This window comes from Macrococcus sp. CoH-51_TC_04 (assembly GCF_058188655.1).
This window is the reverse complement of record NZ_JBVGOY010000008.1, coordinates 1-57,671: the sequence shown is the minus strand read 5'-3', so window position 1 is coordinate 57,671 and position 57,671 is coordinate 1. Positions and strand designations below refer to the sequence as shown.

The 57,671-nt window shown below is 37.0% G+C and carries 54 protein-coding genes (1 of these 54 running past the window's edge); 12 read left to right on the top strand and 42 right to left on the bottom strand.

Annotated elements, in window-relative coordinates; translation table 11 throughout:
• The 5 genes in view from mgtE to ACZ2V4_RS08475 are tightly spaced (at most 14 nt apart) and all read right to left on the bottom strand, a layout consistent with a single transcriptional unit that may run on beyond the window.
• On the bottom strand, positions 1 to 579 hold the 5' end (the start) of the coding sequence (mgtE, locus tag ACZ2V4_RS08495; RefSeq protein ID WP_419895447.1) for a magnesium transporter. It extends 798 nt beyond the left edge of the window; the window shows 579 of its 1,377 coding nt (coding positions 1-579); the start codon lies at positions 577 to 579; its stop codon lies off the left edge, out of view.
• Positions 554 to 1,447, bottom strand: a complete 894-nt coding sequence (locus ACZ2V4_RS08490) for an RluA family pseudouridine synthase (RefSeq protein WP_490514736.1) — start codon at positions 1,445 to 1,447, stop codon at positions 554 to 556. Before ACZ2V4_RS08490 ends, mgtE begins: the two co-directional genes overlap by 26 nt.
• Positions 1,444 to 2,241, bottom strand: coding sequence for an NAD kinase (locus ACZ2V4_RS08485; RefSeq protein WP_219494290.1), 798 nt, complete (start codon positions 2,239 to 2,241; stop codon positions 1,444 to 1,446). Before ACZ2V4_RS08485 ends, ACZ2V4_RS08490 begins: the two co-directional genes overlap by 4 nt.
• An 11-nt stretch (positions 2,242 to 2,252) precedes the next feature.
• The gene (yjbM, locus tag ACZ2V4_RS08480) at positions 2,253 to 2,879 is read right to left on the bottom strand and encodes a GTP diphosphokinase (protein WP_219494288.1); all 627 of its coding nucleotides are present in this window, start codon (positions 2,877 to 2,879) and stop codon (positions 2,253 to 2,255) included.
• A gap of 14 nt (positions 2,880 to 2,893) precedes the next feature.
• Positions 2,894 to 3,235 (bottom strand): UPF0738 family protein, encoded by a 342-nt coding sequence (locus ACZ2V4_RS08475; protein ID WP_219494286.1) that lies wholly within the window; start codon positions 3,233 to 3,235, stop codon positions 2,894 to 2,896.
• 148 nt (positions 3,236 to 3,383) lie between these two features.
• On the opposite strand from ACZ2V4_RS08475, the gene ACZ2V4_RS08470 reads away from it, so the two are divergent.
• The 3 genes from ACZ2V4_RS08470 to ACZ2V4_RS08460 are packed head-to-tail and all read left to right on the top strand — an operon-like array spanning position 3,384 to position 5,179.
• Positions 3,384 to 3,968, top strand: a complete 585-nt coding sequence (locus ACZ2V4_RS08470; RefSeq protein WP_283721740.1) for a CYTH domain-containing protein — start codon at positions 3,384 to 3,386, stop codon at positions 3,966 to 3,968.
• Positions 3,969 to 4,009: 41 nt separating this feature from the next.
• Positions 4,010 to 4,381, top strand: coding sequence for a globin domain-containing protein (locus tag ACZ2V4_RS08465; protein ID WP_086038402.1), 372 nt, complete (start codon positions 4,010 to 4,012; stop codon positions 4,379 to 4,381).
• A 15-nt stretch (positions 4,382 to 4,396) separates the two neighbouring features.
• Complete coding sequence (locus tag ACZ2V4_RS08460; protein ID WP_219494283.1) at positions 4,397 to 5,179, top strand: ClpXP adapter SpxH family protein; 783 nt, start codon at positions 4,397 to 4,399, stop codon at positions 5,177 to 5,179.
• Positions 5,180 to 5,505: 326 nt separating this feature from the next.
• Here the strand turns inward: ACZ2V4_RS08460 and pepF are convergent, their stop codons facing one another.
• From pepF to spxA, 4 genes are all read right to left on the bottom strand, one after another.
• Positions 5,506 to 7,314: an oligoendopeptidase F gene (gene pepF, locus ACZ2V4_RS08455; protein ID WP_219494281.1), complete on the bottom strand. Its 1,809-nt coding sequence runs from the start codon at positions 7,312 to 7,314 to the stop codon at positions 5,506 to 5,508.
• 35 nt (positions 7,315 to 7,349) lie between these two features.
• The gene (locus ACZ2V4_RS08450; RefSeq protein WP_490514735.1) at positions 7,350 to 8,345 is read right to left on the bottom strand and encodes a competence protein CoiA; all 996 of its coding nucleotides are present in this window, start codon (positions 8,343 to 8,345) and stop codon (positions 7,350 to 7,352) included.
• Between the two features lie 66 nt (positions 8,346 to 8,411).
• On the bottom strand, positions 8,412 to 9,074 hold the full coding sequence (gene mecA, locus ACZ2V4_RS08445) for an adaptor protein MecA (RefSeq protein WP_419895443.1): 663 nt from the start codon (positions 9,072 to 9,074) through the stop codon (positions 8,412 to 8,414).
• Between the two features lie 126 nt (positions 9,075 to 9,200).
• A complete protein-coding gene (spxA, locus tag ACZ2V4_RS08440) occupies positions 9,201 to 9,596 on the bottom strand; it encodes a transcriptional regulator SpxA (protein ID WP_219494276.1) in 396 nt (131 codons plus the stop codon).
• Between the two features lie 420 nt (positions 9,597 to 10,016).
• On the opposite strand from spxA, the gene trpS reads away from it, so the two are divergent.
• Complete coding sequence (gene trpS, locus ACZ2V4_RS08435; RefSeq protein ID WP_420494293.1) at positions 10,017 to 11,009, top strand: tryptophan--tRNA ligase; 993 nt, start codon at positions 10,017 to 10,019, stop codon at positions 11,007 to 11,009.
• 198 nt (positions 11,010 to 11,207) lie between these two features.
• Here the strand turns inward: trpS and ACZ2V4_RS08430 are convergent, their stop codons facing one another.
• From ACZ2V4_RS08430 to opp3b, 16 genes are all read right to left on the bottom strand, one after another.
• A complete protein-coding gene (locus ACZ2V4_RS08430) occupies positions 11,208 to 12,008 on the bottom strand; it encodes an ABC transporter permease (RefSeq protein ID WP_219494816.1) in 801 nt (266 codons plus the stop codon).
• Positions 12,001 to 12,879 (bottom strand): ABC transporter ATP-binding protein, encoded by an 879-nt coding sequence (locus ACZ2V4_RS08425; RefSeq protein ID WP_490514734.1) that lies wholly within the window; start codon positions 12,877 to 12,879, stop codon positions 12,001 to 12,003. The genes ACZ2V4_RS08430 and ACZ2V4_RS08425 overlap by 8 nt, the downstream gene beginning before the upstream one ends.
• Positions 12,880 to 12,883: 4 nt before the next feature.
• On the bottom strand, positions 12,884 to 14,449 hold the full coding sequence (locus ACZ2V4_RS08420; protein WP_219494272.1) for an ATP-binding cassette domain-containing protein: 1,566 nt from the start codon (positions 14,447 to 14,449) through the stop codon (positions 12,884 to 12,886).
• Between the two features lies 1 nt (position 14,450).
• On the bottom strand, positions 14,451 to 14,702 hold the full coding sequence (locus ACZ2V4_RS08415) for a DUF2087 domain-containing protein (protein WP_219494270.1): 252 nt from the start codon (positions 14,700 to 14,702) through the stop codon (positions 14,451 to 14,453).
• A gap of 52 nt (positions 14,703 to 14,754) precedes the next feature.
• On the bottom strand, positions 14,755 to 15,027 hold the full coding sequence (locus tag ACZ2V4_RS08410) for a hypothetical protein (protein ID WP_219494268.1): 273 nt from the start codon (positions 15,025 to 15,027) through the stop codon (positions 14,755 to 14,757).
• 10 nt (positions 15,028 to 15,037) lie between these two features.
• On the bottom strand, positions 15,038 to 15,181 hold the full coding sequence (locus ACZ2V4_RS08405) for a hypothetical protein (RefSeq protein WP_157891043.1): 144 nt from the start codon (positions 15,179 to 15,181) through the stop codon (positions 15,038 to 15,040).
• A 10-nt stretch (positions 15,182 to 15,191) separates the two neighbouring features.
• On the bottom strand, positions 15,192 to 16,109 hold the full coding sequence (gene opp4C, locus ACZ2V4_RS08400; protein ID WP_413474309.1) for an oligopeptide ABC transporter permease: 918 nt from the start codon (positions 16,107 to 16,109) through the stop codon (positions 15,192 to 15,194).
• 10 nt (positions 16,110 to 16,119) lie between these two features.
• A complete protein-coding gene (gene opp4B, locus ACZ2V4_RS08395) occupies positions 16,120 to 17,085 on the bottom strand; it encodes an oligopeptide ABC transporter permease (protein WP_219494265.1) in 966 nt (321 codons plus the stop codon).
• Positions 17,066 to 18,070, bottom strand: a complete 1,005-nt coding sequence (locus ACZ2V4_RS08390) for an ABC transporter ATP-binding protein (RefSeq protein WP_219494263.1) — start codon at positions 18,068 to 18,070, stop codon at positions 17,066 to 17,068. The genes opp4B and ACZ2V4_RS08390 overlap by 20 nt, the downstream gene beginning before the upstream one ends.
• On the bottom strand, positions 18,070 to 19,065 hold the full coding sequence (locus ACZ2V4_RS08385; RefSeq protein ID WP_219494261.1) for an ABC transporter ATP-binding protein: 996 nt from the start codon (positions 19,063 to 19,065) through the stop codon (positions 18,070 to 18,072). Before ACZ2V4_RS08385 ends, ACZ2V4_RS08390 begins: the two co-directional genes overlap by 1 nt.
• Positions 19,066 to 19,128: 63 nt before the next feature.
• The gene (gene opp4A / locus ACZ2V4_RS08380; RefSeq protein WP_490514733.1) at positions 19,129 to 20,862 is read right to left on the bottom strand and encodes an oligopeptide ABC transporter substrate-binding protein; all 1,734 of its coding nucleotides are present in this window, start codon (positions 20,860 to 20,862) and stop codon (positions 19,129 to 19,131) included.
• A gap of 266 nt (positions 20,863 to 21,128) precedes the next feature.
• Positions 21,129 to 22,754 carry a peptide ABC transporter substrate-binding protein gene (locus tag ACZ2V4_RS08375; protein ID WP_219494258.1) on the bottom strand — a complete coding sequence of 542 codons (1,626 nt, stop codon included), beginning with the start codon at positions 22,752 to 22,754 and terminating at the stop codon, positions 21,129 to 21,131.
• A 184-nt stretch (positions 22,755 to 22,938) separates the two neighbouring features.
• Entirely contained in the window at positions 22,939 to 23,994 is a 1,056-nt protein-coding gene (locus ACZ2V4_RS08370) for an ABC transporter ATP-binding protein (protein WP_283721751.1), read from the bottom strand.
• The gene (locus ACZ2V4_RS08365) at positions 23,994 to 25,067 is read right to left on the bottom strand and encodes an ABC transporter ATP-binding protein (protein WP_283721752.1); all 1,074 of its coding nucleotides are present in this window, start codon (positions 25,065 to 25,067) and stop codon (positions 23,994 to 23,996) included. The genes ACZ2V4_RS08370 and ACZ2V4_RS08365 overlap by 1 nt, the downstream gene beginning before the upstream one ends.
• Before the next feature lie 14 nt (positions 25,068 to 25,081).
• Positions 25,082 to 26,137, bottom strand: a complete 1,056-nt coding sequence (opp3C, locus tag ACZ2V4_RS08360; protein WP_219494254.1) for an oligopeptide ABC transporter permease — start codon at positions 26,135 to 26,137, stop codon at positions 25,082 to 25,084.
• Entirely contained in the window at positions 26,137 to 27,063 is a 927-nt protein-coding gene (gene opp3b / locus ACZ2V4_RS08355; protein WP_219494252.1) for an oligopeptide ABC transporter permease, read from the bottom strand. The genes opp3C and opp3b overlap by 1 nt, the downstream gene beginning before the upstream one ends.
• A 344-nt stretch (positions 27,064 to 27,407) precedes the next feature.
• Here opp3b and ACZ2V4_RS08350 point away from each other — a divergent pair, with 344 nt between their 5' ends.
• Positions 27,408 to 27,755, top strand: a complete 348-nt coding sequence (locus tag ACZ2V4_RS08350) for a DUF3899 domain-containing protein (protein WP_219494250.1) — start codon at positions 27,408 to 27,410, stop codon at positions 27,753 to 27,755.
• 33 nt (positions 27,756 to 27,788) lie between these two features.
• On the opposite strand, the gene fabF is transcribed toward ACZ2V4_RS08350, so the two are convergent.
• The 3 genes from fabF to ACZ2V4_RS08335 all read right to left on the bottom strand — a co-directional run bounded on the left by fabF (position 27,789) and on the right by ACZ2V4_RS08335 (position 31,054).
• The gene (fabF, locus tag ACZ2V4_RS08345) at positions 27,789 to 29,039 is read right to left on the bottom strand and encodes a beta-ketoacyl-ACP synthase II (RefSeq protein WP_423245802.1); all 1,251 of its coding nucleotides are present in this window, start codon (positions 29,037 to 29,039) and stop codon (positions 27,789 to 27,791) included.
• Positions 29,015 to 29,968, bottom strand: a complete 954-nt coding sequence (locus ACZ2V4_RS08340; RefSeq protein ID WP_420494290.1) for a beta-ketoacyl-ACP synthase III — start codon at positions 29,966 to 29,968, stop codon at positions 29,015 to 29,017. Before ACZ2V4_RS08340 ends, fabF begins: the two co-directional genes overlap by 25 nt.
• Positions 29,969 to 30,052: 84 nt before the next feature.
• Positions 30,053 to 31,054: a BMP family ABC transporter substrate-binding protein gene (locus ACZ2V4_RS08335; RefSeq protein ID WP_420494289.1), complete on the bottom strand. Its 1,002-nt coding sequence runs from the start codon at positions 31,052 to 31,054 to the stop codon at positions 30,053 to 30,055.
• Positions 31,055 to 31,140: 86 nt separating this feature from the next.
• On the opposite strand from ACZ2V4_RS08335, the gene ACZ2V4_RS08330 reads away from it, so the two are divergent.
• Positions 31,141 to 31,335, top strand: coding sequence for a DUF2929 family protein (locus ACZ2V4_RS08330; protein WP_120786550.1), 195 nt, complete (start codon positions 31,141 to 31,143; stop codon positions 31,333 to 31,335).
• Positions 31,336 to 31,391: 56 nt separating this feature from the next.
• Here the strand turns inward: ACZ2V4_RS08330 and clpB are convergent, their stop codons facing one another.
• Positions 31,392 to 33,971, bottom strand: coding sequence for an ATP-dependent chaperone ClpB (gene clpB, locus ACZ2V4_RS08325; RefSeq protein ID WP_490514732.1), 2,580 nt, complete (start codon positions 33,969 to 33,971; stop codon positions 31,392 to 31,394).
• A 153-nt stretch (positions 33,972 to 34,124) separates the two neighbouring features.
• Here clpB and ACZ2V4_RS08320 point away from each other — a divergent pair, with 153 nt between their 5' ends.
• Positions 34,125 to 34,820 carry a Crp/Fnr family transcriptional regulator gene (locus tag ACZ2V4_RS08320; RefSeq protein ID WP_413474303.1) on the top strand — a complete coding sequence of 232 codons (696 nt, stop codon included), beginning with the start codon at positions 34,125 to 34,127 and terminating at the stop codon, positions 34,818 to 34,820.
• A gap of 56 nt (positions 34,821 to 34,876) precedes the next feature.
• Here the strand turns inward: ACZ2V4_RS08320 and ACZ2V4_RS08315 are convergent, their stop codons facing one another.
• A complete protein-coding gene (locus ACZ2V4_RS08315; RefSeq protein WP_219494239.1) occupies positions 34,877 to 35,185 on the bottom strand; it encodes a metal-sulfur cluster assembly factor in 309 nt (102 codons plus the stop codon).
• 85 nt (positions 35,186 to 35,270) lie between these two features.
• On the opposite strand from ACZ2V4_RS08315, the gene ACZ2V4_RS08310 reads away from it, so the two are divergent.
• Positions 35,271 to 36,083 carry a Cof-type HAD-IIB family hydrolase gene (locus ACZ2V4_RS08310; RefSeq protein WP_419895436.1) on the top strand — a complete coding sequence of 271 codons (813 nt, stop codon included), beginning with the start codon at positions 35,271 to 35,273 and terminating at the stop codon, positions 36,081 to 36,083.
• Entirely contained in the window at positions 36,083 to 37,402 is a 1,320-nt protein-coding gene (locus tag ACZ2V4_RS08305; protein ID WP_420494442.1) for a CoA-disulfide reductase, read from the top strand. Before ACZ2V4_RS08310 ends, ACZ2V4_RS08305 begins: the two co-directional genes overlap by 1 nt.
• Positions 37,403 to 37,534: 132 nt before the next feature.
• On the opposite strand, the gene ACZ2V4_RS08300 is transcribed toward ACZ2V4_RS08305, so the two are convergent.
• The 9 genes from ACZ2V4_RS08300 to ACZ2V4_RS08260 form a co-directional block, all read right to left on the bottom strand.
• Positions 37,535 to 38,935 (bottom strand): alpha-amylase family glycosyl hydrolase, encoded by a 1,401-nt coding sequence (locus ACZ2V4_RS08300; protein ID WP_490514731.1) that lies wholly within the window; start codon positions 38,933 to 38,935, stop codon positions 37,535 to 37,537.
• 130 nt (positions 38,936 to 39,065) lie between these two features.
• Complete coding sequence (locus ACZ2V4_RS08295; RefSeq protein ID WP_241427487.1) at positions 39,066 to 39,452, bottom strand: YisL family protein; 387 nt, start codon at positions 39,450 to 39,452, stop codon at positions 39,066 to 39,068.
• Positions 39,453 to 39,539: 87 nt separating this feature from the next.
• Positions 39,540 to 40,439, bottom strand: a complete 900-nt coding sequence (locus ACZ2V4_RS08290; RefSeq protein ID WP_413474300.1) for a fumarylacetoacetate hydrolase family protein — start codon at positions 40,437 to 40,439, stop codon at positions 39,540 to 39,542.
• A 75-nt stretch (positions 40,440 to 40,514) separates the two neighbouring features.
• Positions 40,515 to 41,507, bottom strand: a complete 993-nt coding sequence (locus ACZ2V4_RS08285; protein ID WP_490514730.1) for a hypothetical protein — start codon at positions 41,505 to 41,507, stop codon at positions 40,515 to 40,517.
• The gene (gene addA / locus ACZ2V4_RS08280) at positions 41,507 to 44,953 is read right to left on the bottom strand and encodes a helicase-exonuclease AddAB subunit AddA (protein ID WP_490514729.1); all 3,447 of its coding nucleotides are present in this window, start codon (positions 44,951 to 44,953) and stop codon (positions 41,507 to 41,509) included. The genes ACZ2V4_RS08285 and addA overlap by 1 nt, the downstream gene beginning before the upstream one ends.
• Entirely contained in the window at positions 44,937 to 48,293 is a 3,357-nt protein-coding gene (addB, locus tag ACZ2V4_RS08275; RefSeq protein WP_490514728.1) for a helicase-exonuclease AddAB subunit AddB, read from the bottom strand. Before addB ends, addA begins: the two co-directional genes overlap by 17 nt.
• Positions 48,294 to 48,354: 61 nt before the next feature.
• Positions 48,355 to 48,903, bottom strand: coding sequence for a signal peptidase I (gene lepB, locus ACZ2V4_RS08270; RefSeq protein ID WP_283721763.1), 549 nt, complete (start codon positions 48,901 to 48,903; stop codon positions 48,355 to 48,357).
• A gap of 33 nt (positions 48,904 to 48,936) precedes the next feature.
• Positions 48,937 to 49,503, bottom strand: coding sequence for a TVP38/TMEM64 family protein (locus tag ACZ2V4_RS08265; RefSeq protein WP_420494283.1), 567 nt, complete (start codon positions 49,501 to 49,503; stop codon positions 48,937 to 48,939).
• Between the two features lie 95 nt (positions 49,504 to 49,598).
• Entirely contained in the window at positions 49,599 to 50,936 is a 1,338-nt protein-coding gene (locus tag ACZ2V4_RS08260) for a glucose-6-phosphate isomerase (RefSeq protein WP_490514727.1), read from the bottom strand.
• Between the two features lie 220 nt (positions 50,937 to 51,156).
• Here ACZ2V4_RS08260 and ACZ2V4_RS08255 point away from each other — a divergent pair, with 220 nt between their 5' ends.
• Positions 51,157 to 52,365, top strand: coding sequence for an argininosuccinate synthase (locus tag ACZ2V4_RS08255; RefSeq protein ID WP_490514726.1), 1,209 nt, complete (start codon positions 51,157 to 51,159; stop codon positions 52,363 to 52,365).
• Positions 52,358 to 53,731 (top strand): argininosuccinate lyase, encoded by a 1,374-nt coding sequence (gene argH, locus ACZ2V4_RS08250; protein WP_420494280.1) that lies wholly within the window; start codon positions 52,358 to 52,360, stop codon positions 53,729 to 53,731. Before ACZ2V4_RS08255 ends, argH begins: the two co-directional genes overlap by 8 nt.
• Before the next feature lie 40 nt (positions 53,732 to 53,771).
• On the opposite strand, the gene ACZ2V4_RS08245 is transcribed toward argH, so the two are convergent.
• From ACZ2V4_RS08245 to ACZ2V4_RS08235, 3 genes are all read right to left on the bottom strand, one after another.
• Positions 53,772 to 54,932 carry an iron-containing alcohol dehydrogenase gene (locus tag ACZ2V4_RS08245; RefSeq protein WP_420494279.1) on the bottom strand — a complete coding sequence of 387 codons (1,161 nt, stop codon included), beginning with the start codon at positions 54,930 to 54,932 and terminating at the stop codon, positions 53,772 to 53,774.
• Between the two features lie 84 nt (positions 54,933 to 55,016).
• Positions 55,017 to 55,835, bottom strand: a complete 819-nt coding sequence (locus tag ACZ2V4_RS08240) for an ABC transporter permease (protein ID WP_419895428.1) — start codon at positions 55,833 to 55,835, stop codon at positions 55,017 to 55,019.
• Positions 55,836 to 55,848: 13 nt separating this feature from the next.
• Positions 55,849 to 56,649, bottom strand: coding sequence for a WecB/TagA/CpsF family glycosyltransferase (locus tag ACZ2V4_RS08235; protein WP_490514725.1), 801 nt, complete (start codon positions 56,647 to 56,649; stop codon positions 55,849 to 55,851).
• 129 nt (positions 56,650 to 56,778) lie between these two features.
• On the opposite strand from ACZ2V4_RS08235, the gene tagH reads away from it, so the two are divergent.
• Positions 56,779 to 57,570 (top strand): teichoic acids export ABC transporter ATP-binding subunit TagH, encoded by a 792-nt coding sequence (gene tagH / locus ACZ2V4_RS08230; protein ID WP_419895426.1) that lies wholly within the window; start codon positions 56,779 to 56,781, stop codon positions 57,568 to 57,570.
• Positions 57,571 to 57,671 lie beyond the last annotated feature (101 nt).

The following is a 57,671-nucleotide window of genomic DNA, read 5'->3' as shown; positions in this document are numbered from 1 at the left end:
TGAAATAACACCGACGAGCTTCTTTTTGTCGTTCTGCACAAAGATGACATAGATTGTCTCAGCTTTTGGTGCTTGCTCCTTTACATGAATCATTGCTTCACGCACGGACATCATCTCTGAAATTGAAATATATTCAGTTGTCATCAAACTTCCAGCTGTATCTTCTTCGTAATGCAATAACGCTTTAATTTCTTCTGAAGCGTCTTTATCCATCAACAGCAGTAAGCTTGCAACTTTTGTTTTCGGTAAGATCTTCAGTAGATCGACCGCATTATCAAATGACATTTCAGACAGCATATCACTGGCATAACGCGCATCCATCGTATCGAAGATATGATCGTAATCTTCATCTTCCATTTCTGTCGTCTCAAGCAACTCTGCGACTTCTTTCGGAGATAATAAATGATACATCTGATTTCTCAGTTCATCATCTGCTTGAGTAAAGTATGCTCCTTGGTCGTATGTATGAAGTTCCAGGAATTCATCGCGAAATGCATCTATTTCATTATTCAATAAGAGTGAATCGAGCAATGCTTTATCATACATTGCTTCGTCAGTCATAAAATCTTGTTCTGCCATGATGTACCTCCATATTTACTAATAATGTTTCAAGATCCTCCGGTAGGGCATCAAGAATATGCAGCTTTTCCCCTGTAACCGGATGGGTCAGGCGTACTTCAGCTGCGTGTAACGCCTGTCTATTCATCAATGAATTGCCCCCATAGAGGCTATCTCCAGCAAGCGGATGTAAAGCTGCACTGAAATGCACTCTAATCTGGTGCGTTCTTCCTGTATGTAACTTTGCGTGTACAAGACTTATATCTAACGCTGCATCATAATCTATTAAATGATATTCTGTACGTGCATGCTGTCCGTTAATAGCAACAGTACGTGTAATGATAGAATCAGATGCTCTGTCAATCGGATAGACATAGTTACCATGGTCTTTCACATGACCTGCAACAATGAGAAGATAGAATTTCTCTATCTTCCCTGTTAACAGATGATGGGTCAGCTGATGTTTGCTGAATACAACAAGTCCACTCGTATCACGATCTAACCTGCTGACTGGATGGAGCACGCTCTTATCACCGTGCGTTTCCAGATAACCATATACTGCTTCTATCAAACTGTCATGCGGATGCTGCTTTGAAGGTATCGTATTCATAGAAGGGGGTTTAGACACAACGATCAGATACTCATCGTTATAGTGTATTCGTATTGGAATATGACTTGCTATAAGTGCTTTACTTCTTGATTCATCCGGGAGCCGGACAGTTAAAGTATCATCCTTATGCATCTCATATCGCACCGTCACCTGACGCCCATTAACAAGTAAAGCACCATTTTGTTTAATGGCGCTTATACTCTTTCTGCTATATTGATGGTTCTGAAGAAATTTCTTAACTGTTATCTGTTCTGTCACTGCATAAGTAAGCTGTTTCATTCGCTTGCGATAAATGAATCGTGCACACGTTTCCAGAAAGGAAAGGGTCTAAATCGTGCAAATCTCACTTTCTCATCCGCAACACGGTACTGTATCGACGAAACACCTTTATGATCCGCAGTGATATGATCAAATGTAAGCTGTAACGTGATTGGATTTGCAGGTTCCACCTGACAATTATGATGTTTAGGGAGTACGAGCGGTGAACCGACTGTACGGAACACACGATTGTTAATCGAAGCAATTTCGGTCACTTGAATTGCATCCAATGAAGGATGTATCAGTGCACCGCCAAGCGCTTTATTATATGCCGTAGAGCCGCTCGGTGTTGAAATACACAATCCATCGCCTCTAAAACGTTCAAATAGCTCACCTCTTAAACTTATATCTGCGACCAGCGTTGCACCATTATGTGTCTTTACAGTAGCTTCGTTCAGTGCGAGATATCGACTCGCCTTACCTTCATCGTATCTGACAACAACTTCAACAAGCGGGTATTCGATGACCTGGAATGAATCATTATTGATTGCAATGATCAGTTTTTCCACTTCATGCGGGAGCCAGTCTGCATAGAAGCCAAGATGTCCCGTATGTATACCAACAAAACTCGTTTCTTCCAGTTGATGACTATATGTATGAAACGCCTGAAGTAAGGTCCCGTCTCCCCCAACAGAGATGACAATTTCAGGAGTCGCTGTATCTTCTGTCATATTGAAGTCATTCATATAACTGACCATCTTCTGCTTTAAAGCATTACTCTTAGAGTCACCTTTAGTCAATATTGCATATCTCATCGCTTCACCTCTTAGCGTTTTTCGCTGCGTTGTTCGGTATAATATTTTTGTGCTTCCTGTATTTCTTCACGAATTTCAGACATCTCTTCATCCAGCAGAAATGCAGCTTCAGCCGCACGTTCCAGTCTCGTTCTGATTTCCGGCGGATAGTCCCCACTATACTTATAGCGCAGCGTATGTTCAATCGTTGCCCAGAAATTCATGGCAAGTGTACGAATCTGAATTTCTGCAAGAATAAACTTCTGGCCCGATAACGTTTCTATCGGATACTTGATGATGACATGATACGAGCGATATCCGCTTTCCTTCGTATCTTTGATATAATCACGCTCTTCAACGACTTCAAAGTCACTTCTTGCTTTAAGCATATTAACGACAACATCGATATCATCTACGAACTGACACATCAACCTTAAACCCGCAATATCATACATCTCTTCACTGAGCTTATCAAATGCGATTCCTCTCGTATTCGCTTTCTCGATAATGCTTGGTACCGGCTTTACGCGTCCGGTCACAAATTCAATTGGTGATGATTTACCTTCATTAATAAACTGTTTTCTTATGCCTTTAAGCTTCACTTTAAGTTCATCAACCGCCTGATAATACGGCGACAAGAATAAATCCCATTGATTCATACGCTCACTCCGTCCTACAATTCAAATGCATGCTCAACACTCTCTGTAAATTCTTTCCCATAGTTATAGTTACCTTCTATGTTCTCAAGCAGAAACTGCAGTTCTTCCTTAAAGTTATCTAACTGTAGCGTTCCGTATAGATACCAGTCTTTATCCTGATACTGCTTTAACATCGGCCATGTTTCCTGGACAAATCGTAAGTGATGGAATTCCCCATCATCCAGCAGATAGACAAACTGCATATGATCACTATCTACGACCATTGTTCCTGTTGCTGTAACGTCCAGTTGTGATTCCTCTGTATATATCTTAACTTTGTTATCTTCCAGTTTGATTTCGTTGACATGTAAATTCATAATATCCACTCCTTAACAACAATATTTTAACATAAAACGGCACATAACTTTAACGGATTGATAATTTCTATATAAAATATGTTAATTTCTTTACTTAAAAGTACAGTTTTCGCATAATAAAGTTAACATTTATTATTGGAGGCTCACGATGAATCACCTGGAAATCGAATTCAAGAACATGCTTAACTATGAAAGCTATACCTTACTTAAATCACTTTACTTTAAAGACGTATCGCCTTTTACGCAGACCAACTTCTATATGGATACGAAAGACTTCAAGCTTAGAGATAAGCACATCGCACTGCGCATAAGAGACGCCGGAAGGCTTAAAGAGATGACATTGAAGATCCCTCAGCAGATTGGCGTCATGGAATATAATATTCCACTTAATGATAGCGATCTAACACAAGATTTCTATGAAGTAGATACGCTACCGGAACCCATTCGCAGTGAACTGATCAGACGGGATATCCACGCACCGCTGAAAGTATTCGGCGCATTATCAACTGAACGCATGGAGACGGAATACGAATCCGGCCTTCTTGTACTTGATGCCAGTGCCTATCTGGATACAGAAGACTTCGAACTTGAATATGAAGTCTCAGATTACGATAGCGGCAAACAAATATTCGATAACTTACTGAAACAGCACAGTATCCCTGTTTCTGTAAGTAAAAATAAAGTACAGCGTTTCTATGATCATTTCGTGCAGTTACAAGCAAAAAACTTTTAAAAAGGAATATACATGATATATTTAGTTAAAAAGGAGCTGGCATATTGAACACGCCATTTGAACAAATCGGTCAGGAAACGTTGTATGAGATGATTGATATCTTCTATCGATATGTCGCACATGATACACGTATCAACCATCTGTTTCCTGGCGACTTCGAAGAAACGAGCCGTAAACAGAAACAATTCTTAACACAGTTTCTTGGTGGACCTACACTATACTCAGATGAGCATGGTCATCCAATGCTACGTGGCAGACATATGCCGTTTACTATCGGTTCACAAGAAAAGGACGCATGGCTTGAGAACATGTACAGGGCAGCACATGAAGTGGATATGGATAAGGATGTCAGAACGTATCTATTACAAAGGCTGACATTAACAGCAGAACATATGGTAAATGCTGAATATTAATTGCAGGTGAATACAATGAATCATTTACAGCTTGTACGCGAAAAACAATATGAACCATTGATGCCTAAGAAGAAAATCGAAATCTATTCTTTCTTCGATCCCTTCTGTAAGGACTCATGGCAGATGAAATCGTTACTTCGTAAGCTACAAATAGAATATAATCAGTTTGTCGACATTAAGCAGATTCTTCTGCCGAGCTTGAAAGTCCTGACTAAATGTCAGGCGCAAAGTACGACAATCGATGATAATATCGCACTTGCATTTAAAGCCGCTGAACTGCAAGGTCGCAAAAAGGCTGCACACTTTTTGAACTACATCCAGAATGCTATTATGCCTAAACAGGATATCATCACCAAAGAACTGATACTCCATTCAGCGGACAAAGCAGGGATTGATGTTGAAGTATTCTTAGAGGATATTAAAAGCAGTCATGTGACTACATCACTAAAATGCGATCAGCATATTTCGAACGAAATGGATGTCAACTATACACCGACACTCGTGTTCTTCAATGAAAACTTCGAAGATGAGGGGTTGAAGGTTGAAGGCATTCAGAACTATTCAATCTATACGTATATTATCAGTGAATTGATGGATGTTCCTATAGAAAAAGAACTACCACCAAAACTCATGGACTATATCAACGAACAGGAGCTCGTCAGTGAATCAGAGCTCGAAGTCATCTATGAATGGCCGAAACCTCTGCTCATCAATGAACTACGTAAATTGAAGATGCAGCGATTAATAGAAGATGTCCACTATGACCATGATCTTTTCTGGAGAAAGGTCAGTATATAGAATTTATATTCAAAAATAAATCACCCGAACAATACGTATCCTCAGTATTGTCCGGGTGATTTTATCTACTATATGTTAACTTTAAAAGAAGGCATAAAAAAAATACCGTGTCTGTATACACGGTATTAAACAAAGGGGATGGGAGAAATCTTTCACTCAAACAAAGGGGTATGTTTGGTATGTGATCAATTTCATGTATAAAATATAACATGTGTGATTGTTCATTTCAACGTTTTTATCTATCGTTCACAAAATAGACATATTGTAAACGATTTCACAAAGTCTTTGTATCTTTTCGTGATTTTGCGTGTGTCTGTTCGCGAGTGTTACGACCTTGATTTAATTAATGCTTCGAATGCATCCAGACGTTCTTCAAATACTTTACATGCATTTTCAATTGGTGTTTTTTCGTTCATATCGACACCTGCTTTCTTCAGCACTTCGATCGGATAATCAGAACTTCCGGCTTTCAGGAATTCATTGATATACTTTTCAACTGCTGGTTGCCCCTCTTCTAAAATCTTCTTACTTAATGCGTATGCTGCACTATATCCAGTTGCATATTGATACACATAGTAATTGTAATAGAAGTGTGGAATTCTGCTCCATTCATATTGAATATAGTCATCTGTAATTACAGCGTCCCCGTAATACTTCTCGTTTAACTTGCGATACTCTGCGTTTAGTCGCTCTGCTGTCAACGGCTCATTCTGTTCAGCAAGTGTATGAATTAAATATTCAAACTCTGCAAACATCGTCTGTCTGAACACTGTACCGCGGAATCCGTCTAACTGATAGTTCAGTAAATAGAGCTTCTTCTTATCATCATCTAGATGTTTATACATATAATCAGCAAGTAATGCTTCATTACAAGTTGAGGCAACTTCTGCTACGAAGATAGAATAGCCTGACATATTTGACGGCTGATTATTTCTTGAGAAATAACTATGTGCACTATGTCCGAATTCATGCGTCAAGGTGAATGTGTTGTTCACACTATCTGTCCAGTTCATTAAGATGAATGGATTAGTACCGAACGTACCTGAAGAGTATGCTCCGCTTCTCTTGCCCTTATTCTCATAAACATCCACCCAGCGATTCGTTAAACCTTCTTTGATGACATCTGTATACTCTGATCCCATCGGTTCTAAACTTTTCAGCATCCACGCTTTCGCTTCTTCATATGTCACTTCGAATTTCTCATCCTGAATTACTGGCGTGTACATATCATACATATGCATTTCATCTAATCCAAGTAATTCCTTACGCAGCTTCGTATAGCGATGTAATAAGTGCAAGTTATCATTCACTGTCTGCACTAAATTATCATAAACCGATTCTGGAATATCATTGTTAGACAGGGCCTGTGCACGTGCACTTTCGTAGTTTCGAACTTTGCTTGAAAATACACTCGCCTTCACTTTACCTGCTAATGTCTGTGCTAACGTATTGTTGAACTGTCCATACTTTGAATACACTTCTTTATATGCATTCTCTCTTAACACACGGTCATCTGATTCTAGATAGGTAATATAGTTGCCGTGAGATAATGGTAAGCTGTTCCCCTCTTTATCTTTGACGTTATCAAACTTCAAGTCAGCATTGTTAAACATACCGAATGTGTTTGTCGACGCAGATAATGCCTCAGACGCTTCTGCAAGAATCTTCTCTTCACTTTCACTTAACACGTGTGGACGCTTCTTATTGATGCGCTCTAAATCAAACTTAAAGCGCTGTAAGCCATCCAGCTCAGCGACATAAGATTTTAAAGTCGCTTCGTCAATCGACATCAATTCAGGCAGCATAAAGCTCCAGCGTGCACTGAACTGGCTCGCTAAATTTGCAGCACGCTGTTCAAATGCTGTATACTTCGCATTTGAAGTATCCTGATCATGCTTTAAGTGTGCATATACATAAACTTTTCCGAGCTGTTCATCGATTTCAGCATCTAATAGCAATGCTTCTAATAAGTTTTCTGCACTATCACCGATTTTCCCTTTTATTTCTTCTTCTCGGCCGAGATATCCTTCAAGCTTCTTGAATGCACTTTCCCATGCGTCATCACTTTCAAAGATTGTAGTTAAGTCCCATGTATTCTCTAGTTTCTGTTCATCTCTAGTAATCAGTTCTGACATAAATAGCCTCCTAAAATAAATTTATCTTAATTTTCTCATTTTTTCGCGGAAATTGCACGTATTTGCTTCGATATCCGATAATATTCTTGTAAAATGTGTGTGCATAAAGAAAGTTCATGACCATAACACTGTGCAGCAGGATGAATATTCAATACCGTACTGAATGCCTCTAATGTAAACGCATCATGATGAACCATGCGTTCCAGTTCCAGCTGCCAATAGATTGGATGCGCATTCAAAAGTATCTGCTCAGGCAGAATGATACGATAGTGTAAAGGTATACTGTCCTTGTGAATATTCAGCTGATAGAGTGCACTTAATGTCGGTTCTAATACAGAGCGTCTCGCAACGCAGTTTCTAATATACTGCTGCACGTCTCTATCGTTCATCACCTTATGTGCCGATTTCAGTAGTGAGTGTATCATATGATGGAAGAGCTCTTCCTTTGATTGTACTGTAAACCGCTGCACCTTATATTTAAAACGTCCCACTACTTGCTGAATCTTCAGTGCATAAAGTGTCTCATCTGCAATGTCCAGTACAAACAAAGTATGTGACGGATAATAGATCAATGACTGCTGAAAATAATTCAATATGAGTATATCTTCCTCTATCTTAAGCGAACGATAATCGGTAATCCAGCACACTTTCATGCCGAGCGATTGATAGCCTGCTGTCCTGCTTGCAACTATTCGTGCAGGAATTACTGATAGCTGAAGTTCTAATGCAACCCCTTCGTTCAGCAGAATATCAGGAATCTGCTCAATCTCACTGATAAAGTATTCAAGAGATGCTTGATGTGCCCCGAACATGCGATAAAGCATATACTTCCCTTGCAGATGACTGAGCGACTCTTTACGGTAGACGTTACTGAAACAATCATGTGTTGAAATATGCGAGAAATGAGAAATCTTCATCTCTCCTCTTCTCAGCACAACCTTCTGGTGGCATACCGGGCAATAATAATGTTGATTACGCGCTGCAAACTGTGCTTGTACTAATTCTCCATTGCTATTCATCGCCTGAATCAAAAAACAGCACCTCCTGATGATATATATCAGAAAGTGCTGTTTTGATTCTATAAGATTTTGTAAAGATTACTGTTTAAAATACTGCTTTACTTGACGCTTTACATTGTGACTCATCACAATCTTACCGTATTCATCCAGCTGTTCGTGAGAGATTTGTGTCTCATCCGCATATTCCAGTATATGTGCAATATAACTATGAATCGCATCTTCTGACATATGGTCATCGAACTCTACATAGTAATAATACTTACCTTCATACATATACAATAAGTCTTCAATGTCTACATCTTCATAATTATGATAACTAAATTGAATCAAATCTTCCAGATCATCAAAGTGTACAATAAAGAACTGTTCTGTCGATTCTTCTGACGCACGCATGAGTAAATCACGTAGTTCAGAATCGCTGTGCATTGAGTTATTAATAAAATCATTCACTTTCTCATCTATATTTAAGTCACTGTCATCTTCTGGTAACTGCAGATCATCATTCTTAGATTTTGTTACAACAACCTCAATTCCTTTATCAAAGGCATGGACTTGTATCCATAACGGACCATCGAAAAAGAAATCCTCTTCCTCATTAACCTCTTCCATCACAGACCAGAAGAATTCCTCACCTTTCTTGCGGCTCGTCCACAGATCATCACGCTTGAAACCACGCGCTTCAATATCAGTATATGTCAAATAAAATTTTAAAGTTGATTCATTCACTCGCTCTATTCTCATGAGTCATTCCTCCAATCCTATGTATGAATGGTAATATCATTGTACACGAAGAAAAGATTTCCTACAATAAAACTGTTTATAAAAAGAGGTACCTGCAAAATGCAGGCACCTCTTTTTATATCAATATTATTCTACCATACGTTGCGCTTCTAATAATTGGAATGTACGAACCTTACGTGGCAAGAATCTTCTGATTTCATCTTCGTTGTATCCAACTTGAAGACGTTTCTCATCTAAAATAATCGGACGACGAAGTAATCCAGGATTCTTCTGAATAATATCGTATAAATCTTGTAATGGTAATGAATCGATATCTACATTTAATTTCTGGAATGTCTTAGAACGTGTAGAGATAATTTCATCTGTACCATCTTCTGTCATTCTTAAAATCGCTTTAATCTCATCAATTGATAAGTTTTCTGAAAAAATATTACGCTCCGTATACGGAATGTCATGTTCTTGTAACCATGCTTTCGCTTTACGGCAAGATGTGCAACTTGGTGAAGTAAATAATGTTACCATACATCTCACTCTCCTAATTGTTTAGATTTATCGGTTAGTTCTTTCATACGAGGTGTGTACTCTACCTATATACCCGAATACCGGGACGTTAAACATATGATTTGACAAATCTTTAAACTATTTGTCTTTCCTAACCTGATAATGTCATTATAATACGTAAACATTAAAATTAAATGAGAATTCTCTAATATTTTAAAAAGATTTTATATTACTTTCAGATAATTCACATTTTTGCCTTATTTATATCTTAAGCAAGAATCTAAATAAAACTTTTAATATTTACTCTTACACTATACACCCATCAAACAATAATAACAATACGTTTTCATAAAGTTTCACAATCGTCATATTTCGATAATGTATATTTTATAGTACAATGAATAATAATATAGAAGAAACTTAATCAAAGGAGTTAATCAAATGGAAACATTATTCTCAGGTATACAGCCGAGCGGGGTTCCGACAATTGGTAACTATATCGGCGCATTGAAGCAATTTACAGAGATACAGGATGAGTACGACTGCTATTTCTGCATCGTTGATCAGCATGCTATCACAGTACCACAGGACAAAGCGGCACTACGCAAGAACATCCGCTCACTCGCAGCTCTTTACCTAGCAAGTGGACTTGACCCAGAAAAAGTGACACTCTTCATTCAGTCAGAAGTCCCGGCACATGCTCAGGCTGGATGGATGCTGACTACTATCTCATCAATCGGCGAATTAGAACGTATGACACAATACAAAGATAAAGCGAAAGACCGTAAAGAAGGCATACCTGCAGGATTACTCACATATCCACCACTAATGGCGGCAGACATTCTTTTATATGGAACGAACATCGTACCCGTTGGTGAAGATCAGAAGCAACATCTGGAATTAACACGCGACTTAGCAGAACGCTTCAACGCACGTTACAACAACATCTTCACAATCCCTGAGATACGCATGCCTAAAGTCGGTGGCAGAATTATGAGCTTACAGGAACCGACGAAGAAAATGAGTAAATCTGACAGCAACACGAAAGGATTCATCTCATTACTAGACCCGCCAAACACTGTCGCTAAGAAAATTAAATCAGCAGTAACAGACTCTGACGGAATTGTGAAATATGATAAGGAAAATAAGCCAGGTATCTCGAATCTACTCAGCATCTATTCAATATTTACCGGTAAGACAATCGCCGAACTTGAAGCAATGTATGAAGGCAAAGGATATGGCGACTTTAAATCCGATCTTGCTGACGTCATGGTTGAATTTATTACGCCATTCCAGGAGAAATATGAGTATTATATGAACTCTGAGGAATTAGACAGAATATTAGACGAAGGTGCTGAGAAAGCACGTAAGAAATCATTCAAGATGTTAAAGAAAATGGAAAACGCAATGGGACTCGGAAGAAAGAGAAGGTAAGTTAAAGTTCAATTAAGAACGCCTGAACCAGTGATGGTTCAGGCGTTTTCATAGTGTTGTGCCCATATAGGTTAGTGTTTGGGCATTTTGTGCACAAACAGATGAGTATTTGGGCGTTTCCGAGTAGTTGTGATCAAACATACTCTAGTAAATGCAGAATCTTACCATTAAGCACCATCCATCATGCATACGTGCATCTCAATATTGATTGAGTGATCCTTTCTTTCTTGCATAATATGACAAACGATTAAACACTATCACACCAATTACAAAATATACAAACGAATTAATAATGAGCATTATTATCTCACCTATTGAAACAGTTCCATCAAATATAGCATTGATATTAATAATACCCCATGTTATCGGTAAACATTTTGAAAAAATATCTAATACGAACGGTAAATTATTGCCACTAACTAATACACCCGTAAAAAATAAAAATATATAATTCAAAATAACAGTAATCGCAGATATTCTTTTAAAAATAATGGATAGACCAGCTAACAAAAATGAAAACCCATATATTCCTAACATCGTCAATATTAATATAAGTATCATTAATGGATTGAGTAACGGTATAAGATTAAAGTGTCCTTTAACTAAATCAGGTGAGAAGATAAAGATAAACAATAATGTTCCCGATGACAGTATTATGCCTCCAATTGCATCAAAAATAAACGTTGCAATTGCTCGACCAAGCAGCATTAAATTTAAATTTGTCTTGGTCAGAAAAATTTGTTCAAGAGTTCCCAGCTGCATCTCCTCTTGTAATATAAAAGTAAATATTGCGATTGCATTGATACCGATATACCATACAAATATTCCTATCAATAACTGTGCAACAATATTGCTATTCCCACTATCCCTTGTCACTACTGCATAAGTAAGACCAGAAAATAATATCAAATATGAAATAATTTCAGCAATAGAATCCACATAATATCGCTTGAACATTCCTTTAAACTTGATAAATTCTGCATATAGTATATCAATCATCATACTCACCTATCACTTGTACAAATATCGATTTCAAATCTTGTCTCTCGGTCGTGATTTCTTTGATTTGAATATTTTGTTCATTTGCTTTCTGTATAAATTTCGATAATATATTCATATCTATTCGATAGATCATATCTTCGCTTATATATCCTGTTACTTTCTTATCAGTAACGATATTTACATAAGATTCATTTTGAAATGAAGCAAATAATTCCTGTTTAGATATGTCTTTTATAATACGACCATCCTTATATAAGATGATTTGATCAGCGAGCTGTTCGGCAACGTCCATTTGATGTGTCGTTAAGATGATGGTCTTTCCTGCATTCGTTAACTTCAATAAGTATTCCATCAAACTATTTGTAGATTGCACATCTAAGCCAAGTGTAGGTTCATCAAGTATAAGGAGCTCAGGATCGCGAATCATAACTATTGCTAACGCAACTTTTTGTTGCATCCCTCTCGATAATTCTGCTACATAAGTAAATTTCTTATGCGATAAATCTAATACCTCAAGCACTTCATCAATTCGATGATTCAATTGATTACGTCTTAATTTATTTAACTTGCCAAAATAGAACAAATTATCGTACACCGTTAAATAATAATAAACGTTTCGTTCTCCTTCTAGAATACATCCTATCTGAGATAATGGATTATTACCAATATGGTAATGAATCGTTCCCCTATCCGGAATAATCAAATCTACAAGGCATTTAATTAATGTAGACTTCCCAGCACCATTTTCACCGAGCAGACAAGTTATCTTTCCTTTTTGAATACTAAAAGACACATTATCTACCGCATTTACAACATTATTCTTATTTTTAAATACTTTACTTAAATTTTGAACTTCCAGTGCAAGCACTTCGTCACCCCACCTTTAACGTTCTATTTGTAAATCGTTCGACCTCCGGATCATGAGAGATTATAAATACAATTTTGTCATTACAATACTTTAACACTGATTCCAGAATCATCTGCTGTGAGGCTTTATCAATGTTACTTGTCACCTCATCTAAAATGACACAGTCTACCTGTTCATGGAATAGTCGTGAAATCATAATACGCTGCTTTTCTCCACCTGAGAAGTTCGTACCTTTTTCATAGATAACTTCATCTAAATTATGATGTGTTAATACTGACTGTAATACATCCAGACCGCTCATCATATCCCAGTCAATCGCACTTTCATCTTTCCCGAATGCGATATTATGCTTGATTGATATCGGTAATATGGAACTATCCTGAGAAAGATAATAAATATGTTCACGTAAATTTTGATTATTAAGTTCATTGACACTTTGTTCATTAATCATTACGCCTGAACTTGTTCTATACTTTAATAAGCTCTTCATCAATGTACTCTTCCCACTTCCTGACGTGCCTGTAACAAAGACGATATCACCTTTGTTAAATGTCTCGTCCACATGGTATTGAAAGATACGATCGCCAATTTTAACAGTTGCATCTTTAATTGTTATTTTATCAATTCCATCAATGCTTTTATGTCCTTCTTTTTCAACTACAGGCAAAATTTCATCTGTAATAAATTCATTGGACACCTGCATATCACGATATTCTAAGTTGATACTTGTAAATGCTTGTAATGATACAAAGTATATCGGTAATACGATACTCACAATAACAAGCGCACTTACTTCAGTCTGTCCTGTATAGATAAAATAAGCGAGTACAAAATACATCATATTCTGAATAAAGCTGTTTAATAACTTAATCATTAAACTCGTGCTTTGCGCGAATTTATTTACTTCTTTCATCGAATGAAATATACGATGAACAGAAGGTCTGATTAAATTTTCTATACGTTCATATGTCGCTTGTTTAATCATATCAACATTATTAAATACACCAATGATTTCTTTATACCCTGTAGATGTCTGCTGCTGCATAACCTTACTTTTTTCCATCAATTTTTTATTGATCAGTTTATATCCAAAGTAGTTGATAGGAATCAGTATAAACAATATGACTGCAAGCCATAAATTAATTTTCAGTACAATCGCAAGGCATACAAGCAAAATAATAATATTGCTCATTAAACTGGTAATGCTATTTGCGATAAACATATAGAAACTGTTTACAATCATAGCAAATCGGTCAATAAGATATGTCGGTTCTTTTTGAAGTAGATCATCATAGTTCATTTTATGCATCAGTCGATACAATTTATGCGTATGGCTTACATTAAACGAATAGGCAAAATGCTCTCTAATATACACCATGACAATTTGAATGACGTATGTTATGAACATGAAAATGATGACTAACCAAAGCGTGCTTTTATTGATATTATAATTCTCACCAAATACAGTTGTAAGCAGTAATGGTACAGATACTGTCAGCAGTGCAGTTATTAAAGTAAAAATAAAAGTAATGATTAAAAGCTTCTTATTTTCTTTAAAAAGACCGTCCACCTCACTTCACCCTTTCATAGCACTTCCCATCATCTGTTCGTTTCAAATATCCGTAATCTACCATGTACCTTCTGATTATTGCATAATCATCGTAGTATGCTTTGATTATTTCATTGATTTCTTTTTCTGAATACGTTTTAGTATGATTAAACAGAGTGACAAACCAATCGAACAATAATATTTTATCTTTTTCTTTCTTTGGAATTTGTACCAGTTTATTATTTTTGAAAAATCTTAACCTTAAATCTTCCATATAAATCTCCTTATAAAAATAAGCGACTGATTATGTTATCAGTCGCTTATTTTCAAAGTACTTCAACTATTACTTCAAATTTTGCAAACTTGAAATAACTTATGAGCATCTGCTCAAGTTGAGTTTTAAATTCCAATAGAGTGGTCTCTTCAACTTCTCCATCATGATGTAAATCTATTGAAATTCTATCATCTTGTTTTTCATGATTTTGTAATAGTCCTATACCTGTAACTAATGCATTTTTAAGTGCAATTATCTGAATAACAGACGGCACAAGTAATGGATTTGAAATAATGTCATGATTTCCAGTAATATCTACTTTCATATCCTCACTCCTAAATCAACTTACGATCATGTTCAATGATTTCTTCTTCAATTTCGATCTTTCGTTCTGTGATTTCTTCTTCAGACACTTCCTGCTCTGTAATCAGTTCGTCTTCATCATAACGAATTTCTCTGTCATCGTGATGTTCTGTCATATTATCACCTCTATCGATTTGATTTAGGGTTCATTGCATCTTTAATACCTTCACCGATGAAGTTAATACAAAGGATTGTTACTGTAATCGCAATCGCTGGTGGCATCCAGATCCATGGTTTCCCGCGCAGGATATCCCCTTCTTGCGCGTCAGATAACATATTCCCCCATGTCGGTGTAGCTTTATCGATACCGAATCCTAAGAAACTCAATCCTGCTTCTGCTACAATCTGTACTGCGAATAATAATGTTGCCTGTACGATAATAACGCTTAAGATGTTCGGGAATAGGTGTTTGAATAAAATCTTATATGTTGGTGTTCCGATTGATTTTGCGGCTAAAAAATATTCATTTTCTTTCTCCTGCATCACTTTACCACGTACGAGCCTTGCAATTCCGACCCACGACAGCGCGATTAATACTGCTGCTAAGATCATTGCTGAACCGTATGGGTTTTTAATCTTATCGCTGAATGTTGCGTTTAATACGATAGCGAATGGTAGGAACGGGAATAACATTACGAACTCAGTGAAACGCATGAGTATCGTATCTACCCATCCACCGTAGTATCCCGAGATCATTCCAATCAATATACCAATAAGGAGTAACCCTACTGTTGTTACAAGTCCAAAGATTAATGACACGCGTCCTGAGTATAATAATCGGCTTAATATATCACGTCCACCGGCATCTGTTCCTAACCAGTGCTCCGGACTCATATCACCTTTAATAAGTACTAAGTTCTGAAGATTCGGATCATATGGGGCGATAAGGGGCGATAACAATGAAATAATAAAGATTGTCAATAAAGTTATCAATGCGCCCATCGCAAGTTTATTTTTCATAAATTTTGCACGTGCAATTTGCAGAGGTGACTTGGCTACTTTTTTAGGTTTTACGTTTACTGTTTCAGTTTTTACTGTATTCATAGTCATCCTCCTAGTTACTCTTAATCCTTGGGTCAACAATGCTGTATGCGATATCTGAGATTAAGTTCGCAAGTAACCCTAAGAAAGAGAAGAATAGTAATAACGCCATCATCAGAGGATAATCTTTACCACTGATTGAATCTACGAGTAATTTTCCGATACCCGGATAAGAGAAGATTGTTTCAGTGATAACTGCCCCACCAAAGATTGACAATACATCCGCTCCAAAGAAAGTAACGATTGGAATTATCGAGTTTCTTAAGATATGTTTATTATAAATCTTTGACTTAGATAATCCTTTTGCACGTGCTGTTCTTGTATAATCCTTACGTGAATTTTCAATGATATCATTACGTAGAAACTGAACATAGCTTGCTGTAGACAGAATCCCCAATATTGTTCCTGGTAGTATTGCATGGTATAGCTTACTTAAATAATATTGTAATGAACCATCTTCAAGCCCGATTGCTACCGATCCTGAAAATGGGAACCACCCTAATTTGAATGCAAAGATATAAATTGCAAACACACCAGCTACAAATGATGGTACAGCAAGCATGAGATAATTAAAGAATTGAACCGCATAATCTATAAACGTATAAGGCTTACGTCCAGAAATGATACCTAATGGAAATGCTGCAAGATATGTAATAATTAAAGTAACCACACCTAACAGTATTGTATTCGGCATTCTTTCTTTTATTAAATCAATAACTGGTCGCTTATAACGAATAGAATCACCTAAGTCTCCCTTAATTACGTTCTTACCCCATTTCATGTATTGTACATGAATCGGATCATTTAGCCCAAGCTTTTCACGCTGTGCTTCGATGTATTCAGATTTAGCATTTTTAGGATCACCCATCCCAGTAAATGCATCTCCTGGTTGAAGCTTTGAAATTCCAAATATAACAATTGATGTTAAAAATAATAACGGAATCATTAATAGTAGACGCTTAATGATTAACTGAACCATCTATAGCACTCCCTTCCTCTAGTAAGATGCAAGAAGCATAATGTCTTTCACTTAATTGAACACTTCTCGGCTTAATCGTCTTACACTCTGCTTTTGCTACAGGACATCTTGTGTGGAACGGACATCCCGATGGTGGATCAGCAGGTGAAGGGAGATCACCTTTTAATATAATACGCTCTTTACGCTTTTCAGGATCGATCTCCGGTATTGCTGAAATGAGTGCTTTCGTATACGGATGCTGTGGATTATTGTATACTTCATCTGCTGGCCCTTGTTCTACAAGGTGCCCAAGATACATAACACCAATATAATCACTAACGTGTTTCACTACACTTAAGTCATGAGCAATAAATAAATAGCTTAGATTAAACTCTTTCTGTAAATCATCCATAATATTTAATACTTGTGATTGTACGGATACGTCCAAGGCACTAACAGGTTCATCTGCTATGATGAGTTTAGGTTTTAATGCAAGTGCACGTGCAATTCCTATCCTTTGACGCTGTCCACCAGAAAATTCATGAGCATAGCGGTAATAAGCATCTTCATTTAAACCTACACGATTGAGCAGATCCTTAACCTCATCCTCAATTTCATCCATCTTTTTTCCGTAATAATTTCTAATAGGTTCACCAACAATATCTCCAACCATCTGCATAGGATTTAGTGATGCATAGGGATCCTGAAAGACCATCTGAAATCCTTTTCGCGCTTCTCTTAATTCTTTACCTTTGAGCTGTGTAATATCTTGTCCGAGAAAGTCGATTGTCCCATCTGTTGCATCTTGCAACCTTAATATTGTACGACCTGCTGTTGACTTACCACAACCTGACTCACCGACAAGACCCATTGTCTCTCCTTCAAATATCTTGAAAGATATACCATCAACAGCTTTTACGTGACCTACTGTGCGTTTAAAGAAACCGCCTTTGATTGGATAATACTGTTTCAAATTTTTAACTTCTAATATCGTTTTTTTCTCCATTACTTCACAACCTCCTTAGCGTCAGTATATAGATGACAATATGCTACATGTCCTGTTTCAAACTCCGACGCCCTTGGTGTAGTTGTATAACAATGATCCATTGCAAATGGACATCTCTCTGCAAAACGACATCCTTCAGATCTTAATTCCGTGATGGAAGGTACGATGCCCTTAATCGTTTCAAGACGCTCTACTTCTTCATCTAATTTCGGAATCGATTTAAGTAGAAGTTGAGTATATGGATGCTTTGGGTTCTTAAATACTTCAGCAACCGTTGCCTTTTCAATTATACGTCCGGCATACATCACCGCAACAGTATCACATACTTCTGAAATTACGCCTAAATCATGAGAAATAAAGATAATTGACATATCCGTCTTTGTCTGAACATCTTTCAGTAATTCTAGAATTTGAGCTTGAACAGTTACGTCTAAAGCTGTGGTTGGTTCATCAGCAATGAGTAAGCTTGGCATACATGATATAGCAAGCGCAATCATAACACGCTGACGCATGCCACCTGATAGCTGATGGGGGTATTCATCAACAATCTTGTCGGCACGAGGGATTCCAACTTGTCTTAATAATTCTATTGCACGTTCTCGTGCTTGCTGTTTATTTAACTTTAAATGTAATTGAATCATTTCAATCAGCTGATTTCCAATTGTGAAAACTGGATTTAAGGAAGTCATCGGCTCCTGGAAGATCATCGAAATTTCTTTACCACGAAATTTGTTGATTTCTTCTTCGGTTTTCTTTTCAATATGCTCACCCTTATATATAACTTCTCCTCCAGATATTCTAGAAATTTTCTCAGGGAGTAGTTTCATAAGTGACATACTAAGCACAGATTTCCCACATCCTGATTCACCAACGATGCCCATCACTTCGCCACGATCTATACTAAATGATACGCCATCGACCGCATTGTAGAACTTACCTTTGATATCGAATCCAACCTCTAGATCATTAACCTCTATAATTCTTCTATCACTCATATTCTCCCACCTTCATTCTTTCTTTCTTAAAAAAAACCTCGATAAGGATCGAGGTTTTTTTTATTATTTCTTGTCTTCTACAGCCCATTCATAAGATGGATTTGTACCTTTAAGTGATACTTCAAAGTTTTTAACTCGATCATTAACTACCGTAGTATCTACTAATTCCGCCATAGGAATAACTGGTAATTCTTTGTTCATTAATTGTTGCCATTTCACGTATAAGTCTTTACGTTTTTCTTTATCTGTTCCAACTTTGTCAAAGTCTAATGCATCATCTAATAACTTATCAGCTTCTGGATTATTATAACGAGACTCATTCCAAAGTGCATCTGAACGATATAGTCCTGATGGGTCTGGATCAGCGCCTTGAGACCAACTTCTGAAATACACTTCCATGTCTTTATCAGCATTCTCTAAATCTGTACCAAACTTACCAAATTCAACCATTTGAACTTTTGTTTTTAAACCAACTTTTTCCCAGTAACCTTTTAAAGCTGCAGTTCGTGGTTCGAATGTCGGATTAGAACCTGCATAATGTTTCAAGTTAACTTCGAATGGTTTACCTTGAGGATCCTCACGGAAGCCATCTCCATCTTTATCTTTATATCCTGCTTCATCCAGTAATTTTTCTGCTTCTTTTGTATCATATTTATAATCTTCTAACTTATCTTTATCCGCTGCTACCCAGTGATTAGATGGAATTAAACTATTCGTTTTTTCTCCATAACCATATAAGAATGCTTTAATCCATTCATCACGATTAATTGCATGCGCCATCGCTTTACGTAATCTTACATCTTGGTACTTCGGACGTTCTTTTCCGATTTTCATCGTCTTTTTATCATAATCATTTAATACAAATCCAAGAATCATGTAGCTTGTTGAAGGTGATTCTAAAACTTTAAGTTTTTCATCTCCAGATTCTTTAACCTCTTTAGCAATTGGTGCAGTAACAGAAGCCATATCTACTTCTCCACTTTCTAATGCTTGGGTTAATGAAGTCTGTTCAATTACACGTAGGTTAACCTTATCGATTTTTGGTTCACCTTGCCAGTAGTCTTTGAACTTTTCAAATTCAACAGACTCACCGTCAACAATCTTTTTAACTTTGAAAGGTCCAATACCGATTGGATTTTTACGAACTTCTGGTGATTTCCCCATATCCTTTACTGGAATATCTTTAAAGACTTTCTCACTGATTGGAGCGCCTGTCCATAAATTTAATAAATTATTTACTTTCTTCTTATCAAAAGTGACTTCTGCTGTATAGTCATCAATTTTCTTGATACCTGATACAGTATCGGCTTTGCCATCGTGCTTTTCTTTAGCACCTTTAATATCTTCCACACCAGTATAACGAGGACCATCGTAATCTTTATCCGCTAAAGTTTCTAAAGTGAAGATCCAGTCATTGATTGTAAATTCATTACCATCTTGCCATTTAATCCCTTTTTTAACTTTGAATTCATAAGTTTTACCGTCACCTTTATCTTTCCACGAAAGAATTTTAGGCTTCATTTCTAGTTCATCGTTATAATCTACTAATCCATCATTGAAATAACTAATAACTTCTGAATCTCCCGTACTTTTTGCAAAGATAGACTGGAAGTTACCTTCTGGTGGTGCACTCAGCCCTACATTTAAAGTCCCGCCTTTAGCGTCACTTTTTTCTGTTTTACCACTTTTTGCACCTGTCTTACCTGTGTCTTCATTCTTCTTACCGCCACCACATGCAGCAAGTACTAAAACTAATGCAAGCATTAAAATACTGAAAAACTTAAACTTTCTCTTCATGTTATACCCCCCATATTTGAATTAAAGTTGGAATCTATACTTATCGTGTTAGATTTTCCATTATATGAATAAATATTATATTCATATAATGGAAAACCCAATGAATAATGTACGAATTCCGATATAAATTATTAGCTTAAATAAATTATATTGATTTCAGACAATTCTGTCAACGTTATTTTCAGAATTTTTGTTTTTTTATATTATATTGATATTTATGTTTTTATAAAAAATAGCAGCGGAATTTTCCACTGCTAAATCGTCAATTATTTTTTCTTTTCGATATAAACTTCTTTTAATGAAGTGTCAGCTCCAAATTTGTGAATTATAAAGTTTTTAACGTGAGGTTGTACTAATCGAGCAGCTCCACGTTGATAAATAGGGGCAATTACAGCTTCTTCTAATACAATATCTTCTGCTTCAACCATCGTTGTCCATCGTTTATCAATATCATCTAATAATGGACCTTTTGCATCTTGAACCTTTTGATCAAATTCTTTATTTGACCAACCTGTTTGGTTATGGCCTCCATCTGTAACATATAAGTCAACAAACGTCATTGGGTCTGGATAGTCAGGACCCCAACCAGCAAATGATAAATCATATTTCATTTTCGATTCTAATTGAAGTTTCTGTTTAAATGGTTGCTGCTTAATATTTATTTTTAATCCAGGTAAGTTGTTCTCTAATTGTTCTTTGATATACTCACCAGCAGTTTTCGACTCTTCTTGATCATAAGTTAAATATTCAAATGTAAACGAATCTTTACCTAAAGCTTTTTTAGCTTTTTCGAAATGTGCTTTAGCTTCTTCTTTATTATAAGATAATTTATTCTTTAATGAATCAGTAAAATCTTTGCCGTCTTTTTCAACAAATTCTTTAGGTGTATTTGTATCTAAAGGTTTTGAACCATTTTTAAGTAAAGTATCAACATACGCTTGTTTATCAATTGATTTTGCAATCGCTAATCTTAAGTCTTTGTTAGCCAAATCTTTATTCTCTTGATTCATGCGGATAAAAAATGTAGTTGACTGTAATTCTGTCGATAATTTAGGATCATCTTTATATTTATCAACTTGCTCCGCTGGTAATGTTACACGATCTAATTTTCCAGTATTAAATAAGTTTAATGCAGTATTTTGATCTTTAATGATTTTGTAGTTTACTTCTTTAAGTTTTACTTTATCTTTATCCCAATATTTTTTATTAGGTGTTAACTTAAATGATTTTTCAGTTTGCCAATCATTTAAAACGAAAGGACCGTTGAATAAAGTAGTTTCTTTTGTAGTACCATACTTATCACCTTGTTCTTTAACAAACTTCTCATTTTGAGGTAGGAATACTCCAAATGTTAATAATTCTTCAAAATAAGGAACATTGTCATTTAACTGAATTTCTAAAGTATTATCATCTATAGCTTTAACACCTAGTTCCTCTGGTTTCATTTTTCCAGTATTAACTTCTTGTGCATTTTTTAGATCCATCATAATGTATGAATATTCAGATGCTGTTTTAGGATCTAATGTTCTTCTCCAAGCAAAAACAAAGTCTTTTGCTGTTACAGGATCTCCATTTGACCATTTTGCGTCTTTACGTAATTTAATCGTCCATGTTTTTCCATCTTTTGACTTTTCGGGTTTTCCTTCAGCAACTGCAGGAATCGCTTTATCATTTTTATCTAATGTATAAAGTCCTTCCATTACTTGAAAGAATACATTGAATGCAACAGCGTCTGTTGCTAATGAAGAGTCAAGTGTTGGTATATCTGAACCTTCTTGTAAGTTTAATACTTGAGCATTTTTATCATCTGATTTGTTGCCTCCAGAACAAGCTGCTAAAAATCCAGATAATGTAATTATTAGTACAAGTAAATAAGAAAAACTTTTTTTCATTTATATATCCCCCCAACTTTTTTTAAATCATCTGCGCAAATATTCAGAAGATTTGTAATTAATTATATTTTAATAGTTTCAGATAATCAATACCTTTGATTATATATATCTATAATTTTTTGAATATCTCTTTAACTTTGATTATTAAAGAAATATCAAAATCATCTTCCTTATTAATATTTCTCTATAATTTGTAATTTTTCTTATATTTTTCAAGTTCTTCAATAGAACAATAAACATAATGATCGGGGGCGACTTCACGCAATTCAAGCTTATCTTCTGGAGAATATGCATGAACTTCCGGATTGTATGTTCTTCTGACTCTTGTTCTCTCTGACTCGGGATCTGGTAATGGAATTGCCGACAATAACGATTTAGTATATTCATGCATAGGATTATTGTAAAGTGAATCAGCTGGACCTACTTCAACAAGCTTGCCAAAATACATAACACCAATTCGATCTGAAATATATTTAACCATGGATAAATCATGGGCAATAAACAGAAAAGTGATGCCACGTTCTCGTTGTAGTTTCTGCATTAAATTTACAACTTGTGCTTGGATTGAAACATCAAGAGCTGAAATAGGTTCATCTGCGATAATAAATTCAGGTTCTACTGCTAGTGCACGGGCAATGCCTATACGTTGTCTTTGACCACCTGAAAACTCATGTGGATAACGGTTCGCATGTTCTTTGTTTAATCCTACTGTTTCTAATAATTCATACACACGATCAGCACGTTCTTCTTTATTTTTAGCCAATTTATGGATATCTATTCCTTCTGCAATTATATCCATTACTTTTAATCTTGGATTTAAGGATGCATAAGGATCCTGAAATATCATTTGCATACGACGATTAAATTTTAATAAGTCTTTCTTTTTCTTAATTGATTGAATATCAATTCCATCAAAAATTACTTCGCCGCCTGTTGCATTATATAACTTAATTAAAGTACGTCCTGTAGTTGATTTACCACATCCAGACTCTCCTACAAGACCTAAAGTTTCACCTTTATAAATATCAAACGAAATATCATCAATTGCACGTACTTCATTAGGTTTACCAACATTGAAATATTGTTTCAAATTCTTAACTTCAATAAGTTTTTCTTTTCCATCACCATATAATCCTTGTGACGTTATTTGTTTTGGTAAATTTTTTTTGTTCTCATCCATATGTTCTTTAAAGTGTACATTCTCATTTGTTGAATGATTATGAATTATTTTACTCACCATTAAAAGCTAACCCCCTCAACGCGAATAGGTTTATCAAAATCACTTGATATTGGACGCATCATTTGTTTTACCATTTCAGGTGGTTCAACTTTAGGTGCATTCGGATCCATTAACCATGATTTCACAAAATGTGTTTCAGACACTTGATACCATGGTGCCTCTTGTTCAAAGTCAATTTGAAGTGCGTATTCTGAACGTCGAGCAAATGCATCACCAATAGGTGGTTTAATTAAATCAGGTGGTGTACCTGGTATCGCTTTTAGCTCTGTTTCACCATCAGTATCTAAACTCGGCATTGATGACAATAATCCCCATGTATATGGATGTTTTGGATTATAGAAAACTTCATCAACAGTTCCTGTTTCAACAATTTGCCCTCCATACATTACTGCCACACGATCAGCTACGTTAGCGACTACTCCTAAATCATGTGTAATAAATATTATTGATGTATCAATTTTCTTTTGTAAGTCTTTCATTAATTCAAGAATTTGTGCTTGAATTGTAACATCTAAAGCAGTGGTAGGTTCATCTGCAATTAATATTTTAGGATCACATGCTAATGCTGTTGCAATTACTATACGTTGACGTTGCCCACCAGAGAACTGATGTGGATAATTGTTAAATCTACCTTCAGGGTTAGGTAAACCAACAAGTCTTAATATATCTAAAGCTCTTGATTTCGCATCAACTCTAGATAATTTCTGATGTTTAATCAATGGCTCCATCACTTGTTTACCAATCTTCATTGTTGGATTTAAACTTGTCATAGGATCCTGGAAAATCATAGAAATATCTTTTCCGCGCACCTTTTGCATTTCTTTTTCACTCAATTTCGTTAAATCTTTTCCGTCAAATAAAATTTGACCTTCTTTAATACGACTTGGAGGTGTCGGTAATAATCTCATCAATGCTTTTGTAGTAACCGATTTCCCTGAACCCGACTCTCCTACAATTGCAAGTGTTTCCGCTTTATCCAGATAAAAATCAACACCACGTACTGCTTGAACTTCCCCCGCCTTAATATCGAAGGAAACTTTTAAATTCTTAACTTCTAAAATTCTTTCTGCCATTTTCATTTCCTCCTTTATTTACGCATTTTTGGATCAAAAGCATCGCGAACACCATCACCAAATAAGTAAAAACATAAGATTAGTAAACTAAGTATCATTGAAGGTACAAACATTTGATACGGCTCAATTAATAACATTTTTCGTCCATCGTTTACAAGTGATCCCAATGAAGCATTCGGAGCTGGAATACCTAATCCTATGAAACTTAAGAATGCTTCAAAAAATATAGCACTCGGAACAGAGAACATAGCTGTTACAATAATTGGGCCTAAAGTATTAGGTAATATATGTTTAAAAATTAGACTCGAATTTGAAGCACCGAGTGTTCTAGATGCCATAACAAACTCTTGATTTTTAAGCTTCAAAAATTGGCCTCGGACAATTCGACTCATACCTATCCATCCTGTCAGACTCATTGCTAATACAATTGTTAACATACTCGCATCAAAGATAATTACAAATAAAATCATAATAATTAAGTTTGGAATAGATGCAATAATTTCAATAATACGTTGCATAAAAGTATCAGTTGCACCACCAAAAAATCCAGAAACAGACCCGTAAGTAATTCCTATCACTACATCTAACAATGCTGCAATTATACCTATTAATAGAGAGACTTGTGTTCCCTTCCACACTCGAGTAAAAATATCTCTTCCTAACCTATCTGTTCCAAACCAATAACTGTCTTTTATATTATTTTCTTCGTATTTGTTATACCCATCCTTATCTTCACCTGTAAAAGGTAAGAATTTAACATCTTTTAAGATTTCAATTCTGGGCGCAAGATTTTCATGACCTTTATGTTGTTCTCTATATGTATGTCCACTAATCAACGGACCTATAAGTGCCATTAATGTTAACAAAACTAACCCTATCAAACCTAAGACAGCGCCTTTGTTTGCTTTTAGCTGAAGCCATGCATCCTGCCAAAATGTTCTTGATTCTCTTTCAATTTTTTCATCGTTAATTTCATTTTTATCAGCAAGTATAAATGAGCCAGGATGTATTTGTAATGATTGGTTTAAATCGCCATGATTAATATATTTTTCATTATATTCTTGAGTCATTAATCTTTTCCTCCTTGAACTCGAATTCGCGGGTCAATTATTCCATATAGAATATCAACAATGAATAACACTGTAATGAATAAAAAGCTAAACAAAATAGTTAATGCCATAATTACAGGATAATCATTTTGTTGTATAGACCTAACGAACTGATCTCCAATTCCGGGAATTGCAAAAATTGTTTCAATGGTTAATGCACCTGTTAATATACCTACAGTCATTGGTCCGATCAAAGTAATAATTGGAATTAATGCATTTCTCAATGCATGACCAAATAATACTTTGATTGTTGAATTTCCTTTTGCTTTAGCTAAAGTTATATAATCAGAACTTAACACTTCAATCATTTCTGAACGAATATAACGTGCAATCGTTGCAATTACTCCTGCAGAAAGTGCTAAAGAAGGCAATACTGCATATTTTAGACCATCAAATTCTGCAACAGGAAAAATTGGATTTCTTACAGCAAAAAAGTACTGAAGTAAAACTGCTAGTACAAATGAAGGTACAGATATAGCTACTACTGAAAAGAGAGTTGCTAAATAATCAATCCAAGTATTTTGTTTAACTGCTGCAATAATACCTAGTATGATACCTATTGTTACACCAATTAACATAGCATAAGCACCTATTTCCGCTGATGGTCCCAATCTCGGTATTATTAAATCTAATACTTCTTTCCCATCATATTGGAAACTATTTCCAAAATCACCTGTTGCAACATTTTTAATGTAGTTACCATACTGTACTGGTAATGGGTCATTTAACCCGTATTTTTCTTTTACAATTTGCTTTTGTTCAGCAGATAATTTCTCATCGTTAAAAGGTGACCCTGGCATTAACTTCATAAGAAAGAAAGTTGCTGTAGCGACAATAAATAACGTAATTACCATGTAGAATAATCTTTTTAAAGCATACTTAAACATGAAAAAGCCTCCCATTCCTCCATAAAATACTTCTTTCAAACAGTTACAACATATTTTTAATTGTTTTTCTATATTTGTAGTACAATTATTATTTAAATTTTAAAAGTAACTAAATTTTCAGAAGATTAATTATATTATAAAACTTATGTATACAAAATATCAATATCTATTTTAAGATTTTTAATAATTATCTGGCTTTAAACAACATAATATAATGAGATAAACAAATGTTCATCGCGTTATCTCATATTTAAGTATATTTTTTTATAATAATATATAGTTATAATTATTTAGATATATTTATTTTTTTAATATAATAGATTTAATATAGAGGAGGACAATATATGGAAAAGTTTATTTATATAATTTTGACTGAATTATTTTTTATTTTATTATTAACTTTTATATTTCATTTTTCATTTATTAATGCTTTATTCATCATAGGTATGACAGGCTTGTGTGCTGGTTTACTTCTCTTGATTTATTCCGGTGGTGCCTTTAGTATTATCGGCTTTTCATTTCGAAGATTCCATTATATAATGGCCCCTAAAAGTGTGAAATCTACTATGGACGAGAGTAGTGATTCACATAAATCACTTACAATCAGAAGTGAAAAATATCCAATTACATCACCATTAATTATTGTATCTACGTTGTTACTAACGTTAAGCATTCTATTATTAATATTATAAAAGCGTATGCAGCAATTGCTGCATACGCTTTTATTAATATTTCTTCAACACTAGTACTGCATTATGTCCACCGAATCCAAGGCTGTTTGTCATGGCGTATTCGATATCCTTTGTCACTGCTTTCTCCGGAACATAATTTAGATCAAGTTCCGCATCAGGTGTATCTTGATGTATCGTCGGAGGAATCTGCCCTGTCTGTAATGCGAGGGCTGTAATAATCGTCTCAACAGCGCCTGTTGCGCCGAGTAGATGCCCTGTCATCGATTTAGTTGATGACACAAGTAGATCTTTCGCTGATTCACCGAATGTTGCTTTGATGGCCATCGTCTCATATAAATCGCCGATGGGTGTACTCGTACCATGGGCGTTCAAGTATCCCACATCACTCGGTGTTATTCCAGCGTCTTTCAGTGCCATGTTCATCGTACGTGTGCCACCTTCACCGTTTGGCGCGGGTGCTGTAATATGATGGGCATCACCGTTATTCCCGTAGCCCACGACTTCCGCATAAATATGTGCTCCACGTGCTAATGCGTGCTCGAGTTCTTCCAGGACAACGACACCTGCGCCTTCACCCATAATGAAACCATCGCGTCCTTCCTGGAATGGTCTGCATGCTGTATGTGGATCATCGTTCGTACTTAATGCTTTATTCGCACTGAATCCTGCTAAGCTCATACGTGTAATCGGTGCTTCAGCACCTCCTGAAAACATTACATCTGCGTCGCCATACTGTATAATACGCATGGCATCACCGATAGAGTTTGTTCCTGTGGCACATGCTGTCACTGTACAGCCATTCGGCCCTTTAGCACCGAGTGCAATTGATACTTGCCCTGCTGCCATGTCAGGTATCAGCATCGGTACGAAGAATGGACTTACACGTCTAGGTCCCTTTTCTGTCATCGCAGTATGTGCAAGCTCAAATGTCTCCATCCCACCAATTCCAGAACCAATCCAGACACCAACACGATCGCTGTTGTCATCATCAATCTGCAGCTTAGAATCTTTAAGCGCTTCATTTGCTGCGACAACCGCATATTGTGTAAAGCGATCCATTCTACGGGCTTCTTTCTTATCTATATAGTCTTCAACATTGAAGTCTTTCAGTTCTCCAGCCACTTTCACATTCATATCACTCGTATCAATACGCGTAATCGTATCGATACCATTGACACCGTTTAATGCATTGTTAAATGTTGTCTGTACATCGTTACCGATAGGTGTCAAAGCACCCATACCTGTTATTACAACTCTTCTCATCTTTTTTCCTCCTGTCCCCATATCAATGCGATTGCGCCGAATGTCAGTCCACCACCAAATCCGGTTAATATGAGTTGATCTCCATTTTTTATTTTACCGTTTTGACATTCATATGCAATAGATAATGGAATACTTGCCGCTGAAGTATTACCATACTTGTCGAGCGTTGTACTCACTTGTGAAGCGGAGAGTCCGAGGCGTTCTCTCGCTGATTCAATGATTCTCGTGTTCGCCTGATGTGGAATCAGCATATCAATATCCTGTGCATGAAGTCCTGCCTTATCCATAACAAGTTGTGACTGTTCTTCAAGAATACGCACCGCAAACTTAAATACTTCACGCCCATTCATCTTTAGGTACCCGGATGCTTTATCATCATAGAGATGAAATGCACCGCTACCGTCACTTCCCCAGCTATAAGCCTGAATACCATAATTATCACTGACCTGACTGACAATCACTGCACCTGCACCATCACCAAAGAGCACTGCAGTATTACGGTCCTCCATATTGGTAATTTTCGAAAGTTTATCTGCACCTACAACAAGAATATTACGGTAATTTCCTGATAAGATGAACTGCTGTGCCGTTATAAGGGAATAGATAAATCCCGTACATGCTGCAAGCTGATCCATTGCCGGCACTTTGCTCAATTTTAAACGATGCTGCAGCTGACAAGCCACCGATGGAAAGTGATGGTCTCCTGTTGATGTTGCAACAAGAATCAGATCAATGTCTTCCGGTTTAATCGCTGCATCTTCAATCGCCTGCAGCGCAGCATAATATGCCATATCACCGACATCCATGTCTTGATCTGCAAACCTTCTTTCCTTGATGCCTGTACGCGATACAATCCATTCATCTGTTGTTTCGAGATAGTTTTCAAAATAATGATTATCTATAATCGTTTCAGGTACATATGTTCCAATCCCTATAATCCCTGCATTCATTACAGCACCTACTTATATCAAGTTTTAGTATCTGGTACTAATTTATCATATAATAAAAAACACTTCAATATAAAGAAGTGCTTTTTAGCTTGCTTTAATCAGATACGCACTCTCCTGATATGTCGGGGGTAGTTTCTTATTCGGAAGAATGCCTGTCACTTTAAATCTCTGTATATCCGATTTGAGTTTCTTAACATACACTTCATCTACAGATTTCGATATCTCAAGATCAGTGATGTTGTTATTCATTCCGTATTTTTTGGTTCCACCTTTAAGTCTCCGTTCATAGTAATCATCAGCAATATCTGAATATAATTTCGATATATTCTGCGTCGTACTACCGATAACAAAGTCCCCTAAGTAACTTTGATCAGAAATATACCCGATGGCCTTCTTATTACGTGCTTTAACAATCTCCATTACATCTCGATTTGTCCCGTCTGCTGCTGGATAGATCACATCTGCACGCTCCTTATCAATCAACCTTATTGTACATGCTTGTGCATCCCCATTATATCCCCATGTCTTTATATACTTTGTTTTAATTTTAACAGATTTTTCTTCATAATGGGCGCCATCTATAAATCCATCTATCTCTGGCTGTCCTTTAAATGCCCCGACAATTCCAAGCACCTTCGTTTTAGACTCATGTGCCGCAAGCATTCCTCCGAAAAATCCCATCGCATATCCTTCTATATTTAATGAAGATACATTTTTGGCACGACTCTCCCCATTCAAAAAGACAAAATGCATCTTCGGATACTTCACTGCAGCCTGATTAAACACTGCTTCAAATTCAGAGCCTTGCCCGTATATAATATTGACATCGCGCTCAGCAAATTGACGAATCGTATCCATTACCGCCTTATCGGTCTTTAGATTCTCCTGAACAAAAAAGTTGGCGTTGTGTGTCTGGATAATATTTAATATACCCTTATATCCTTCTGTGCCCCATGTCTGGTCATGAACTGATTCTTTGGATAAATATGCGATACTTTTAATCTCCTGATGTTTCGGAATAATAGAATAAATACATAGGACAATAAGTACGCAGACCGTTGCTAAGGAGATAACTTTATAATTCATAATATTTCCTTTCTAAAATAAGGTATACTTTTTTATGCTACTCTTTTATAATAAACTATATAGAATAAAGTTGGGGGAGAAATATTATGAATTATATTTTCACATTTGTGTGGGCTTTCATTCTTGTTCAAATGATTAATTTCGTTTTAATGAGTCTCGGTGGCGGACAGGATCTTAACTTACCATTTGCATCAATCATGGGCGTCATCTTTGGTATTCTTGCAATTATTATTGCACATATTATTCCGAATGAACCGATACCCCACCACGAAGAGCATTAATATTGACATAAGAAAGTACCAGATGATTCATCATCTGGTACTTTCTTTATATCGCGTTATCTGAATACGACTTCACCATCAACTCTATCTACAGTAATTTCCGTACCTTCAGCGTAATCTTCTTTTATCAGTAATTTAGCAAGTGGCGTCTCAATTTCCTTCTGAACGAAACGTTTCAGTGGTCGTGCACCAAACTGTGGTTCATACGCTGTATCAGCAATCCATGTTTTCACTGCGTCTGTTAAATGGACGCGTACACCGTTACTAATTAATCTCATGTTCAGCTGGTTAACGATTTTATCGACGATAAATGTCATATCGTTTCTGGATAATGGTTTAAACATAATGATATCATCCATACGGTTCAGTATCTCAGGCTTAAAGTACTGATGAAGTGCAGCTGTAACATTGTTTCTGGCATCTTCCGTTATTTCACCATTGTCGATGCCATCTAACAGATATTGAGATCCAATGTTACTTGTCATAATGACGATCGTATTCTTAAAGTCAACATTGCGTCCACGTGAATCTGTTAATCGACCTTCATCAAGTAATTGAAGCAGCACGTTAAATACATCACTATGTGCCTTTTCAATCTCATCGAGTAACAGAACTGTATATGGATTTCTGCGCACTGCTTCAGTCAGCTGACCACCTTCCTCATGACCTACATAACCAGGAGGTGCACCGATTAATCTGCTCACAGAGTGTTTCTCCATATATTCACTCATATCGATTCTTACCATATGTTTCTCTGAATCAAACAATGTGCTTGCTAATGCTTTCGCAAGTTCAGTCTTACCGACACCGGTTGGTCCTAAGAATAAGAAACTACCAATCGGACGGTTCAGATCTTTTATCCCTGCGCGCGCGCGAATGACCGCATCAGATACTAAGTCAACTGCTTCATCTTGCCCAACGACGCGCTCATGCAGAATATCTGAAAGACGTAATAATTTATCTTTCTCTGATTCTACGAGCTTATTCACCGGTATACCTGTCCATTGTGACACAATATAACCAATTTCTTCTTCTGTCACTACTTCACGAATCAGACGGTCCGTATCTTTCGTTTCCTCGTGCAGCTGTGCTTCTAGTTCAGCAAGTTCTTTCTCTACTGCCGGAATCTTCGCATATTGCAGTTCTGATGCTTTTTCCAGGTTATAGTTGCTCTGTGCTTCTTCCAGCTGCTTACGAAAATCATCCAGTTCTGCCCGTTTAGTCTGAACAACGCTGATCTGTTCTTTTTCTTTCTCAACTTTCGCAGTTAACATCTGCTGACGTTCTTTCTCATCTGCAAGCTCTCTTTGCAGTTCATGCAGTCTTGCTTCTGATTTCGCATCACTTTCATGCTTCAATGCATTCTCTTCAATTTCTAACTGTAACACGCGGCGATTTACCGCATCAAGTTCTGTCGGGTTAGAGCCCATTTCCGTACGTATTGTTGCACAAGCCTGATCGACTAGATCAATCGCCTTATCAGGCAGAAAGCGATCTGTAATGTAACGATCTGATAATTCAGCAGCGGCAACGAGTGCATTATCCTGTATACGTACACCGTGATGTACTTCATAACGTTCCTTTAAACCACGTAGTATTGAAATCGTATCTTCTAAATCCGGCTCTTTTACATTTACTTTCTGGAAACGACGCTCAAGCGCCGAATCTTTCTCGATATACTCACGATACTCATTTAATGTTGTGGCACCGATACAATGCAGTTCACCACGCGCAAGCATCGGTTTTAACATGTTCCCTGCATCCATTGCGCCATCTGTTTTACCAGCCCCAACAAGCATGTGAATCTCATCAATAAACAATAGAATCTTACCGTCAGATTCCTTAACTTCTTTAAGTACGGCTTTTAAACGTTCCTCAAACTCACCACGGAACTTCGCACCTGCAACAAGTGCTGATAAATCAAGCTCAAAGATTGTCTTGTCTAATAGACTGTCTGGAACGTCACGCTTCACGATACGCTGTGCAAGACCTTCAACAATCGCTGTCTTACCGACACCCGGTTCACCGATTAATATCGGATTGTTCTTTGTTTTACGGCTTAATATACGAATCGTATTGCGAATCTCATCATCACGACCAATCACCGGATCCATCTTACCGTTACGCACCTCTTCAACGAGATCGCGTCCATATTTCTTCAATACTTCATACTGAACTTCTGGATTTTGTGTTGTCACATGATTTCCCCCTCTTATATTCATTATGATTTCTTTAATAACATCATTCTTATTCCCTACAAAGTTACGTGTAATTTCATGAACTTCTGTGGCAGCTAGGATAATATGTTCAGCTGACACATACTGATCCTCCATTTCTGTCATCAGTGCCTGAGCCCGACTCATCAACTCGCTCAGATTACTAGCAATATACTGGCCATACTGCACATCCCCTTCTACTCGAGGTTTCTTGTCCAGCGCTTCTTGTAATAAAGCTTTATATCCAGAGATGTCCAGATGCGCACGCTCGAACACTGTAACGAGCATACTATCAGCTGTTTCAGCAAAATGTAATAGCACATGCTCACTTTCAATGGCCTGCAATTTATCTTCTCTTGCCTTGTGCTGTGCTTGCTCTAACGCACTCTGCACATTAAATGTCATCTGTTCTATATTCATGTCATTCACCCCTGTTTGACCTTCTTTGACTATAACACTATTATAAAATGTTTTATAATAGAATACAAATATTACGGTTCGTATATAGAAGTTGAAATTTGTTATGTTATAATAAATACAAATTTGAAAAAGATCCGTAAGAAGGTGAATACAATGGTTCAATCTGCATTTCACGAAGCAACAAGTATCGTCAACTACATTATGGAAGAGGGAAAGATAGAAACATTCGATGCAAATCAATATATCTTTCAGGCAGAAGATCCTATTGATTCAATCTATATCATTAAATCAGGGAATGTTGTGATTCATCGTGTACTTGAAGATGGCAAGGAATTCAATTTAAAACTGCTGGGCAGACGTAACCTGTTCGGTGTGAACACCCTGTTCTGCGGCAATAAGAAACATGCACTCTTTGCTAAAGCGAAAACAAAGACTACTGTCTATAAAATGGATTTAGCCACATTTGAGACTGCGATTCTTAACGATGAAGTACTAAACTATGAATGGCTGCTATTTATTCAAAATGAAAATGAAAAACAAGAGTATAAGTTGCGTGACCTTTATACTCTTGGGAAAAAAGGTGCCATCTACTCTACTTTGATTCGTCTGACAAATACGTATGGCGTTGAAACAGACGTAGGCATTAAACTTAATATTGATCTGACAAACAATGAACTGGCAAACTTCGGTGGCACAACACGAGAAGGCGTTAATCGCATCATCAGCGAACTTAAACAGAATGGTATCATCGAAACAAATAACAAGAAAATTACAATTAAAGATTTAGACTATCTAAAGAATGAAATTAACTGCGAAAATTGTCCACTTAATATATGTCGCATCGAATAAGAAGAAAGGAACGAGGCTGAAAATAAATTTTCAGCCTCGTTCCTTTCTCTTTATTATTAGCTTACACCTAAAGCAATCTTAGCATAACGGCTCATCATATCTTTATTCCATACTGGATTCCATACAACGTTCACTTCTGTCTCTTTAATCTCAGGTAATTCACCTAATGCAGTTTTCACCTGATCAATAATTTGCGGGCCCATCGGACAGCCCATAGATGTCAATGTCATTTCAACTGTGCACAGACCATCATCATCCATATCTACATTGTAAACTAATCCTAAGTTAATGATATCAATACCTAGCTCAGGGTCAATAACATTTTCGAGCGCTCCCATTATACTGTCTTTCATAGCTTCTTCCATTTGTATCACCTCAAAGTTTATTATACACTTACTATATCAGAAATTAATATACATATAAACGAAATACATTTAAAGGAGTTATTTTATGGAACAGCATTTAATTTGTCTCGATCTAGATGGAACATTACTTAATAGCAAGCAGGAGATTACACCGTTAACGAAGAAGGTCATCCGTCTGCTGCAGGCACAGGGCCATAAATTTATTATTTCGACCGGACGTCCATACCGTGCCAGTCAAATTTATTATAATCAGCTGGACCTGGATACACCGATTGTTAATTTCAATGGCGCATTCGTTCATCACCCAGGTGATACGAATTTTGAGACATTTCATGAAACTTTAGATTTTGAGGTATCAAGAGATATCTTCTCTAAGATTCCTAATCTTAATATTAAGAATATCGTCGCCGAAATTAAAGACAATGTTTTCTTACATTATCATGATGAATATTTATTCGAAGGTTTCAGCATGGGGAACCCTGTCATCAAGATCGGGAATCTACTGGAAAACATTACAGAGCCTCCGACAACCATCCTTATCCAGGCTGAAGAATCCGAGATTCCTAATATCTATAAGCACTTTGATGAAATCTATGCTGACAGATTAGAGCATCGTCGCTGGGGCGCTCCATTTCCGGTCATCGAAATCGTTAAGAAAGGTATCAATAAAGCAGTCGGCGTGAAGCTTTGTCACGAATATTTAAATATTAAACAAGAACATGTTATAGCATTCGGTGATGAGGATAATGACAATGAAATGATTAAATATGCCGGAACAGGCGTAGCAATGGGCAATGCAATCGATGAGCTCAAATCTATCGCAGACGAAATTACTGACACAAATAATGAAGATGGGATAGCGAAGTTTCTTATTCAATACTTTAAGCTGGAGGTATAATCATGAAAATCATTATCGTCGGTGCAGTTGCAGGTGGCGCGACAGTTGCATCTCAAATCAGAAGACTTGATGCAGATGCTGATATCACAATCTACGAAAAAGATCGTGATATGAGCTATGCAAACTGTGGTTTACCATATTACATCGGAGAAACGGTGGCCTCTCGTGATAACATCGTTATGGCAACACCGGATACATTTAATGATAATCGTAATATTCAAGTCCACACGTATCATGAAGTGACACGTTTATATCCGGATGATAAGAAAATAGAAATTTACAATCATCAAACTAAAGAAACATTCACCGATACATACGATTACTTGATTCTGTCACCAGGCGCAAGCCAAATTGTTCCGGATTTATATAAGCATGATCATGTGTTCCAAGTGCGTAACTTAGAAGATACGGATAAGATCGATCAGTATATTGAACGTACCCATGCACAGCGTGCACTCGTAGTTGGCGGTGGTTATATCAGTCTCGAGATGGCAGAAAACTTAAAGCATCGTGGACTGGATGTAACGCTTGTACATCGCAGCAGTCACTTCCTAAAACAGATGAGTCGAGATATTACAGACACGGTTCCTCAAGTACTTGAAGATAATGGTATTCATCTAAAACTAGAAGATGAGGTTGCGCGTATTAATGAGCACACTGTTACATTCAAGTCAGGTGATACCGATACATTTGATATCATCATCACAGCACTCGGTCTGCAACCGAATACGAAATTTATCGGTGATGCACTAGAACTCAATGACAAAGGATATATCAAGGTCAATCGTTATTTTGAAACGAGCAATCCATCTATATATGCACTGGGTGATGCAATAGAAACATTCTATCGCCATATAGATAAGACAGCAACAATCGCACTTGCCTGGGGTACGCATCGCGCTGCCTCTATCATTGCTCATAACTTATTCCATAAAGATAGAGAAGCATTTAAAGGACTACTTGGCAGTAATATTCTTCGATTATTTGATCATACGTATGCGTCGGTAGGCCTCACTGAAGCGCTCGTACTTGAAATGGATAATATCGCACACGTGTCACACACGCAAAAACATAAAGCCAGCTACATGCCTTACAGTTCGCCGCTAAGCATCACAGTTTACTACGAGCAATCAACCGGCAAAATATTATCAGCGAGCGTCTTTGGAAAAAGTGGTGTCGATAAACGAATCGATGTCCTATCAACGGCTATGATTGGCGGATTAACAATCTATGACTTCAAAGATATCGAAGTTGCGTATCATCCTGACTACTCCAGCCCGAAAGATATTATTAATATGCTCGGATATAAAGCGAAGTAGTCATTGATTATTTATATAGAAAGCAGACGTCCAAGATTTGGGCGTCTTTGCATGGTGATGCACATTGTATAGACACCCCCATCTCCCAACAAAAAAGACAATCCGTATTCACTGATTGTCTTTTCGTTATTTCTATTTTCTTAAATTATTGACATGTTTCTTCCTATTTCTTGCTGCACCGATGATAAATACTGTAAAGAGCACGATTGTTAACAGTGATGCGATCACATAACCTAAGTTCAATCCACGTGGTGGAACGAGTGCGTAAAGCTCCGTTTCTTCACGGTTCGTTATCAAATTAAACGTGCCGTCTTTCACATGGATTCTATCTCCAATAAGCAATCCGCTGAGCATCTTATCACCTGGTATGTCTTTGTCTGTCAGTTTAACGTTCATAGATTTGCTTGTATCGTTAATATTATAGATGAAGTCTACTTTGTCTGTATCGAAATAGATAAGCTGTTCACCTTTTTCGTTGTAGATTACTTTAGAAGTACCATCGAACATTTCTTTGTACTTATGATAAACTTCGCTCGTCTGTTCTAAGTATTCCACCACTTCTTTATCCGTTCTAAAATCGAGTAGTTGGTGTGTATCAGGAAGTTTTTCACCATTCATCGCAATTTCAGTACCATAAGTCATACTGACCGGTTGCTTTTGTACAAACAGATAGCCCATCATCTGTTTAATACGTGTTCCTGGGAACATATTTTCATGAACCGCATAGCTTGTGAAACGTGGGGTAAAGAAGTTATCAGCTGAAAGTAGCTCCTTCTTATTGTGCTGCTCTGGGATTTGCTCATCAACATTCTTGAATGCTTGTGCAATTTGCTCTGATGTCTTCCCAGTCTGAATGTAATCATAGCCGGTTACTTTAACATCGCTATTGGTAATAGCAATCTTTGTTATATTCTCAGGAAATACTTTTGAAAGATCGACATTATCCTGAAGTACATACATCGATAAGCCATCGACTTTCGTTTTGTTTACGAAGTCTGTCATCAGTTGCTTATAGCGCTTAATATTTGCTTCATTCGTTAAATCAATCATCGGTGTATCTTTGTAATACGATTTCTCTATTGCGTTCATCTTCGTGTCTTCTGTTACTGTGAAATCATCCGTTGCAACAACAGGCATATCGACGATGACTTTCATATTATTTTTATGTGCAATATATACGAGCTGTTTGAAGTCCTTCTCTCCACCGAATGTTTTAGAAATCTGATTATAATTATTAATCTTATACCCTAGATAATCATTCTTGTCATGGTCAAACACCGGTGAGACATGAATGGCATTAAAGCCCATCTTCTTAATATAGTCTACTTTATTGATGATACCTTTAAAGTCTCCACCGTAAGGCAGATTATTGTCCTTGTCATTATGAATGTCTTTATTATTATTCTCGTCACCATTCATAAATCGATCAGTAAGAATGCTATAGATACGCATTTCGTCCTGACTCGCTGCTTGTGCAGGTAGCGCACTGAATGATAGCAGTAATATCATCAATATGATTGAAATTCTTTTCATTTGAATACCCTCACTTAAGTTATTATATTGATTATACTAAATTACTTATCGTTTATGTAAGAGTTCATAAAATATTCAAATAAAAAAGACAGCGAGAAACAATAAACGTTTCTTGCCGTCTTTTCATGCTTTACTTAAACATCGTTGTAATTGGCCCCATCGGTAAATGAATACCTAAGCCGATTGTTAAGATGATAAATAATATTACGAGATAGAAGAAGGTTCTTGAAGGTTTCTTCTTTTTCTTCTTCGCAATTGTCATCTCCATTAAACCGATAGTAATTAAACCTAATAAGAATTTAATACCATACAATGCTGAATCTACTTTCATATACTGCATAAAAATCATAATTCCGCTGATGATCACAAGTAATGCAAATAATCGCTGAACCATAAGTAATGGTTTGAAATATTTGCTAGGACCTAAGCGATCAGAGAAATTAGAGTATGCTGCAAAGAAAACGATAATTAAAACAACCCAACTTAAAATATGCAGATGAAACATACCAGTTTCCATGTATTTCACTCCTTTATATTCATACTGTTATTAGTTTAACATAGATTCCTATACTTGTACCAAAATAACTGTATGAACAAAAGGATACTATTCTCCGATTGTATTCTGTAAAGTACCGATACCGTCAATCGTCACTTTAATTTCATCCCCACGCTTTAAGTATACAGGTGGATTCATGCCTGCACCTACGCCGCTTGGTGTACCTGTTGCAATAATATCACCTGGATGTAGTGCAACATACTGTGAAATCTCAGCAATCAGATCGTCAATTTTCTTTACCATATCCTCCGTATTGCCATCCTGACGAATTTCACCGTTCACTTTTGTTACGATATTTGCATTTTCTGGAGTCGGCAGTTCATCTTTCGTTACGATATACGGCCCCATCGGGCATGCACCTAATAAGCTCTTAGATAAGAACGCCTGAGCATGCGCCTGCTGCAGGTCACGTGCTGTAATGTCATTAATGATTGTATAACCATAAACATAATCTAATGCTAATGCTTTAGGAATCTTATGACCATACTTACCGATGACTACGCCTAGTTCTCCTTCATAATCTAATGCTTCTGTAACATCGCTATGTGATGGTACAAAAGCACCATCTCCAATTAAACTTGAAGGTGCTTTTGTAAAGACATAGAGCTCATCTACATTATTGTTCATTTCCTTGGCATGATCCGAATAATTTCGCCCGATAGCGATAACATTATTGGTCGGAACAACAGGTGGTAGGAACGTCATATCTGTATATGCAACTTTGTAATCTTCAGCATCCTTCTCTTGTTCTATCTGTGCGATTGTTTTACGTACAAGCTCCTGAAAGTCGAGCGTATTGTTTTGCTGTAATGCTTCTAATAATGTCTTTGGGTAATTCGCTGTATTCGTTGCTTCAAATACACGGACAAGATCCCATGCTGCATCTTCTCTTTTAACCTTTACACCGAAAGATTGTTTACCTTTATACTCAAACGACAAAAATTTCATGAATTCCACTCCTTCTTATACTTTGTTTCATTATACAGAAAATAAGATGACGTTTCATTGTTTTAGAGTTATTTTTCAGATTTTTTTGAATTTATTATTTTTTACATGAAGAATTAACATCAAAACGACGAATACGGCACTTATAATTACAGTCAATATCAAGCTTTCTGTCATCATTACATTTAAATTCTCTGGTGGAAATGCACGGAACCACCCTGTAAATAGCAGTGTGGCACTGATCTCGACGATGGCAATAAAAGCCACAAAAGTAATGACATCACGTGGAGTGACATGAATATTGCGGTCGAGTAACATAGCGATAGCTAGTCCTTGTAATAATGATCCGGACAACGTAATGATAAACTGTGTCCAGTCAAAAGTGGTGCTAAACAGCTGCAACTTAGCTGCTGTTCCTAATGTTAACAGTATAAGCGCTAGCGGAAGCTTGAACTGCGTGATTCGTGCACGTCCTAAAAGCATAGAAGGTACGATAACACAACATAGCACGATTGTATAATGCCACAGATGCGAGTTGAACAGTTCTCTGTTCAACTGTAAGATTTCTCCGTAATGAGATGCGTTGTACGTACCAATAAATTCCTGGAATGCATTAACATTAAGAAATGTCTCCTTGTCACCATAGAGTAACAAAGACGGAATTAAAATAGCGATGAACAGCACACTCATCAATAAACAGGCGATGCTGATATAAAGTGTACGTGAATATGCTCCGATGAACTTATAAATCATATTCGTAACAATAAGTCCTAGCATCATCATAAATATGATACTCATTCTTGAATGTACTAATATGAGAAGCCCACCAATAATCAAGTAAGCCATCATTCTGCGTGTAAGTTGCACACGTGCCAGAAAATAAGCGATGACCGGAATCATTGTAAACAAAATGATAAATAAGTAAGTTTCTAGCACAGGAAGTTCTTCTTGCGCATAATAATCGAATGGATTAATAAATTCTACAGGCTGTGCACTTAAATATATAAAGTGCAGCCCGTAGATCAATAAAACGATTCCCATCATACTGTATTTAAGCAATAATTTTATCATTACACCTCAACCATTCCCGCCTCAAAGAAATATAGATATCCAGTTACAGGTTCATCTAATATAACTTCCAGCGTCTTCTTATAGTAATTCATCTGAACTTCATAACGAAGCTTCAATTCTGCTAGTGTTTCCTCTGTCGTGCGGCTGAGCCTTGAGATTACTTTATCTGTCTTATAATCGATAAAATAGTAATGTCCATCAAACTTAAATACACAGTCAATCATCCCCTGGACAAGCTGATCTGGATGACTTTGTGTGATATACTGCTTACCGATAACAAACGGCAGCTCAAAGTAAACCTCGTCTGCATGAACCAATCTGTCATAAAGTACAGTCTTTGTGAACTGATAAATATGTTTTTCGTTGATGAGCGGTCGTTCCTCATCTGAAATAATGCGACGCTCTACTAAATCATCAAGAAAATGCTTGATATCCTCTGATTCCACATTGTTCAGGCGCGGCAGATGCTGCATTACTTTATGCATAAGTGTTCCATATTCAGCTGCCGTCTTCTTCTCTTCAGACATAAACTTTGGACGATCATAAGTCGCTTTACCAAGTCGATATTGATTGATATATGTCCAGGCAGTGGCTTCATCATCTGTTTCCTGTGCTTTCTTTATTTCTGACACACTTTCTTTTGTCGGTAGCAAATTCTCACTTAAATATGGATAGCGGTACTCTTTAAGTTCCTGTAGCCATGTTACACCTTCAGCTTCATTAGATTCAGCTGTTTCTGTAGCTTCATTTTCGGGCGTGTTCAGCGTACGAATAATACGAACGTCAATAGAGGCATCATGTAATGCAATCGGTGCGATAAGCTGCAAAGGACTAAGCGCACTGAGTCTATAGTAATCATCCATCTTTTTATCGACTTCTACATTCTGAAACTTCTCTATCACTTTATCGTCTTTGACATTTCCTACAAGCACCAGTTTTTCACGGGCACGCGTAAGCGCAACATACATCAACCTCAACTCTTCAGACACTTGTTCATTACGAATCTTCGTCTTAAACAACTGATTGATTGCTAACGGATAAGTCGTATGCGCCGCCTTATCATAGAAATTAATAGACAGGCCAAGACGTTGATTCAGCAGCAGCTGTTCCTTTGTTTCCATCAAGTTGAACTGGCGGTCAATATTGTTATAGATGACAAAAGGAAACTCTAATCCTTTAGAGGCGTGGACTGTCATCATTCTGACAACGTCCGCTTCATCTGAAACAATATTCATCTCACCAAAGTCTTTACCAGCTTCAAGTATATTGTCTACAAAGCGAAGAAACTGATAGATACCTCGGTAACTACTCTGTTCAAACTGCTCTGCCTTTTGTAGCAGACCTTCCAGATTGGCTTGTCGCTGGTGGCCTCCTGGCAGTAAGGTAAACTTTTCAATGAGCAGCGTGTCATTATATATGTAATCGATTAAGTCCTTCACACTCACCTTTCTACTTTGTTCACGATAATCTGAAATATCAGCGAGCACCTTCTTCACCTTATGCTTAAGCTGTTCATTTTCACCATTGACACTATATGCGAGAAGGTTATGGTAAAGATAGACTGAACAGTCGGATCTCAATGCGGTAAGTTCATGAGCATCAAACTGATAGATGATGCTGCGCAAAAGCCCAGCTAAAGGAATATCTTGTAATGGATTATCTACCACTCTTAATAAACTTAAAGTCGTATTAATTTCGTCCGTCTGGAAATACCCTTCTTTACTATTCACATGAAAAGGAATCTTGTGGTCTTTCATCACTTTCATATGCTCTGCCGCATTGCTGAATCCACGCTCTAAGATTGCGATATCTTTATACTGAGCTGCACGGTACTCACCCGTCTTAACATCATAAACTTTTTCTTGTGCAATAATCTGTTCAATGACATCGGCAATATGATGAGAAGCATAGTATTCGATATCATTCAGTTCCTCTTTACTCAGAAGATGCAGTTCTGTATGCTGTGACACGTCGTCATACGGTGCACCGTAATATAGCATCTGTGCATCATCATAGATGATATCACCAAGTTTCTCATCCATTATTTTAGAGAATATTTCATTTGTATTGTCGATGACAGAACGACGTGAACGGAAGTTTTGAGAAAGATCGATGACTTTACCAGGTCCGCCTGATTTGAAATGACTGTATTTCTCCATAAATAGTTCAGGTTCTGCCTGTCGGAATTTATAGATGGATTGTTTCACATCTCCGACCATAAACATATTATTCTCACGTTTGATCGCCTGAATGATACTTTCCTGTACACGGTTTGTATCCTGGTATTCATCGACGAGAATCTCCTTATATTGCGCCTTTAGCATGTGTGCAATTTCAGTCGGCTCATCATTATGGATTAATATTTGCAGAGCGAAATGCTCATAATCGCTAAAATCTATCAGTTTACGCTCACGTTTAAGCTGGCTGAATCTATCGATGACCATCTGTGTTATACGTGTCAATCGTTCTACTTCAACCGACATGGCACGAATATCATCAGCAAGTTCTGCTATTGGTGCATATAGATAGTTTTCCTGAATATTTGATACCAGCTTCTTACTCTGTGCTAAATATTCTTTTATGCCTTCATTTAATTCTTTATCGTACGGATCATCGCTCTTTTTCATATTCGGTTTGCGACCAAATTGAATACTTTGAATAAATGAGAATTTATCTTCCAGCGCTTCAGGAAACTGTTCCAGCTGCTGACGTATTTTCTGTAGATATTCAAGGTTTGTATCTAATGCCGCGCTGATACATAGATCTTCTGCACGCTTAATTAACTGGATTGCCTGCAGCAGTTCGTCATTAATCTGTTGATTAATCGATAAGAAATAACTGCTGTCTATTGAAACGTCACGATATGAAGCCGCAATCGCGTCTAGCCATCTCGAAGGATGACTATTCGCAATCGCAAAGTCGTACATCTTCACTAATGTCTTTCTCACGTAATCATCCTTACGGTCTGATGAAAGGTGCAGAAGTAACGTCATATCATCCGGATGTGCAGCTTCATAAACTGTTTCTAATACATCATCAATCGCCTGCATGAGTAACAGCGCACGTTCTTCTTCAGAAGCGGTTCTGAACGTCGGATCAAGATCAATTGTATAATAGAAACGCTCGATTAAATTAAGACAGAAGCGATGCAAAGTCGATATATCTGCTTGATGCAATTTGATGAGCTGCGTTTTGAGATGTTCATTATGAGGTGCATCATTCAATGCTTCTTGCAAGCGATTAAAAATACGGTGTTTCATTTCTTTCGCGCTTGCATTTGTAAATGTAACGACGAGCAGTTCATCAATATTGACCGAATGATCGATGACCTTTCTAATGATACGTTCTACAAGCACTGCTGTCTTACCACTACCCGCCGCTGCTGCAACGAGTGTATCCTGTCCTGTTGTCACTATCGCTTCTTGCTGACTAGCTGTCCATCGCATCTTTATTCACCGCCTTCATAATTTCATTTAATGGGTCGATTTCTTTATCAAACGTTCTGATATCCTCCTGGTTTAATATCGGATCTATATGGCATACCGATTTAAACGCACAGAACTGACAAGGGTTCAGCTTATCGTATCTTACAGGATTGATACGGCTGTCTCCTTGCAATATATTTTGTGCTGTATGCATAAACTGCTGTTTATTATGCTGAATAAGTGCATGCATTTCTTCTAATGCAAGCGTTCTGGAGCTTCTCTTATTAAACGATCCGTCATTCTTTAACATCGCGGGAACGATTTTCGATTTCTGTCCCGCTTCAAGCGTCGTGTCCATATCTTTCGCGATCTCTATGTCATCAAGGATAAACCCCTGCATACTATATTTATTAAATCGTTCATCGAAGAGTTGCTCTGCACCTTGCTTCACGTTAAATGAAAGTTTTGGATTGTACACATGAAAATAAAGCATCCCTGCTGGTATTACATCACTCTTCAGTCCAAGCCGTGCAGTGTTTGAAAGCACGACGTCCATATAAGTCAGCATCTGCATTTGCAGTCCATAATAGACCTGCTTTAAGTCAAGATCAGTCTCACGTGATTTATAATCGATGATGCGCACATAATCTTTATCTGTTGATGGGAGTATATCGATTCTATCAATCTGTCCGGTAATCTCGATCTGTTTATTCTTTCCGAAACGATAAATTTGCGTATCCAGTGCGCCACCTTTACCAAATTTCGTCTCAAAACGCGCCATCTTAAAGTTGCTGTACTTCGTCTGACGTTGAATCGCAGTGAAAGTCGAGAGTAAAATTGTCCTGATCTGTTTAACGATATATTGATAGTAATGTTTAGAATACAGCACTTCATAATGAACAGAAGGCAGTGACGCTTTCAAATAGTCGTCGATTTCTGAAGCGATGACAGCGGCATCCACTTGCAGCACCTGATCCTTAAACTTCTCACTTAAGTGTCGCAGTGCATCATGAAAGATATTGCCAAGCTGGAATGACTGAAATTGATAAGGCAGACGTTCCTTTAATTTTAGACCATGGTTTGCAAAGTGTTTGAATGCACATTGGTTAAATGTTTCAAACCTTGAGACGCTAGCCTTTATCGTATCGCCATAAAGATGCGACACCTCATGTTCGACGAGCATCTCTGACTGATTTCTGTAATGTCTCAGCTTAAATACATGTTCAAATTGCGGATCTGTCTCATACACTGCAATAACATCTGACCAAGTATCGTCTTCAATATGTGACACTGCATGTTTAATACCTGCCTGATACGTTGTGATACAGTCTTGCGGTTTCATATCATGCGTCATATCCTGAACCTCAAGGTGTAACTGTCTCTCTAGCCGCGCTAAATACCTCGAAGGACGCATCGCTTCCTGGTTCATATTCATTAAACTGTATGATATGTATACCGAATGCTGTGCATGTGTCACAGCATTATAGAATACAAACCATTCATCCTGTATCAGTACATCCGTTGTCGGTGCAAGATGAATATCCCCTATTTCCTGCATCATACGTTTTTCCTGGTCCGTAATCAGCGCATCTTCTTTCATCGGTCGAGGCAGAATATCATCATTGACCCCGCATACGAATACATACTTTTTATTTTCTACCTTTGCAAGATCAAGGTTTAATATCTGTATCTGGTCGAGTCCTTGAGGTGGTGCATTATATTCAAGTGCCAAGAACCCAACATCTATAATATCGCACATCACCTTATAATCTAATATCACTTCATCCATAATCAATACGAAATCATCCAGTACCTGATTTAGTCCAGTTAGAATCTGATCAAATGTCAGCGCAATATACTGCTCGCCGTTGTCTTTAGCCATATCTTTATGCTGCATCAAATATTCTGGCAGCGAAATTGACAGCATAAAATTATAGATTGCACTTGCAAATGCACGTCCGGACTGCGCGTTCACTATCCCTTCCTTAAAAGGTTCTATAATCGATAGCATATACTCGATATATTGTAGTAATGCATCCCATTGGTCTTGTTCATAGACATCCTTTTCATCATAAAATAATTTACGTTTATGAATTAAATCATCATAATACATGCCACGCTCAATCATAACGTTTTCCAGCATATCAATAAGAAGCAGATCTTCTTCTCTCTTAAATTCGTGTGCAATTAAACCTGTCTTCAGTGCTCGAAATAGATGTTCAATACGCATATTTGTCTTAAATGCATCCAGTAATGAACGAATCAGTTCAATTGCTTTATGGTGAATCATTAGTTCTTTATAGTCCGTATGATATGGAATCTCATGCTTACGGCACACATCAATCAGCTGCTTGACATAACTTTCATCACGATAGAGTACTGCAATATCCTTAAATCTCTCCCCATTTCTCACGAGGTCCATTATTTGATGTGCGATATGCGCAGCTTCGGCTGGTACAGATCCATGCTGTGATAAATGTATATGCTCCGGGTGACTGATTGATACTTCACGTGAGAAACTGTTTTCAAGCGTGTTCAGTTCGTCATTGAAACGATAAGGAACATGCATATTGTCGACATGATATGTTAATGCGCGCTCATGCAAATAAGTTTTAATATGATCTAACGTTTCTGTCGTCTTTCTAAACAGTACAGGGTCTGTCTGATCGATTGTCAATGCGATTGTCAGTGATTTCGCATGCTGTGCTAACGACTGGATGACCATATATTCTACAGTCGTAAAGTTATAGAAACCATCAATGTATATATCCGCATTACGGATTGTCTCTGATGTTTCTATCATTCTACATAGAGAAACGAGCATATCCTCTGTCTGCATATACCGTCCGCTCATCTTCTCCTCTAATGCTGTATACACTTCATATATGTCATGCAGCTTATCTTTCGTGCGCACATCCATTTCTTTTCCGAGCAGTGTATAAACATCGGGCGGTGTGACATTATATTTTTTTAGTTCTGAGATGACTGCTGCCATCTTCTGACTAAAGCCAAAGTATGCGCTTGTCGACTGAAATCTCTTTAATTCATCTTTATGTTCGTTGAGTATCTGATACGTCAGCATTTCAACGCCACTGTTTGAAATATGCTGCAGCTCCGTGCTTCCTTCTTCGCTTTCAAGTCTCCAGAACAGTCGATCAAAAGAATAGATTGCTGTACGCATACTTCCTTTAATCATCGCATCATGACTTAACGCCTGTTCAATCTGAAAGGTACTTTGTCTTGGTGCAATCATGATAATTGGATCACCAAGCGGTTGTCCTTTCAGCTGTGACTTTATCCTTTCAATAATTTCATAGGTTTTCCCTGTCCCTCTTCTGCCGAGTAATAATTGAACTGTCATCTGTTTCCTCCTAAAAAAACAACTTTACAAACAGGAATATTTTGTAAAGTTGTATCTATATTTATTGTGGATTAAAATTCACATGAAATGTATCTAGCGGCCAATATCTTACCTGTACTTCTCCTACAACTTGCTGCTCTTTGATCAATCCGAAACTTCTGCTATCATTACTCGTCTCTCTGTTGTCTCCAAGAACAAGCAGCTTACCTTCTGGAATGACCGATTTACCACCCGCACCAGATAGATCACTTACTTTGAAATTTTCTGTAAGCAATATATTTGTCTTAGCAATTCTGTTTTCCTGAAGGTAGGGTTCTTCAGTACGTTCACCATTAATATATAAAACATCATCCCTGTATTCTACTTTATCTCCCGGCTTTCCTATAATACGTTTAACATAATCTTGAGTACTTCCTGTATGAAAGACGATAACATCGCCATTATGCAGTGTACTCATCTTATTAACGATGACCTTATCATCATCAGTGAAAGTCGGATACATTGAATCGCCACTTACAGAATAAGAAATAAAGAAGAATGTCTTTACAACAAAATATAATACTGTAGCAATGACAATCGCAATCAGCCATTCAATAAATTCCCGCTTCAAAAGGAGCACCTCAACTTATTTTATATTAATCACTTATCTTTCCAGATGCCGCTCAATTCTTTTACCAATCCACCACAGAATCACGAGCACTATAATAACAATTATACTCTTTTCAGGTGCTTTCACAAAGGAATATATATCGTTACCGATAAAGCTTAAAGTAAACAACATAATCGCTTTTCCGAATAGAACGACCCATAAATATTTCTTTATATCGAGCGTGCTTAGACCTGCCACAATATTGACCAGACTGGAGGGTGTGAATGGAAAGCAGAGTAACAAAAATAATGGCAGCATCCCTCTGTTATCCACTCTTCTTATAAACTTTAATGTCTGCGGATGTTTGCTTAATCGTCTTAAAAGTCGGTGCTGACCATAGGTTCTCACTAAAAGCGTAACACAATATGAACCAGCTACTGCACCGCTCCATGTAAGTAAGAATCCAGGTATCAGACCATAAGCATTCACATTAACAACAGCAAAGACCATAATCGGTAATATCGGAATAAATGCTTCAATAAATGGCAGAAGAAAAGCAATAACAATGCCGAGACCTTTAAATCGTTCAAATAATTCCAGTAAGTGCGCTTCTGTAAACAAACCCTCACCTCACTTTTATGTGATTATAATGTAAATATTAAAAAAAACAAACTATGAACAGTTCATAGCTTGTTTTAAGAATAACATGACATATATTATTGAAGCCTTGCTTCTAGTTCTGCCTTCTTGTCTTCAAAGCCCGGTTTCCCAAGCAATGCGAACATATTCTGCTTGTATGCTTCAACCCCTGGCTGGTTAAATGGATTAACACCAAGTAAGTAACCACTCATCGCAACACTTAACTCGAAGAAGTAAACAAGGTAACCGAAAGTAAATGCTTCTAACTTCGGTACTTCAACGACGAAGTTTGGTACCCCGCCATCGCTATGTGCAAGTAATGTCCCCTGGAATGCTTTCGTGTTGACGAAGTCCAATGTTTTACCTGCTAAGAAATTTAAACCATCTAGATCATTCTCATCCGCTTCAATTGTGACATCGCTTCTTGGTGTCGTTACTTTAACGACCGTTTCAAAGATATCACGACGCCCTTCCTGAACGTATTGACCTAATGAGTGAAGGTCCGTTGAGAAGTTCGCGCTTGATGGATAGATACCTTTAAAGTCCTTACCTTCAGACTCACCGAATAGCTGTTTCCACCACTCGTTGAAGTATTGAAGACTCGGTTCATAATTGATTAACATCTCAATCGTGTACCCTTTGTTGTATAAAATGTTACGTAGCGCTGCATACTGATAACTGATGTTCTCTGTAAGTTCTGATGAACTCAGTTCATTACGTGCACTCGCAGCTCCTTCCATCATCGCATCAATATCATGGCCTGCTGCTGCAATCGGTAATAATCCAACAGCTGTTAATACTGAGAAGCGTCCTCCGACATCATCCGGCACGACAAATGTTTCATAGCCTTCAGTTGTGGCAAGTGACTTTAATGCACCTTTAGATTTATCCGTAGTTGCATAAATACGAGATCTCGCGCCTTCTTTGCCGTATTTCTCTTCCAATAGTTTCTTAAATACACGGAATGCAACAGCTGGTTCCGTCGTTGTACCAGATTTAGAAATCACGTTCACTGAGAAATCTTTGTCCTGAACATATTCAATTAAATCGTTCAAATAGCTTGATGATAATTGGTGTCCTGCAAAGATAATCTGTGTCTTATCTAATTTCAGGTGATCAAATGATTTATTCAGCATCTCGATTGCAGCACGTGCACCGAGATAAGACCCTCCAATGCCGATAACAATTAACACGTCGCTATCTGCATTTATCTTCTTCGCACTTTCTTTAATACGTGCGAATTCTTCCTTATCGTAATCTACCGGTAAGTCCAGCCATCCTAGGAAATCGCTACCTGCACCACTACCTTCATGGATTACATGATGAATATTTTTCACTAAATCCTGCATCTGTGTCAATTCATGATCTCCTACGAACGATTTTGCCATGTCGTAGTTAAATTTAATATGCGTCATTTCTATTCCTCCCGTTCATAGTTTCACAATCATTGTACTCGATTCAACTTAAGTTCACAATCCATAACGCTTTATAAAGCGCTTATATCTTAAAAATTGAAATATTTATATTTTTATTCTAAAAAATGAATATTTATACTTGATTTTATTTATGCATACTGATACATTATTATGTATATTAATTAATAAAATGAATTCAAAAACTAATGGGGGAATTGAAATGAACGAAAAACAAAAAGTGGTATTAGCATATTCTGGAGGATTAGATACTAGCGTCGCAATTCAATGGTTAATCGAGAAAGGGTATGATGTTATCGCATGCTGCCTTGATGTCGGTGAAGGAAAGGATCTCGCACACATTAAAGAAAAAGCACTCAAAGTTGGCGCGATTGAATCGATCATGCTCGATAAGATTGAAGCATATGCAGAGGACTACCTATCATATGCGATCAAAGGGAACAGCCTTTATGAAAATACATACCCGCTTATTTCAGCACTGAGCAGACCGCTGATCGCTGAAGTGCTTGTAGAAGTTGCACATCAACATGAGGCGAAGTTCATTGCACATGGCTGTACAGGAAAAGGAAATGACCAGGTGCGTTTTGAAGTTGCGATTCATAGTATTGATCCATCTATTACGACACTTGCACCGGTTCGTGACTGGGGATTCAGTCGTGAAGAAGAGATTGAATACGCTAAAGCGCATGATATTCCCGTGCCTATCAACTTAGATTCACCCTACTCAATCGATCAGAATTTATGGGGCAGAAGTAACGAATGCGGCATCTTAGAAGATCCCTATGCCACACCACCTGAAGATGCATATGACTTAACCGTATCACCGAAAGATGCACCAGATGAAGAAGAGATTATTGATATCACGTTTAAAGCAGGACTTCCAGCTGCATTAAACGGACAGTCTTTAAAATTGCACGAAATCATCAAACAGTTGAATGAATTAGGAGGCAAACACGGTGTCGGCAGAATCGACCACGTTGAGAATCGTCTTGTCGGCATTAAATCACGTGAAGTATATGAAGCACCAGGTGCAATGATCATTCTTAAAGCACATAACGACCTTGAAACGATCACTTTAACGAAAGATGTACAGCATTTTAAACCCTATGTTGAGCAGCAGTTTGCTAACCTTATATATAATGGCTTATTCTTCTCTCCACTTGCCGATCATCTGAAACATCTGTTAACAGATATGCAGCAATACGTTAATGGCGAAACAAAGGTCAAACTCTATAAAGGAAATATCACAGTAATCGGCAGAAAAAGTGATAACACTCTGTATAACGAGAAGCTCGCAACTTATACAAAGGAAGATACATTCAATCAGCAGGCAAGTGTCGGATTCATTGAAATCTATGAACTTCCAGTGAAGCAGGCAACGAGAGTGTATAGAGGTGATGCACATGAGTAAAGCGCTATGGGGTGGCAGATTTAAAGAAAGTATGAGTGAACAGGTCGCCGACTTCAATCAATCGATTGAAGTTGATGCGAGACTGTTCTACCAAGATATTAAAGGGAGTATCGCGCATGTTACGATGCTTGAGAAGACGTATATCATCACTTCAGATGAAGCGAATCAAATTATCAATGGACTACAGGACATTATAGAAGACTATGAAGCGGGTAACGTGACTTTCAAAAAAGAACTAGAAGACATCCATCTTAATATCGAGAAACTGCTGATAGAAAAAATCGGCCCTGTTGGAGGAAAGATGCATACCGCTCGTTCAAGAAATGATCAGGTCGCAACAGATATGCACTTGTATGCAAAAGAGATGACAGAGGCCATCATTACATCTATAAAAGCATTACAACACGTCATAATCGATTTAAGCAAGCAGTACCATACAGTAATTATGCCGGGATATACCCATCTTCAGCGTGCACAGCCGATTCTTTTCAGCCATCATATTATGACATATTTCTGGATGCTGGAACGTGATAAAGTAAGATTCAGCGAAGGCTTAAAACGCATCAATATATCACCACTCGGTTCAGGAGCACTCGCAGGAACGACCTTTCCCATTGACCAGCAGTATACAGCTTCACTGCTCGAATTTGATGATGTCTATGCAAACAGCATCGATGCAGTAAGCGACAGAGACTATGTACTCGATATAATGCATAATATTAATCTTCTTATGATGCATCTGTCTCGTTTCTCTGAAGAGATTATTCTTTGGTGCAGCGAAGAGTTTAAATTTGTAACTTTAAGTGATGCCTATACTACAGGTTCATCCATTATGCCGCAGAAGAAGAATCCAGATATGGCCGAACTCATACGAGGTAAATCTGGAACAGTGGCAGGTAACTATATGGGACTGCTGATGACGATTAAAGGTTTACCACTTGCATATAATAAAGACTTGCAAGAAGACAAGAAAGGATTCTTCGATAGTATCGATACAGCATTGCAGTCTGTTCAAATATTCACTGGCATGATAGATACGATGGAAGTCAATGCGGCACATCTAACAGATATTACACAAAATGATTTCTCAAATGCGACGGAACTTGCAGACTATCTCGTGACGCTCGGCATCCCTTTTAGAGACGCACATGAAATAACAGGACAACTCGTACTTTACGCAATTGATAACAATATCCTGCTAAAAGATATTCCATTAGGCCATTATCAAACGGTTAATAAAGATATTACGAATGATATATATACGAAGCTCAACCCCGAACATGCAGTAAATAGAAGAATCAATGACAATGGTACAAGTACAAAAAGCGTGATGAAACAAATTGCAAAAGCAGAAAAATGTATGTAAAAAAGCAGCGGAATCCGCTGCTTTTTATTTGCGTACTGATTTATAACGCTGCTTTATAGATTGCCAGTATATCTTCACGTTGTAACTTATAGAAGTTACCGAATGGGCCATAGATTAAAGTTTTATCTGCAAATGCTTCTAAATCTTCAGCGTTCACTCCGTAATCAGATAACTTCTGCTTTGCTCCTAGACTTGTCCAGAAGTTCTGAAGTTCATCAATCGCATAATTGATCTTGTCTTCATCTGATAAAGATGCCTCTACATTGAATACATCTTCAGCAAACTTCACAAAACGTGCTGGAGACTGCTTACTTACATAGCGCATCCATTCAGGGAATAATATCGCAAGACCTGCACCGTGTGCAATATCATAGACGGCACTTACTGCATGTTCTAAGTTATGCGTTGCCCAGTCACCAACGTAACCTAGACGCAGGAAACCGTTTAATGCAACTGTTGATGATAGCATCAATGTCTCACGTGCTTCGTAATTTTTAGGGTCTTTCACTGCAATTGGTCCAGTCTTCATCACAGTCTTCAGTACGCCACTGATCATTTGGTCTTGTACTTCTGTATTATCCGCTTCGTTAAAGTACTGTTCTAATAGGTGACTCATGCTATCAATAATACCATTTACTGTCTGATGCTCTGGTAATGTGTATAGCACTTCTGGATTTAACAGACTGAACTTAGGAAAAACAAGTGGCGAACCCCATCCTAACTTCTCATTCGTCTCCCAGTTTGTAATAACACTGCCTGAATTCATTTCAGAACCTGTTGCCGATAAAGTTAATACCGTGCCAAATGGTACAGCATCATCTACTTGTGCTTTACGTGTAACGATATCCCATGCATCACCATCATATTTACTTGCAGCTGCAATCAATTTCGTACCGTCGATGACAGATCCACCACCTACTGCTACGATAAAGTCGATATCATATGCTTTCACAATTTCTACACCTTTGCGTACCGTTTCAACACGTGGATTCGGTTCGATTCCAGCGAGTTCAAATACTTCAAAGTCTGATAGCTTTTCCATTACTTCGTCGTAAAGACCTGTCTTCTTAATGCTTCCGCCACCATAGGTAAGTAGTACTTTATTCCCGTTGCTATAGGCTTTCACCATATCGTTCAGCTGTTCCAGACTTTCTTTTCCAAATACTAGTTTAACTGGATTATAAAATGTAAATTGATTCATTGCTTCCTCCTGAATTAAAAATGACATAATACGCAATTAAGCATATTATGTCATAGCTACTAATAGATATTCAAATATTTGAACTTATATGAAGTCACTGAAACGTTCTCTGAATTTTACATGGAGGATTGAGCCGAGAATAAAGAAAAACAAAACAAATCCAAGATTATATAATGCTAACTTCCAATGTTCTACTAAGTACCATTCATGATATAGTATAGCACTTCTATAGCTTTCCGCTAAGAAGTAAACAGGATTCAATTTCATTATAAATTCTACTATTTGCATCTTTTCAGATGTACCTTCTGGTAGCCATAATATCGGAGAGATGTAAAATAACACTCTTAATAATGCTTGAACAGCCATCTGTACATCTCTGACAAGGACACCAAGTGTTGATGTAAACATTGTTACAGATAGACTGAAAATGTATACGAACGGTATATAGATTAAGAGCTGCAGCATATGTATGGATGGTTTAATTCCTGACAAGAAACAAATACCAATAATTAGCCCTAATAATATAATATGTGTATAAAATTTACTCATTAAAATATAACTTGGAATCGTGGATAAAGGGAAATTCATTTTAGCAACTTGACTATACTTCATCGAAATGGACTTTGTACCTTCCAGAATACCTTGATTCACAAAGAACCACATACTTATACCAACAAGCATCCATAAGATAAATGGCACACCATGAATATCTGCTCGTCCTCCTCTTATACCAATGCCGAAGACAAAGTAATAAACACCGATTTGAATAAGTGGATTAATAAATTCCCACGCAAGGCCTAAATAATTATCATGTGTCGATATTTTAATTTGAAATTGTGCAAGTCTTTGAATTAAATAAAAATTTTTAAACTGTTCTCTTAAAACAACGCTTACAGGATTCATAATATCCTCTTTTCTATTCTTTTTCTTTTAGATGTTTATGTGGATCATATTTTTCGTTAAACATTTGCTTCCTAACTTCAATCATAAATAATGGAATTGTTATCGCTCTTTTAAATCGTTTAAAATCAGTCAATATTCTATATAGCCATTCTAAGTTCATATTAATAAAAACTTCAGGTGCTCGTTTAACATTACCACTCAATACATCAAACGACCCTCCTACCCCCATGAATACAGTATGACGAAAATGATGCTGATTAAAATATATAAAACTTTCTTGTTTTGGAAAGCCCATTGCTACAAATACATAGTCGGGCTCAAAATCTTTTAACTTCTTTAGAGTTTTTTTATCATCTATTTCTTTATATCCATGCTTGGAGTTAAAGATAATATTTGGATATCTCTCTTCTAATTTCTGCTGGCATTGCTTAACCGTCTTTTTTGAACTGCCCAGAAGGAAAACCTTTTTATTTCTCATATTCGCTATTTCTAGCATTCCTTCCATCAATTCAATACCAGGCACACGGGATTTCATAGGTCTGCCAAGGTGCCTAGCTGCTTTAATAATACCGATACCATCAGGTACAATCAAGTCTGCCATAGAAATACGTGTCATATAACTCGTATTTTTTTTAGCCATATATGTAATTTCAGGATTTGCAGTTACTATAAATAAATTATCTGTTGTAGGTATAGTATCAAATTTTTCAATTATTTCTAAAGTTTCTTCTTTTGTTATATCATTGAAAGGAACATCTAATACATCACATATTGCTGTATGGATATTATATCGTTTTAAAAGTTCATATGTCATTGGTCAAGATGTACAAGACATCCATCACCTCTTTGCAATTTTCTAGTATAATGTATATTATAATATACAGTATTTAAACATTCTTTACAATCTCTTAATATTTACATTTTTTACATAAGGATGAGTATAATGAAAACAACTGTTAAATTTGAAAATGTCACAAAGGAATACAAACTCTTCAATAATAATAAAGATCGATTATTAGATATCATTTTACCCAAGAAAACTAAAAGGTTTTATGCTTTAAAAGATATAAATTTTGAAGCATATGAAGGGGATATTGTCGGCTTAGTAGGAATCAATGGATCAGGAAAATCAACAATCAGTAATATTATCGGTGGGAGCGTAGCTATTACTGATGGAAAAGTCGTTCGAAATGGTCAGGTGAGCGTTATCGCAATCGCAGCTGGCTTAAACGCGCAATTATCCGGCTACGATAATATAGAGTTTAAACTGTTGCTCATGGGATATTCTAAATCCAAAATCAAAGAACTTACACCTAAAATTATTGAGTTCTCTGAATTAGGTGACTTCATTTATCAGCCCGTAAAAAAATATTCTAGTGGTATGAAATCGAAACTAGGATTTGCAATCAGTATCAATGTTGATCCTGATATCCTGGTTATTGATGAAGCATTATCTGTAGGCGATCAGACATTCACTCAAAAGAGTTTAAATAAAATCCACGAGTTTAAAGATGCTGGTAAAACCATTTTCTTTGTAAGCCATAATTTAAAACAAGTAAGAGAATTTTGTACTAAAATAATGTGGATTGAAGCCGGAGAAGTTAAAGCTTTCGGAGAAACAAATGAGATTATGGACCAATACGAAAATTTTCTTAAAGATTATAAAAAGAAAAGCAGTAAGGAGCAAAAAGCATTTCGTAACAAATTAAATGAAAAAAGACTTTTCTATAAATAGAATAATAAAACCGAGCATAATAACTGCGCTAACCCCATGATATGGGAGTAAAATAAAAACACTTTCGTTGAATTCATATTAAAATGAATTTATACGGAGGT

Excerpts from the sequence above, each read along its gene's own strand:
- ACZ2V4_RS08490 (WP_490514736.1), bottom strand. The coding sequence starts at position 1,447 with ATGAAACAGCTTACTTATGCAGTGACAGAACAGATAACAGTTAAGAAA.
- ACZ2V4_RS08485 (WP_219494290.1), bottom strand. The coding sequence starts at position 2,241 with ATGAGATATGCAATATTGACTAAAGGTGACTCTAAGAGTAATGCTTTA.
- yjbM (WP_219494288.1), bottom strand. The coding sequence starts at position 2,879 with ATGAATCAATGGGATTTATTCTTGTCGCCGTATTATCAGGCGGTTGAT.
- ACZ2V4_RS08475 (WP_219494286.1), bottom strand. The coding sequence starts at position 3,235 with ATGAATTTACATGTCAACGAAATCAAACTGGAAGATAACAAAGTTAAG.
- ACZ2V4_RS08470 (WP_283721740.1), top strand. The coding sequence starts at position 3,384 with ATGAATCACCTGGAAATCGAATTCAAGAACATGCTTAACTATGAAAGC.
- ACZ2V4_RS08460 (WP_219494283.1), top strand. The coding sequence starts at position 4,397 with ATGAATCATTTACAGCTTGTACGCGAAAAACAATATGAACCATTGATG.
- pepF (WP_219494281.1), bottom strand. The coding sequence starts at position 7,314 with ATGTCAGAACTGATTACTAGAGATGAACAGAAACTAGAGAATACATGG.
- mecA (WP_419895443.1), bottom strand. The coding sequence starts at position 9,074 with ATGAGAATAGAGCGAGTGAATGAATCAACTTTAAAATTTTATTTGACA.
- spxA (WP_219494276.1), bottom strand. The coding sequence starts at position 9,596 with ATGGTAACATTATTTACTTCACCAAGTTGCACATCTTGCCGTAAAGCG.
- trpS (WP_420494293.1), top strand. The coding sequence starts at position 10,017 with ATGGAAACATTATTCTCAGGTATACAGCCGAGCGGGGTTCCGACAATT.
- ACZ2V4_RS08430 (WP_219494816.1), bottom strand. The coding sequence starts at position 12,008 with ATGATTGATATACTATATGCAGAATTTATCAAGTTTAAAGGAATGTTC.
- ACZ2V4_RS08415 (WP_219494270.1), bottom strand. The coding sequence starts at position 14,702 with ATGGAAGATTTAAGGTTAAGATTTTTCAAAAATAATAAACTGGTACAA.
- ACZ2V4_RS08410 (WP_219494268.1), bottom strand. The coding sequence starts at position 15,027 with ATGAAAGTAGATATTACTGGAAATCATGACATTATTTCAAATCCATTA.
- ACZ2V4_RS08405 (WP_157891043.1), bottom strand. The coding sequence starts at position 15,181 with ATGACAGAACATCACGATGACAGAGAAATTCGTTATGATGAAGACGAA.
- opp4C (WP_413474309.1), bottom strand. The coding sequence starts at position 16,109 with ATGAATACAGTAAAAACTGAAACAGTAAACGTAAAACCTAAAAAAGTA.
- opp4B (WP_219494265.1), bottom strand. The coding sequence starts at position 17,085 with ATGGTTCAGTTAATCATTAAGCGTCTACTATTAATGATTCCGTTATTA.
- ACZ2V4_RS08390 (WP_219494263.1), bottom strand. The coding sequence starts at position 18,070 with ATGGAGAAAAAAACGATATTAGAAGTTAAAAATTTGAAACAGTATTAT.
- ACZ2V4_RS08385 (WP_219494261.1), bottom strand. The coding sequence starts at position 19,065 with ATGAGTGATAGAAGAATTATAGAGGTTAATGATCTAGAGGTTGGATTC.
- opp4A (WP_490514733.1), bottom strand. The coding sequence starts at position 20,862 with ATGAAGAGAAAGTTTAAGTTTTTCAGTATTTTAATGCTTGCATTAGTT.
- ACZ2V4_RS08375 (WP_219494258.1), bottom strand. The coding sequence starts at position 22,754 with ATGAAAAAAAGTTTTTCTTATTTACTTGTACTAATAATTACATTATCT.
- ACZ2V4_RS08370 (WP_283721751.1), bottom strand. The coding sequence starts at position 23,994 with ATGGTGAGTAAAATAATTCATAATCATTCAACAAATGAGAATGTACAC.
- ACZ2V4_RS08365 (WP_283721752.1), bottom strand. The coding sequence starts at position 25,067 with ATGGCAGAAAGAATTTTAGAAGTTAAGAATTTAAAAGTTTCCTTCGAT.
- opp3C (WP_219494254.1), bottom strand. The coding sequence starts at position 26,137 with ATGACTCAAGAATATAATGAAAAATATATTAATCATGGCGATTTAAAC.
- opp3b (WP_219494252.1), bottom strand. The coding sequence starts at position 27,063 with ATGTTTAAGTATGCTTTAAAAAGATTATTCTACATGGTAATTACGTTA.
- ACZ2V4_RS08350 (WP_219494250.1), top strand. The coding sequence starts at position 27,408 with ATGGAAAAGTTTATTTATATAATTTTGACTGAATTATTTTTTATTTTA.
- fabF (WP_423245802.1), bottom strand. The coding sequence starts at position 29,039 with ATGGGGACAGGAGGAAAAAAGATGAGAAGAGTTGTAATAACAGGTATG.
- ACZ2V4_RS08340 (WP_420494290.1), bottom strand. The coding sequence starts at position 29,968 with ATGAATGCAGGGATTATAGGGATTGGAACATATGTACCTGAAACGATT.
- ACZ2V4_RS08335 (WP_420494289.1), bottom strand. The coding sequence starts at position 31,054 with ATGAATTATAAAGTTATCTCCTTAGCAACGGTCTGCGTACTTATTGTC.
- ACZ2V4_RS08330 (WP_120786550.1), top strand. The coding sequence starts at position 31,141 with ATGAATTATATTTTCACATTTGTGTGGGCTTTCATTCTTGTTCAAATG.
- clpB (WP_490514732.1), bottom strand. The coding sequence starts at position 33,971 with ATGAATATAGAACAGATGACATTTAATGTGCAGAGTGCGTTAGAGCAA.
- ACZ2V4_RS08320 (WP_413474303.1), top strand. The coding sequence starts at position 34,125 with ATGGTTCAATCTGCATTTCACGAAGCAACAAGTATCGTCAACTACATT.
- ACZ2V4_RS08315 (WP_219494239.1), bottom strand. The coding sequence starts at position 35,185 with ATGGAAGAAGCTATGAAAGACAGTATAATGGGAGCGCTCGAAAATGTT.
- ACZ2V4_RS08310 (WP_419895436.1), top strand. The coding sequence starts at position 35,271 with ATGGAACAGCATTTAATTTGTCTCGATCTAGATGGAACATTACTTAAT.
- ACZ2V4_RS08300 (WP_490514731.1), bottom strand. The coding sequence starts at position 38,935 with ATGAAAAGAATTTCAATCATATTGATGATATTACTGCTATCATTCAGT.
- ACZ2V4_RS08295 (WP_241427487.1), bottom strand. The coding sequence starts at position 39,452 with ATGGAAACTGGTATGTTTCATCTGCATATTTTAAGTTGGGTTGTTTTA.
- ACZ2V4_RS08290 (WP_413474300.1), bottom strand. The coding sequence starts at position 40,439 with ATGAAATTTTTGTCGTTTGAGTATAAAGGTAAACAATCTTTCGGTGTA.
- ACZ2V4_RS08285 (WP_490514730.1), bottom strand. The coding sequence starts at position 41,507 with ATGATAAAATTATTGCTTAAATACAGTATGATGGGAATCGTTTTATTG.
- addA (WP_490514729.1), bottom strand. The coding sequence starts at position 44,953 with ATGCGATGGACAGCTAGTCAGCAAGAAGCGATAGTGACAACAGGACAG.
- addB (WP_490514728.1), bottom strand. The coding sequence starts at position 48,293 with ATGACAGTTCAATTATTACTCGGCAGAAGAGGGACAGGGAAAACCTAT.
- ACZ2V4_RS08260 (WP_490514727.1), bottom strand. The coding sequence starts at position 50,936 with ATGACGCATATTAAATTTAACTACGACATGGCAAAATCGTTCGTAGGA.
- ACZ2V4_RS08255 (WP_490514726.1), top strand. The coding sequence starts at position 51,157 with ATGAACGAAAAACAAAAAGTGGTATTAGCATATTCTGGAGGATTAGAT.
- argH (WP_420494280.1), top strand. The coding sequence starts at position 52,358 with ATGAGTAAAGCGCTATGGGGTGGCAGATTTAAAGAAAGTATGAGTGAA.
- ACZ2V4_RS08245 (WP_420494279.1), bottom strand. The coding sequence starts at position 54,932 with ATGAATCAATTTACATTTTATAATCCAGTTAAACTAGTATTTGGAAAA.
- ACZ2V4_RS08240 (WP_419895428.1), bottom strand. The coding sequence starts at position 55,835 with ATGAATCCTGTAAGCGTTGTTTTAAGAGAACAGTTTAAAAATTTTTAT.
- ACZ2V4_RS08235 (WP_490514725.1), bottom strand. The coding sequence starts at position 56,649 with ATGACATATGAACTTTTAAAACGATATAATATCCATACAGCAATATGT.
- tagH (WP_419895426.1), top strand. The coding sequence starts at position 56,779 with ATGAAAACAACTGTTAAATTTGAAAATGTCACAAAGGAATACAAACTC.